At 39.5% G+C, this 57,671-nt stretch carries 29 protein-coding genes and 1 other RNA gene; 13 read left to right on the forward strand and 17 right to left on the reverse strand.

From position 1 onward, the window contains the following. Window positions 1-460 precede the first annotated feature (460 nt). Together G466_RS0111480 and G466_RS0111485 are read right to left on the reverse strand one after the other, a co-directional pair. The gene (locus G466_RS0111480; protein WP_229797194.1) at window positions 461-2,251 is read right to left on the reverse strand and encodes a TonB-dependent receptor domain-containing protein; all 1,791 of its coding nucleotides are present in this window, start codon (window positions 2,249-2,251) and stop codon (window positions 461-463) included. Next, the gene (locus G466_RS0111485; RefSeq protein ID WP_026813799.1) at window positions 2,241-5,264 is read right to left on the reverse strand and encodes a tetratricopeptide repeat protein; all 3,024 of its coding nucleotides are present in this window, start codon (window positions 5,262-5,264) and stop codon (window positions 2,241-2,243) included. The genes G466_RS0111480 and G466_RS0111485 overlap by 11 nt, the downstream gene beginning before the upstream one ends. A gap of 146 nt (window positions 5,265-5,410) precedes the next feature. On the opposite strand from G466_RS0111485, the gene G466_RS0111490 reads away from it, so the two are divergent. The 4 genes from G466_RS0111490 to G466_RS0111505 all read left to right on the forward strand — a co-directional run bounded on the left by G466_RS0111490 (window position 5,411) and on the right by G466_RS0111505 (window position 9,427). Then, a complete protein-coding gene (locus tag G466_RS0111490) occupies window positions 5,411-6,094 on the forward strand; it encodes a cell division ATP-binding protein FtsE (protein WP_026813800.1) in 684 nt (227 codons plus the stop codon). Between the two features lie 570 nt (window positions 6,095-6,664). Continuing rightward, window positions 6,665-7,381, forward strand: a complete 717-nt coding sequence (locus G466_RS0111495; RefSeq protein WP_026813801.1) for a hypothetical protein — start codon at window positions 6,665-6,667, stop codon at window positions 7,379-7,381. A 250-nt stretch (window positions 7,382-7,631) separates the two neighbouring features. Then, window positions 7,632-8,669 (forward strand): sensor histidine kinase, encoded by a 1,038-nt coding sequence (locus tag G466_RS0111500; protein ID WP_026813802.1) that lies wholly within the window; start codon window positions 7,632-7,634, stop codon window positions 8,667-8,669. After that, window positions 8,666-9,427 (forward strand): LytR/AlgR family response regulator transcription factor, encoded by a 762-nt coding sequence (locus tag G466_RS0111505; RefSeq protein WP_026813803.1) that lies wholly within the window; start codon window positions 8,666-8,668, stop codon window positions 9,425-9,427. Before G466_RS0111500 ends, G466_RS0111505 begins: the two co-directional genes overlap by 4 nt. Before the next feature lie 200 nt (window positions 9,428-9,627). Here the strand turns inward: G466_RS0111505 and G466_RS21860 are convergent, their stop codons facing one another. Further along, entirely contained in the window at window positions 9,628-12,666 is a 3,039-nt protein-coding gene (locus G466_RS21860) for a ThuA domain-containing protein (RefSeq protein ID WP_084418811.1), read from the reverse strand. Window positions 12,667-13,028: 362 nt separating this feature from the next. Here G466_RS21860 and G466_RS0111520 point away from each other — a divergent pair, with 362 nt between their 5' ends. Together G466_RS0111520 and ppgK are read left to right on the forward strand one after the other, a co-directional pair. Then, window positions 13,029-13,844 (forward strand): NUDIX hydrolase, encoded by an 816-nt coding sequence (locus G466_RS0111520; RefSeq protein WP_026813804.1) that lies wholly within the window; start codon window positions 13,029-13,031, stop codon window positions 13,842-13,844. Window positions 13,845-13,911: 67 nt separating this feature from the next. Then, the gene (gene ppgK, locus G466_RS0111525) at window positions 13,912-14,649 is read left to right on the forward strand and encodes a polyphosphate--glucose phosphotransferase (RefSeq protein WP_026813805.1); all 738 of its coding nucleotides are present in this window, start codon (window positions 13,912-13,914) and stop codon (window positions 14,647-14,649) included. Window positions 14,650-14,754: 105 nt separating this feature from the next. Here ppgK and typA read toward each other — a convergent pair whose 3' ends face one another. Then, window positions 14,755-16,554 carry a translational GTPase TypA gene (typA, locus tag G466_RS0111530; RefSeq protein WP_026813806.1) on the reverse strand — a complete coding sequence of 600 codons (1,800 nt, stop codon included), beginning with the start codon at window positions 16,552-16,554 and terminating at the stop codon, window positions 14,755-14,757. A 230-nt stretch (window positions 16,555-16,784) separates the two neighbouring features. Further along, a complete protein-coding gene (locus G466_RS0111535; protein WP_026813807.1) occupies window positions 16,785-17,279 on the reverse strand; it encodes a DinB family protein in 495 nt (164 codons plus the stop codon). A gap of 286 nt (window positions 17,280-17,565) precedes the next feature. On the opposite strand from G466_RS0111535, the gene kdsA reads away from it, so the two are divergent. The 4 genes from kdsA to G466_RS23160 all read left to right on the forward strand — a co-directional run bounded on the left by kdsA (window position 17,566) and on the right by G466_RS23160 (window position 21,988). Then, window positions 17,566-18,387, forward strand: coding sequence for a 3-deoxy-8-phosphooctulonate synthase (gene kdsA, locus G466_RS0111540; RefSeq protein ID WP_026813808.1), 822 nt, complete (start codon window positions 17,566-17,568; stop codon window positions 18,385-18,387). A gap of 392 nt (window positions 18,388-18,779) precedes the next feature. Then, a complete protein-coding gene (locus G466_RS0111545; RefSeq protein ID WP_026813809.1) occupies window positions 18,780-19,139 on the forward strand; it encodes a hypothetical protein in 360 nt (119 codons plus the stop codon). Between the two features lie 11 nt (window positions 19,140-19,150). Further along, window positions 19,151-20,725 (forward strand): FAD-binding oxidoreductase, encoded by a 1,575-nt coding sequence (locus G466_RS0111550; protein WP_026813810.1) that lies wholly within the window; start codon window positions 19,151-19,153, stop codon window positions 20,723-20,725. Window positions 20,726-20,905: 180 nt separating this feature from the next. Continuing rightward, window positions 20,906-21,988 carry a peptidoglycan-binding protein gene (locus tag G466_RS23160; RefSeq protein ID WP_051315623.1) on the forward strand — a complete coding sequence of 361 codons (1,083 nt, stop codon included), beginning with the start codon at window positions 20,906-20,908 and terminating at the stop codon, window positions 21,986-21,988. Window positions 21,989-22,141: 153 nt separating this feature from the next. Here G466_RS23160 and G466_RS0111560 read toward each other — a convergent pair whose 3' ends face one another. Continuing rightward, window positions 22,142-23,359, reverse strand: coding sequence for an NAD(P)-dependent oxidoreductase (locus tag G466_RS0111560; protein ID WP_026813811.1), 1,218 nt, complete (start codon window positions 23,357-23,359; stop codon window positions 22,142-22,144). Window positions 23,360-23,694: 335 nt separating this feature from the next. On the opposite strand from G466_RS0111560, the gene ssrA reads away from it, so the two are divergent. Then, window positions 23,695-24,093, forward strand: a transfer-messenger RNA (tmRNA) gene (gene ssrA / locus G466_RS23520). A gap of 269 nt (window positions 24,094-24,362) precedes the next feature. On the opposite strand, the gene G466_RS21870 is transcribed toward ssrA, so the two are convergent. Further along, a complete protein-coding gene (locus G466_RS21870) occupies window positions 24,363-26,681 on the reverse strand; it encodes a hypothetical protein (RefSeq protein WP_205622030.1) in 2,319 nt (772 codons plus the stop codon). Window positions 26,682-26,971: 290 nt separating this feature from the next. Here G466_RS21870 and G466_RS0111570 point away from each other — a divergent pair, with 290 nt between their 5' ends. Next, entirely contained in the window at window positions 26,972-28,543 is a 1,572-nt protein-coding gene (locus G466_RS0111570; protein ID WP_026813812.1) for a M81 family metallopeptidase, read from the forward strand. A gap of 406 nt (window positions 28,544-28,949) precedes the next feature. On the opposite strand, the gene G466_RS23165 is transcribed toward G466_RS0111570, so the two are convergent. Beyond that, complete coding sequence (locus tag G466_RS23165; RefSeq protein ID WP_084418813.1) at window positions 28,950-29,723, reverse strand: DUF1206 domain-containing protein; 774 nt, start codon at window positions 29,721-29,723, stop codon at window positions 28,950-28,952. Window positions 29,724-30,369: 646 nt separating this feature from the next. Here G466_RS23165 and G466_RS0111580 point away from each other — a divergent pair. Further along, window positions 30,370-32,139 carry a hypothetical protein gene (locus G466_RS0111580; protein WP_026813814.1) on the forward strand — a complete coding sequence of 590 codons (1,770 nt, stop codon included), beginning with the start codon at window positions 30,370-30,372 and terminating at the stop codon, window positions 32,137-32,139. 45 nt (window positions 32,140-32,184) lie between these two features. Here G466_RS0111580 and G466_RS0111585 read toward each other — a convergent pair whose 3' ends face one another. From G466_RS0111585 to G466_RS0111630, 9 genes are all read right to left on the reverse strand, one after another. Beyond that, on the reverse strand, window positions 32,185-34,101 hold the full coding sequence (locus G466_RS0111585) for an nSTAND1 domain-containing NTPase (RefSeq protein ID WP_026813815.1): 1,917 nt from the start codon (window positions 34,099-34,101) through the stop codon (window positions 32,185-32,187). After that, entirely contained in the window at window positions 34,098-36,056 is a 1,959-nt protein-coding gene (locus G466_RS23170) for a hypothetical protein (protein ID WP_051315624.1), read from the reverse strand. The genes G466_RS0111585 and G466_RS23170 overlap by 4 nt, the downstream gene beginning before the upstream one ends. Before the next feature lie 602 nt (window positions 36,057-36,658). Next, complete coding sequence (locus tag G466_RS23175) at window positions 36,659-39,991, reverse strand: S41 family peptidase (RefSeq protein WP_051315625.1); 3,333 nt, start codon at window positions 39,989-39,991, stop codon at window positions 36,659-36,661. 58 nt (window positions 39,992-40,049) lie between these two features. Further along, window positions 40,050-40,952, reverse strand: coding sequence for a uracil-DNA glycosylase family protein (locus G466_RS23180; RefSeq protein ID WP_051315626.1), 903 nt, complete (start codon window positions 40,950-40,952; stop codon window positions 40,050-40,052). A gap of 235 nt (window positions 40,953-41,187) precedes the next feature. Beyond that, window positions 41,188-42,933, reverse strand: a complete 1,746-nt coding sequence (locus tag G466_RS0111610) for a hypothetical protein (RefSeq protein WP_026813817.1) — start codon at window positions 42,931-42,933, stop codon at window positions 41,188-41,190. 31 nt (window positions 42,934-42,964) lie between these two features. After that, window positions 42,965-47,809: a hypothetical protein gene (locus G466_RS0111615; protein WP_026813818.1), complete on the reverse strand. Its 4,845-nt coding sequence runs from the start codon at window positions 47,807-47,809 to the stop codon at window positions 42,965-42,967. Window positions 47,810-47,824: 15 nt separating this feature from the next. Continuing rightward, complete coding sequence (locus G466_RS23185; protein ID WP_026813819.1) at window positions 47,825-51,046, reverse strand: hypothetical protein; 3,222 nt, start codon at window positions 51,044-51,046, stop codon at window positions 47,825-47,827. A gap of 38 nt (window positions 51,047-51,084) precedes the next feature. Continuing rightward, window positions 51,085-54,591, reverse strand: a complete 3,507-nt coding sequence (locus G466_RS0111625) for a DUF6603 domain-containing protein (RefSeq protein ID WP_026813820.1) — start codon at window positions 54,589-54,591, stop codon at window positions 51,085-51,087. Between the two features lie 2 nt (window positions 54,592-54,593). Next, window positions 54,594-57,233 (reverse strand): metallophosphoesterase family protein, encoded by a 2,640-nt coding sequence (locus tag G466_RS0111630; RefSeq protein ID WP_157373861.1) that lies wholly within the window; start codon window positions 57,231-57,233, stop codon window positions 54,594-54,596. Window positions 57,234-57,671: the final 438 nt, after the last annotated feature.

A 57,671-nucleotide genomic window follows, 5' to 3' on the forward strand; every position in this document is an offset into this window, starting at 1 on the left:
TGTCGGCCATGGCGCTGGAAAAAGCGGCATAGGGACTAGCGATCCGAAACTTCGATGGGAAAGGTATGCCAGAACCTCACTAAAACGACCAAAAAGCCCTCTTAAACCGGACGAAAATCCACTTCGAAAATAAACCATAAAAAAAATCCCGGAAACATCGATGTTCCAGGATTCGTTCTGTCCAGTTTTTAGTGAAAATCGGCCTACTCCCGAATATCCCTATATAGGTTTCCTGGTTTAGAACCGAAGAAGCTTAAAATACAAATCCACGCTGTTTCTTTAACCCAGCGCCCAGCGATATGGATGCCATCGTAAAAATAGAAAAGAGACCTAATAATCTATTTGAGGCTTGACTACATCCTGACCAATAAAACAAAAGGGCGTATATGGAATTCACCACATACGCCTTCTTATTATTTACTTATAAGGAAACAACCCCTTATCTATATAAAGATTTGGGTTATAGGTCAAACTTGTAGGTAGCACCCGCCATAACCTGCAAGCCCTGTACCTTAAAGTTGTTCCACCTCATATAATTTTCATTCGCAATATTATTGACCTTAGCAAATACAGATAATTGCTGGTTCAATCGATACCCTACATGGGCATTTGCATCAAAATAACTTTTTAAGGTTATTGGTGTCATCGTAAAATCTGCGGGCGAAGCACCTGGTGTAGCTACAGAATAGACATCATCCCTTTCTCCTACAAAAAATAAGTTAGCTCCCATATACCACTGCTCTCCAATCTGATAATCCATAAACAAAGAGCTAGTGAAACTAGGAAGGTTCCAAGCGGGATTTCCAGTTTCCGTATCATAATCAAAAGCTTCGGCATTAATACCAATACTAAAGTTACGATTAATATCCACGTTTAATTCCCCAAATATCCCTAAGGTTCTCACATCATCATAAAAGACCTGAAAGCTATTTCCATAATAATAACCTTTCTTATCGTTCCTAGAAGTATTCTCTGGATTTAGCATAAACAATGGCTTTCTGTTTTCGGCAGTATAAGACCCCTTTATATTATAGCTAAGGTTGGACAACAATTGCCCTTTCATACCAATATACCCGTCATACTGTTGATCTGTAGGCTGAATTTCCAAGGTTGGGGAAACATAGGGATTCTCTTCTACATACCCGTAAAAAGAATTCTGATTAAGTCCCCCTTCAATTCCTCCATAAACAATGGCCAAATCATCTAGCAACCTATAGGATCCTGTAATTTTAGGATACACATAAAAATTATTGCCATTATTTTCCATATCCATTCCGTAAACAAAGTTCGCTCCTAAATTAAGGGTAATATCGTCCTTTATTATTTCGATATTTGGATTTACACCGAGCTGCAAAAAGGCGTATTTTGTTTCGGGGTCTTTAGTGTCATTGCTTACTGGGGCATTTTTAAAAACACCTCCCAGATAGTCAATTTCTGTTTTTACGGTCAGTAGTTCATCTCCTATTGGCGCTTCAAAAACCGGCTTTAAAACCGCCCTATTTTCACCTGAATTTGTAGCGTCCCAGAAACGTCTAAATAGTAGATTTGCTCCTTTAAAGAAGGAATCCTCTAATCTAATATGAGCTCCTGCATGAACATTAAAATAGTTTTGTTTTTCATCGATACCGTTTACCAACTCCTCGGTATAATATCCATTTGGAATACCATACCAATTGTACATTTGATGTTGGAAACCCATATTGGCACCCCAACTTAGATATCTATCGTATTTGGAATAATTAGCATCCAATTTAGAATTGTAATACAGATTATCCAGAGCGGAAGTAGGTATATCTCCTCTTGAAGAATGATGATTTAATGAAATATCTAACCTTTCATCTCTGTTTAATGCCCTACTGGTATAAAAATCTAACAACGCATTGTTATAATTCCCAAGTCCAATGGAAGCCGAAGAATTAAAAAGCTTTGGTGCTGGTGTTTTCTTTATCCCAGAAGCCTTTCCCTTAGCTGGGGTAAATGTGGAAGCTACTGGTACAGAAAAGATGCTATATGAAATTGGCTTCTTCTGTAGAACAATAGAATCGTTCAACGTAGGGACCGATTTAATCTTGAAAGCATCGGAAATAGATGGGGCATATGCCTTTACTACAGTAACTGTCTCTGTCCCAATATCTTTTTTATCTTCATCCTGTGCTTGAATGGTCTGGAACAAACCAACCATTACAAAAAGGCTTAATTTTATATAATTGTGCATATAATGTTCTTTTTGCTGGGATTTTCTAGTTCCCATTGGAGTTAATTGAGGAATTACTTTGAGCTTCTTTTGCTTTAATAATGGCCGACTCCCTTTTAGCTTCTTCTACTATTGAAGGATAGTCTCCAAAGTTTGCGATTACACTATCTAAAATATAGGTAGCCTGAAAAGCATCTCCCAAGGCATAGAAATTCTTGGCCATTACAATCAATCCTTTAGCACTCCATTCTTTATAACCTGGATAATCTTTCGCCAATTTTTGAACCGAGGCGTTGGAAGCTTCATACTTTTGGTCCTTATTCTTAAAATAGGCATCATAGTAATATGCCTCTGCTGCCAATTCGCCAGTAGCAATTTTTAGCACTTCGGAATAGGCTGTTTTGGCCCTACCTTCATTATTAGTCTTAATAGCCGATCTAGCGATCATTATATGGGCATCACTCTTAATTCGGTCATCAATTTTAGAAGTAGCCAATACTTTCCCGGCATAGTCCATGGTCTTATTATAATTGGATTGCTCGTAATACCCTTTCATAAGGTTAGAACGTGCATAGGTAACATTTTGTTGAATCTGCGCAGTAGCTTCAAGTTTCTCCAAATAGGGAATTGCAGTAACATAATCGTTATTACTCACATATATCTCACATACTCTGGTAAGCGCCTGTTCTGCATATTCATTTTTACCTTTCTCTGCTACATTCTTAAAATAGGGCAGAGCCTTGTCTTTTTGGCCTTTCCCAAAATAAAGTTGCGCGAGGTTAAAATTGGCCTTCAGGGAATTTAACCCATTAGGGAATTGCTTTATGTAACCCTCATATCCTTTTATAGCGGCATCTATTTTACCTTCTAGTTGCTGCTTGTCTGCCGACTCGAAAGTAGCGTTATCCAATTCTGCATCTGTTACCTCTACAAAGTCTAGACCGTCTACCCACTGGGCATATTCGTTTACCCGTCCAAGGTCCACGTAGATTAATTTGGCTGTGGTTACTGCTTGTAATGCTTCCTGGGAATTAGGATAATCCCGTACCACAGTCTTGAATTTCGCTAAGGCCTGCTCGCCCCTATTAGCATTGTAATGTACCAATCCCTGTCTCATTAGGGCTTGTGGCACCAAGGAACTTCCACTATATTCCCTTATCATTTGGTCATATAATTGTAATCCTTTATCCGTATTATTAGATCGCACATAAGAATTTGCTAGTTCAAATAGCACATCATCCTTTAGTGTAGATTTAGGGTACTTGGAAACGAAATTGGTGAGCTCTTCTATTTTAGTAGCATTCCTATCCACAAATCCGTAACTCAATGCTTTTTGATAGGCAGCATAATCCTGTTCTGGAATATTTCTGGCAATAGCCTTATTATAGGTCTCGATCGCCGGCCAGTATTTACTGCTAACAAAATAACTATCTCCCAATCTCAAGTAGGCATCGTTTAATTTCTCTGCATCCTTTCCATTGGCCTCCACATAGTTATTGAAGGCGCTAATAGCCCCTGCATAATTCCTAAGCTTAAAATAAGCATAGGCAAGATTATATTCCACATCCTTATATTCTGGAGTCGATTTTGAAGCGGGGTTTTGTTTAAAGGCCAAATACCCTGCTACTGCATCATCAAATCGGTTGATAGCAAAATCAGATTCCGCTTTCCAGTAATTTGCTCTAGCCTTAAACACCTGATCTTCCGCACTATCCAAAGATTTCTTAAAGGCTTGTGAAGCGCCTTCATAATTGGTTTCCAAAAATAATTCCACCCCTCTATAAAAGGCTACTTTCTGATAAGTAGCTTTACTAGCAAAATTTTTATTGGTTTCCATAAGCAACATAGCCCCCTCAAAATTCTTTGAGGTAATGTAGGAATCTACCAATAGATCTTGAATCTCCTCCTTATATTTATCGTTGGGATATTTTTGCAAATAGGTGGTCAGTACTTTTGGTACTGGCTCATAAGCATTTCCTACTTCGTAACTTAGTCGAGCGTAATTTAGGTAGGCGTCTTTCTGGATCTCTAGATTAAAATCCATTTGGGAAGCATTTCTAAAAGCGTTCAGGGCTTCCTGTTTCTTATCTAACTTAAGATAACATTCCGCCAAATGGTAATACGCATTTTGGGAAACATCATTATTACCATCAATAATCCTATTGAATTGCTGTACCGCATTGGCATAATCCCCTTGCTTGTAATAGGAATAGCCTAGCAAATAATAATCTGTATTATTCCATTTCCCTCTTTTCCCCTTGTATTCGGTTAAATAAGGAATAGCGTTATCATATTGATTTAGGTTGAAGTAACTTTCCCCAATAATTTTATTGAGTTCTGATATTTCGGTCCTGTCCGATTTTGGTAATTGCGCCTTGGCCAAAGATATAGCCTCTTCAAACCTACCTAGCTTAAAGTTCATATCCGCCTGATAATAGGTTAACTTTTTATCAATTAGATCTTGATCGGTAATTTGATCGAATTTTTGATTAGCCCCTACATAATCATCTTGTTGGTAAGCGATATATCCCAAATAATACTTTGCTTGGGAACCATAGGTGCGTGAAGTAGTCACTTTTTCCAGGTATCTTTCTGCCTCTTTAGGTTTATTTGAGGAAAATAACGCATACCCATTGTTAAAATTAAAACGCTCCTTATCCTGACGCGATAGTGCATTCTGGTCTACCTTGGCATACCATTTTAAGGCATAAGGATATTTTCCTGTTTCAAAATAATAATCTGCTACATCAATATAGGCAGAATTTCGTTTGGTAGAGGTAGGGTAGTTTTCTACAAAATCCTCCATCAACCTATCCGCGCCCAATTGATTTAAGCGAATAGCGGCGTTGGCCGCATAATAAGCGCTATTGGCCTGCGTTTCCACATTCTTGGCATTGCGCTGTACCGATTCAAAAATTGTCTGTGCTGCTTGATACTGCTTATTATTATACAATGCCAAAGCCTCTTGATATTCCTTTTGGTCATGCGTATAAATCTTAGACTCCTGCGAGATACCATAAAATAAGGACCCAGCGAAGCATAGTAGTACAGCGGTTTTTTTTCTTAGCATAATGTTCTCTAATAGTTAAGAGTTACCGTTCTTCAATAGATAACGATAAATATCGTTCACAAGTATATGATAAAGAAAAACATTTTTCAAGTTGTTTAGACCTTATTCCAAAGTAACTTATTACTTTTATGTCAACATTTATAACTATGGGCGAGAGTATATTGAAGTTGAAGGACGTAGCGGTATTTCAGGCAGAAAATTTAGTGTTAAACGACATAAGTCTTGAAATAAAAAAAGGCGAATTTGTATATCTTATAGGCAAGACCGGTAGCGGTAAAAGTAGTTTCATGAAAATGCTCTACGGAGACCTTCCTTTAAAGCAAGGTGATGGAACTATTGTAGATTTTGACCTAAAGACCCTAAGAGAACGGGACATCCCCTATCTAAGGCGAAAATTAGGGGTAGTTTTCCAAGATTTTAAGTTATTGCCAGATCGTAATATTAACAATAACCTATTATTTGTGCTGAAGGCTACTGGCTGGAAAGACAAAAGCAAAATGGACGCCAAGATTGAAGAAGTCTTAGGAAAGGTGGATATGAAGACCAAAGGTTTTAAATTTCCGCACGAATTATCTGGGGGAGAACAGCAACGAATTGCTATTGCACGCGCCCTATTAAACGATCCAGAGCTTATATTGGCCGACGAACCCACAGGAAACCTAGATCCACAGACCAGTGTGGAAGTGATGAAGGTACTTCAGGATATAAACAAAACGGGAAGAACTATTTTAATGGCTACCCATGATTATGCCTTGATATTAAAATATCCATCCAAGACCCTGAAATGCGATGGCAATAAAGTGTTTGAAGTGATCCAACGGGCGGTTTAATTCCTTAGCCTACTTATCACTAACAAAACTCAAAACCTAGAATTATAGACTGCATGCCAAGGAAGCTTTATGGCAAATCCGGTAATGCAGCTATAGAAAAGCGTAAAAGGTAAATACCTTATATAAGTGAACTTATTCACTAAAAGCGCGTATTTTTTAATTATGAAAAATTAGAAAAAATTCCCCAATTGCAATTTTACACCGAAAAGCTAACCCCATTTACAACTCACCTGAGTTAGCATATTATAAGAGTTGCCTTTTATTATATAGGATTTAACTACTTGCCATCAATAAAATTTACCACCTAATTTAAGCCCAATTTTAGAGCAAACCACCCCGACCAAGAAAATGGGAAACCCGGTTAAAAGCATCCCCACAACTGCCTGAGCAACAAAGCCCTATACACCTCAACCTCCCCCTACTACGTTTCACTTGCCATTTTATACACTTCACCCAATTACCTCCAAAAGCAGCAATATATGAGGCTATATTTGTACTTCGAATAATAAAGTAAACCTAGTCAGAGTGCAAACCAAATCTTTAAAGTACACAAACAAAATTATAAATCACATGAAAAAACTAAGTATATTAATTGGAATGGTGATGGTTTCTACCACACTACTTTCCTTTAGCGACAAAAATGAATGTATAATATCTATGGATGACAATGGAGAATTCTTCACTTTATCTGAAGTTTCCTGTCTTTTTGAAGATGTATTGTCGGATGATCAACAGGCTGGGAATTTAAGTCTAGAAGAAATTAAGGTAGTTGAACCGAACGAAGAAGAAGAAATTATCCTTGATTTCAATACCGCAGCATACCTGCCAATTGGCTTTAACGCATATACACCTATAAAGCTAAACCTAGACAATATTGTTGTAGAAGAAATGGAAGAAGAAATTACCCTAGATTTCAACACTGCAGAATACCTGCCAATAGGTTTTAACGCCTATGCAGGAATGAAGCTAAACTTAGATGATATTGTTTTAGAAGAGGTTGAAGAAGAAATTGTTCTAGATTTCAATACTGCAGAATACCTGCCAATAGGTTTTAATGCCTATGCAGGAAAACAGCTAAACTTAAATGATATAGTTTTAGTAGAAATAGAAGAAGAAATTGTTCTAGATTTCAATACTGCCGAATACTTGCCCATAGGTTTTAACGCTTATGCAGGTAAAGCGCTAGACCTCAACGATATTAAAGTGGAAGAAGTGGAAGAAGAAATTGAACTTGGCAAAGACCTGCGCAATTACCTACCCAAAGGGTTTAACGTATTTGCCAAGTAAGGAATTAGTTTTAGAGGTTAGTTGGTTAATTAGTTAGATAGGTCTTTAGCAAATGCAAAGGACCTATTGTTTTTAAACCCACTTGAGAAGTAGCGTTGTGACATACACCAACTAAATTATATACTATAATATTCCAATAAGAGACGCTCCTTGCAATCAATCAACAGCATATATCCACTAAAAATAGACAGAAACAATCAATTCCAGTTTTTTGAATTAATTAGGTATCTTTAAAAATTAGAATGTAAAAATGCAGCGCGTAAAAAAGGTTAAACTACAAGAAATTTTAAAAATAGCGGTACTAATAGCTGTATTGGTAACACTTCCTTTAACTTTAAGCCTGTTTAAATCGGTTTGGTTTACGGATGAGCTTTTCCTCAAGGATCTTATTAACGACTTTATATTAAAACTGCTATTTTTCTTCCTGTTTTCTTGGATCACATTGCAATTTAATACCATTTGGATCTATAAAATTCCAAAAGAAAGCAAGTTTATTGATCTTGGACTCCGTTTTATTGGAAACTTAATCCTTCTGGTCGCTACAACCACACTCTTCAGTAAATTAAATCCATATTTCGTGGATAAGGTCATCTCTGAAAGGGAAGCTGGATTTGTGAACTCTATTTTTATTGTAGTGCACATAATTATTTTATTTATATCTAGAATTCTACGCCTACAAATTATACAACGCGAGAGTGTTTTGGAAAACGAATATCTAAAACAGCAGAACCTGGAAAACGAACTTACCGCTTTAAAGAATCAGATAAATCCGCATTTTCTATTTAACTCTTTAAATTCGCTCAATTATCTTATTCGCGATAATAAGGAGGCCACACAATTTGTAAAGAAGCTTTCCTTTATGTACCGATATATATTACAGAGCGGGGATCGTAACTTAGTATTATTAAAGGAAGAACTTAAATTCTTGGAAAGTTATACCTATTTAATAAAAACACGGTATCGCAACCGTTTTTTAATTGAGATAAACATAGATGATACTTACCTGGAACGAAGAATTCCACCTTTAGCGCTACAGTTATTGGTAGAGAACGCCGTAAAACACAACGAGATTTCAGAGACCAATCCATTAAAGGTCATCATCTATTCGGATAACGATTCGCTTTATGTAGAAAATAAAATTAGAGCAAGGTCCTCGTTGGCAGAAGGGACGGGTAGCGGACTTCTTAATTTGTACAAGCGATATTATATGATTAGGAAACAAAAAATAGTAATTGACAGAAATAATGAATTTTTCCGTGTTAAACTCCCATTGAATAAAATGTCATGAAAGTTGTAATAGTAGAAGACGAAGTTGCGGCAAGTGAGAACCTTGCCTTTATGCTTAAAAATATAGATGACTCCATTGAGATTTTGACCGTTCTGGATTCGGTTAAAGCATCTATCGCATATTTTTCCAAAAACCATGAGGCTGAACTTATTTTTATGGATATCCACTTGGCAGATGGGCTCTCTTTTGAAATATTTGACTCTGTTAAAATTGAGTCGCCTGTTATATTCACTACAGCTTATGATCAGTACGCGCTACAGGCGTTTAAAGTAAATAGTATAGATTACTTATTAAAGCCAATAGATGAAGACGAGCTGGCTGAGAGCTTAGATCAGTATAAGGGGCAGTTTAAAGACAAGGGCCTCTATACTGATCAAGTTAAAGGATTATTAAACCTTATCAGTACAAAAAAAAACACCTATAAATCCATGTATTTGGTCCACCATAGAGACCAATTAGTTCCTGTAAAGACTGAAAACATAGCCTACCTATACATTGAGACCGGCACTGTTAAAGCCGTGACCGATGATAAGCAGACCTATATCATGGAACAAAATTTAGAGGATATGGAAAATGATCTTGATCCATCTATTTTCTTTAGGATAAATCGACAGTTCATAGTAAAAAAAGACGCAATAGAGGGCATAAAACAGTATTTTAATGGGAAGCTTATCGTTGGGGTTACCCCTCCCTCTCCAGAAAGGATTGTAGTGAGTAGAGCAAAAGCGCCAGAGTTTAAAAACTGGATGAGTCAATAAAATACTGGCAATATTTAAACTAATAGCAACCGGCCCAATAGATGTTTAAACATTTATTGGGCCGGCATTATTTAAATAGAGATTTATAATATATACTTAATAAACTACATTACATGCTAGACTTCCAATCCAGTGAAACATACAGCTATAACAATCAACTTACAGTAAAAAAAAACTCAGCTATCTTTTGATTACTAGTTTTAATTTTGCGTGGTATCGAAGGTGTCTGAATCACTCTTCAACATAACCGATTTAGTACCTGTAAGCGGTTTAACGTTATTCTCTCCCTGGTCTGTATAGGAAGCCGAGATAACCATAACCTTCCCACTATCCCCTTTTGAAGGAACTATAGTACCAGCAGCAGGCAGGGATTTTTGTACGAGACCGGTATCCGCCAAAGACTGGATATAGGCAGTGATTTGCCTAGCCTCATCCTGAGTCATTTTAGGGTGTGCCGGCATGGTTACCTCTCCCCAAACACCGCTACCACCTGAAATTATTTTCCCTTGTAAATAGGTTGCTGCATTTTTATCATTCTTGTATTTCCTTGCAATCTGATCATAGCTAGGGCCTATAGACTTCTCTAATTCCTTATGACACGTTCTACAATCCATGGCCTGGGTAAGTGACTTACCGGTAACCGCCGCTGAAACCTCTTGATGCCCAAGCGAAAGGGACGCTTCATCCAGACTCTCCAAATAATCCACGGAAACAAAAATGTTCTCTTCTAAAATCTGTGAACCATCTGGATCACTCACGATAACATTATAATTTACCGGCTCACCCACTGTGAAGAAAGAAGTATTTCCTCCGCTTAGGTCTATTGATACCTCCGGTCTAGAATTCCCCGCCACTATGGATACAGAGTTGCTTTTTGCAGATGCTCCTTTATCATCTTTTACTTCTACGGAAATAAAATAATCTCCCCCCTCCTCATAAGCATAAGCAATTTCAGGCTTAGTAGTTTCCTTGGTTTCTCCATTACCAAGATCCCACATATAGGTCAATTTATCATTCTCGCGATCCGTAGCAGTCACTTTTGCCACGACATTTAATGGCAATTTTCCTGAAGTTTTATCTACCGTCATGCCTTCTACCAAGGGAGGGCGGTTACCGCCGTTATAGTCGATATAGCTTAAGGCCGAGTCATCATTTTTTGAAAACCAACCGCTTCCGTATTCTAAGAGATAGATTCTTCCATCTGGCGCCACTTCCATATCTATAAGGTTATTAAGCTTAATCTGATCGGCAAAAGGTTCCATTTTATTAAATTCTCCATTCGGGAACAGACTTACAGCCTTCATCCAACCTCGTATCCAGTCGTACACAAGAACCTTACCGTCATAATAATCGGGCAATGCCTTTTCTCCATTATAGATATCCTTGTAGTAGACAGGTCCGGCCATGGCATTCCTTCCTCCGGTACCCACTTGCGGGAATTCCTGTGATTCTACATAAGGATAATATACAAAGGCCGACATTGCTTTAGGCAATTCCCTAATTCCTGTGTTGTTTTTAGAATTATTGATAGGCTTTTCGGGATCAAATGCTTCCCCGCTTTCACCCGTGGCATAATCGTAGCTTCGGTACGGCTTATTATCTGCAATAAAAAATGGCCAACCAAAATTTCCAGCTTCTTTTGCTTGATTTAATTCGTCATACCCTCTTGGCCCTCTAGTCTGTAAACTGTCTACACGAGCATCGGGACCTACATCACCCCAGTAGACATAACCATTTTTAGGATCCACAGAAATTCTATATGGATTTCTATGACCCATTGTATAAATTTCTGGACGAGTTTTTGGAGTCCCCTCAGGAAACAAGTTGCCTTCCGGTATACTATAAGATCCGTCCTCATTTACTTTTATACGTAATATCTTACCACGTAAGTCATTGGTATTACCCGAGGATCGTTGGGCATCGTATTGCTCACGACCGGGGATATCGTTCAATGGGGCATAGCCTCTATTGACATATTTAACGCCCTTTTCATTAAAAGGAGTACTATTATCACCCGTGGATAGATATAATAGATTGTCGGGGCCAAAAGCGATGGAACCTCCAGTATGACAGCAAATTTCTCTTTGACTTTCTAATTCTAGTATAATCTGTTCAGAATCCATCTGCAGCATATCGTCCTCAAACTTAAATCGCGACAATCTATTTACCCAATCATCCCCGGAAGGGCTATAAAAAAGATAGACCCAACGATTGTTGGCAAAATCGGGGTCTTTTTGTATCCCCATCAATCCTTCTTCGGCATTTACACCTGGCGTCTCCAATGTTTTGTGGTATACATCCAAAAAGCCTACCTGATTAACTTCACCCGTTTCATGCTTGTACAACACAATCTCTCCTCTTCTTTGTGCTATAAGCACGTCCATATTGGGAAGTATGGTCATTTCTGTAGGTTCAAAGAAATCACCTACCTTCAAAGGCACCTTGGTAAATCGGTCTGAATCTGGTGGAATCTGAGAAGTGACTTTCTCATAACGAAGGTTTTCATTGTTCCCAATCGCATATTTAATTCCGCCTAAAAGATGTTTTAAAAACAAGTCTTCTGAAAAACTTTCCTCTGTATGCCCCAAAGCAGTATAAAACGCCCTTCCCCCATCATATTCATGATACCAACTCATAGGGTGAAAATCACCATTCTCACCACCTTCATAGGAATTCTCGTCTACCGTCATTACTACATTGACATCCGAATTAATTTTCTTGAAATTGTACAGTTCATCAGAGCGTTTCCAAATAGTATCCTGAAACATATCGGTAGCCATGAATGTGGGATCTTTAATAATAAAATCGGCTTGTGGAGTTCCTGGGGGATGACTCTGGAAATAGGCTCCTACCAATTTTCCATACCAGTTCCAGTCGTACTCCGCATCAGTAGCTGCATGTACGCCCACAAAACCACCACCGGCCTGAATATATCTCTCAAATGCAGCCTCCTGCTTTGCATCCAAAATATTTCCCGTAGTACTTAGGAAGATTATAGCAGCGTATTTTTTAAGTTCTTCATCAGTAAATAAGTCCGCATTCTTGGTAGTATCTACCACAAATTGATTTTCCTTCCCCAGTTTTTGAATTGCGGCAATTCCCGCAGGAATAGAAGCATGCTTATACCCCATGGTTTTTGAGAATACCAAAATTCGGGGTGCTCCTTCTCGTTTATTACTGTCACACCCCATAACTAAAATCATGGAAATAGATAGAAGTAATAGAAAATAGTTTTTCATTTATAAGTTTTTAAAGGTGATTGTTTGGATGGTTGAATCCATTATTAAGTTTTGTAGTAGATATAGTATCTTAACTGAAAATTGATTAGGAACATCGCCTTTAATTAACAGTAAATACCATATAAATTTATGAAATCTTCCAAATATAATATTAATTTCAATTTATTGAACTCCATGCCGGCTTATTTTAAAAATCCTAGTCTGGATACCACTAAGATTGCTTAGCCTATTTTTAGGAAAAAGCTCCTCATTATTAATCGGGTAGATTTTGAAACAACTATTAAATAAATAGAAAAACTCCTAAAATACCTTAATAACCAATAAAACTCACAACATAACCAACCTATAATTTTTCACATAAGATGATCATAAAAAAACAAGTTTATACCGCTGATAAGCGCGTTAATCCCTTGATAGGAATTATATTATTTTTCATATCAATCATACTATTTGTAATAACAGTACCCCTAGGTTTTGTGTATGGACTATTCCATTCCATATACAAAAAAGGAATAGTAGGCATTGGAGAGTATTCATTAAAAATGGCGGTATCAATAGATCAGCTAGGCAACGTTGTCATGCAGCATTTATTAAATGTAATCTGGATAAAAAAAGGTGGATACAAATTTGGCAATAGAGACGAAACCATTTCCAGTGTTTTAGGAAGGAATAATAAATTAAAGACACTGACCGCGGCGGGAAAATTTATAGATAATTTCCTTAACCTTATAGATAAAGATCACTCCTTAAACTCTATAGATTATTATGTAGAACCTACCCCAGAAATTTTAGATATGCTAAGCTGGATATGCATTGTAGACTTTAAGATACTTGTCCTTTTCCATAAAAACACAGGCACTTTTAGTCTTCCCGGAGGTTATAAGATAAAAGAAGAATCAGATGCCAAAGTGCTTCAAAGTTATATGAAAGAACTTTTAGGGATTAATTTAATAATCTCCAGTATTACGTACTTAGGCATATTTGAAGCACAGAGCGCTTTCCCCAGCCCTGTTATCTTAGATAGAAAAACCTGCTATACTACCGGATTTACAGGGATTATTTCTCCAAACCTTACACACCTAGAGGTTGGTTGGTTTAGTTATAGCGAAAAGGAGAAGTTAAGCGAAGTGGATAAACTGATATTCGACTATCTGAAAGAAAGGGAATATTTACACTAAGGACCAGACCAATTGTACTATAATTGGTTTTTTTTGTTACTTTGTCATAAATACTTTAAATAAATACATGGAAATCCTAGGAATAGATGTCGGTGGCTCAGGCATAAAAGGAGCTTTGGTGAATATGGAAACGGGTGAAATGATTTCGGAACGATTTAGAATCCCAACACCCAAATCACGAAAACCTAAGGCAATGGCAAAGGTGGTCGCAAAGATCGTTGCCCATTTCAACTATAAAGGTCCAGTAGGATGCGGTTTTCCAACAGTAATAAAGAATGGCGTTTGTAACACCCCTGGAAATCTGCACAAATCATGGAAAGGCGTAAAAGTGGATGAGCTTTTTAGTGAGGTAACGGGATTACCAGTAACTGTAGTAAACGATGCGGACGCTGCCGGTTATGCTGCTGTTAATTATGGCGTAGGACAAAACAAAGAAGGACTGGTGGTTATGATCACCATAGGAACCGGACTTGGTAGTGGGGCATTTTTAAATGGAAAACTGATTCCCAATTTTGAATTGGGCCAGATTCCCTATAAAAAATATGATAAAATAGAACTATGGGCAGCAGCTTCTGCCAAAGAAAGGGAGAATCTTAGTTACAAAAAATGGGGCAAGCGTTTTAATACTTTCTTGGAATATGTAGACCTTATTATCTCCCCAGACTTAATCATTTTAGGAGGAGGAACATCTAAGGATTGGGATGAATTTAAAGAATACATTACCATTCCAACTCCTGTAATCCCTTCTTTACTGCAAAACCACGCAGGAATTATAGGAGCGGCGGCAGCAGCTTATAAAAAGTAAAGCCAAACATATTGGAAGGTTATTAATGTGATAGCCCCTACAAAAGGAAACAAAAAAATCCCCAAAACACAGTTTTGGGGATTTTTACTTATCAAACCGGATCGATTATGCGATTTTATTTCGCTTACGATCGTTCTCAGTTAAATAAATCTTCCTTAAACGGATATGTTTTGGAGTAACCTCAACATACTCGTCTTTCTGTATATATTCCAAAGCCTCTTCCAATGAAAACTTAATTGCCGGAACAATTTTCGCTTTATCATCGGCACCTGAAGAACGTACGTTAGACATCTTCTTAGTTTTAGTAATATTAACGGTCATATCGTCCCCTCTAGAGTTTTCACCAATTACTTGGCCTTCGTAGATATCCTCACCTGGATCAACAAAAAACTTACCTCTATCCTGCAGTTTATCAATAGAATAAGGAATAGCTTTTCCAGTTTCCATAGAAACCAAGGATCCGTTTTGTCTTTGTGGAATTTCACCTTTCATGGGTTGGTATTCCAAAAAGCGGTGCGACATAATTGCCTCTCCAGCCGTTGCAGTCAGCAACTGGTTTCTAAGACCTATAATACCACGCGATGGAATTAAAAACTCACATACCATACGTGTACCTTTGGATTCCATACTGGTCATTTCACCTTTACGGATCGAAACCATTTCTACTGCTTTTCCTGAAACTTCTTCTGGAAGGTCTATAGTCAAGTGCTCAATAGGCTCACATTTAACCCCATCTATTTCTTTTATAATTACCTGAGGCTGACCGATTTGCAGCTCATATCCTTCTCGCCTCATGGTTTCTATCAATACAGAAAGGTGCAATACCCCACGTCCAAATACCAAAAACTTATCTGCACTATCGGTCGCGTTTACCCTTAAGGCCAAATTCTTTTCCAATTCTCGCTTTAAGCGTTCATTGATATGCCTAGACGTTACGAATTTACCATCCTTTCCAAAAAACGGACTATCGTTAATGGTAAACAACATACTCATTGTAGGCTCATCAATAGCAATCGTTTTCATTTGCTCTGGGTTATCGATATCGGCAACAGTATCACCAATTTCAAAACCTTCAATACCTACCAAAGCACATATATCTCCAGTAACTACTTCTTTAACCTTTAATCTGCCCATACCTTCAAAGGTATAGAGTTCTTTTATTTTGGACTTCACAATGGTACCATCCCTTTTAACCAACGATATTTGCTGTCCTTCTTTTAGAGTGCCTCTCTGAAGTCTTCCAATAGCAATTCTACCGGTAAAAGAAGAGAAATCCAAAGATGTGATCAACATTTGCGTATTTCCTTCCTTTGCTTCAAATGATGGGACATGCTCTATTACCATATCCAATAAAGGCTCTAAACTATCGGTCTGGTTTTTCCAGTCTGTACTCATCCAGTTATTCTTTGCAGAACCGTAAACAGTTGGAAAATCTAACTGCCACTCTTCTGCACCCAACTCGAACATAAGATCAAAAACTTTCTCATGTACTTCTTCCGGAGTACAGTTCTCCTTATCTACTTTATTGATAACCACACATGGCTTAAGACCTAAGTCTATTGCCTTTTGCAATACAAATCTTGTCTGTGGCATAGGCCCTTCAAAGGCATCCACTAAAAGAAGTACCCCATCGGCCATATTTAAAACACGTTCCACTTCACCACCAAAATCGGCGTGACCAGGAGTATCTATAATATTGATTTTGGTATCCTTGTATACAACGGAAACGTTTTTAGAGGTGATCGTAATCCCTCTTTCACGTTCAAGATCGTTGTTGTCTAATATTAAATCACCAGTGTTCGTGTTTTCACGAAACAATTGGCAATGGTGCATAATTTTGTCTACCAAGGTTGTTTTACCGTGGTCTACGTGAGCAATAATAGCTATGTTTTTTGTTGCTGCCATAAATAATTTTTATTTGCATTCAAGTAACTTAAATGCGGGTGCAAAGGTACGCATTTTTTTTATGCCGACTAGAAAAGGTTTATTTTTCTTATCTCTTTGATAATGAATATGTTTAAGAGGCTTTCAATAGTTATTTATGGACTAGGTATGCGTTTAGAAAACCTTTAAAAAAAATATTTCAAATAACTAATTGCCAGTTATTTAAATATTAAATAAGAGTTCATCACCGCTTACTGATGGTCGTCGGCAGAGGGACCATAACTTCCTGGCACAGGTATATCGTTGAGTCGGTAAAAAACACCTAATTGTGCCCTATGATGCGTAATTTGGTTAAAAGCATGTCGCAAAGCACCATATTTTGACCATTCTTGAAAGACTGTATCCCCTTGACGAATATCCCATTTCCCATCCAATTTCTCCAGGGTTAGATTTTTTAAGGTTGTCTTTCCTAAATTATAATCCGTTTCCAATTTCTTTTGCATTTCTGCTCGGGTACTCAATTGGGGCTGAGTATAAGGAGTTTCCGCAAAATCGAGATAATCCGTATTCATTATTATATCAGGCCAAGCAAAAATTTCAATGATATGCACCGTAAGTGTTTTCATATCCATGGATTTCTTATGGGGTTTCCATGAGTTTTTATCTTCAGGATAAAGGTCAATAAACTTTTTAGTTATTATATATTCGGATTCTAGTTCCTTCTGAAGCGCTTCAATACAATCCATAGTGTTTCTATTTGAGCATATATTAATTTCCCTGACCTAGACTTAAATTTACGAATTCCATTTAAATAACTGCTGTGATTTTTATTGTTTTTTGGTTTTATACAATAGGGTCCATTTCCTCAAAAGAATTTGGAGGTAGTTTAGGTACTTAAGCTCATAACATTCTTATTAACCTAGTAAAGCGTCATGAGTTACACAAAAAGAGATTCCCTATCCACTCCTAAATGTGTTTTTGATATTCCTCTGCATCTTTCAATTTCCTATCTTTGCAACAAAATAATAATTCATGGATTTAGCGTTAATACCACAACTCAAACACCATCAAAGCAATAATTTTTTTCTTCTATGCGGGCCTTGTGCCATTGAAGGAGAAGAAATGGCAATGCGTATTGCAGAGAAAGTAATGACCATTACGGACAAACTGAACATCCCCTATGTTTTTAAAGGAAGTTTTAAAAAAGCCAACCGTAGTAGGGTAGATTCCTTTACGGGGATAGGAGATGAGAAGGCGCTAAAAATACTAAGAAAAGTCTCCGAGACGTTTAAAGTACCTACCATTACCGACATCCATGAGATTTCCGATGCGACAATGGCTGCCGAATATGTTGACATTCTACAGATTCCAGCTTTTCTAGTGCGCCAGACCGATTTGGTAGCAGCAGCAGCTAATACCGGCAAGGTAATTAACCTGAAAAAAGGACAATTTATGAGTCCCGAAAGCATGAAACATGCAGTACAAAAGGTTTTGGACAGCAATAACGGACAAGTAATGGTTACCGATAGGGGAACCATGTTTGGATATCAGGATATGATCGTCGACTTCCGTGGTATACCTACCATGAAACAATTTGCTCCAGTAGTATTGGATGTAACTCACTCCCTTCAACAACCCAATCAATCCTCAGGAGTAACAGGGGGAAGACCGGATATGATAGAAACCATTTCCCGTGCCGGAATTGCTACAGGAGTTGATGGTATTTTTATGGAAACCCATTTTGATCCCGCCAACGCAAAAAGTGATGGCGCCAATATGTTGCATTTAGACCATTTAGAAAAATTATTGACTAATTTAACAGCTCTTAGAAAAACGGTCAATAGTCTCTCCTAATCCATCTAGTTATAATATATAAAGAAAGGATATAAAAGTGAACAGCTGGCCCCAATGCCAGCTGTTCACTTTTATAAATCTTTAATTCACTCAGAAATCTAGTAGGCAACAGCGCCCACCACATATATAGCCTCTATATAATCGTGCAGAGAAGCGTATTTTTTAATCGGTTTGCAACTAAACAATATCTTTCCCACACCCCTTAATTGGAATATTATTCGATTCAAATAAGGAAAATACGACCATATATACGGTTTTCCATTCGGATTATACAACCAGAACACAATAAGCCCATAAATGCTGTAACTTAAGTACAGCTAGCTATTTACTTAGTTAAAAAATACCCCCAAATTGCAATAGATGTTTACCTAATTTTTAAATAACGAAAACCTATGAAGTCGACTGATAAAATCATTGTTGTTTTTGTACTTCTAGCATTATCAATTACATCTTCATGTGTTAGCACCCGAGTAGAGGCAAGTCCCTATCAAGACAGTGTGGAAAACTTGGAATGCAGAAAAGTTTCTAACTGGAGCTACTATTGGGGTTTAAAACAAAAAAGAGTAGACGCCAACCCTGAGGTGGCCGATAACCAATGTCCTTGTCGCGAAGGTGCTTTATCTTGGGTAGTGGTTAAAACCTCTCTTGGCGATTTTCTATTAAGCGCATTAACATTAGGGATTGTAAATCACAGAACCGCCACCTTTGGTTGTTCGAGACCCCAACAGGGAGAGGGCGATATGGATAATTAAACAAAAACAGTATGACTCCAATAGGAATAGATCCACTACCCATACAGCAATGGTCTAATAAGCACCAGAATTTCACGCATGACTTAATACCCGATTGCTCTTTTAAGCTTTGGAATCCTCCTGCGGTTAACTACAGGAATCGCTACCTAGCTACTACGAAGAATTTTCAATGGTTAATTGAAAATGCCATTAACAAGAACCATAAATTAAGAGCAATGGGAAGCGGTTGGTCTTTCACAAAAGTTGGACTTACGGAAGGTGGATTGATTGATACCGCAGGCTTAAATTTCTCCTTTCCAATTTCGGCTGATTATGTAAGTCCGCTTTATGCCCAGGAACCCGAAGACCTATACTTTCTTCAATGTGGTGCCATAATCCATGAAGTAAACACTCGATTATCGTCCAAAAATCCGCAACGTTCATTAAAAGCCTCAGGAGCCAGTAACGGCCAAACCATCGCGGGGGCCCTTTCCACTTGCACGCACGGTGCCGCTTTTAATGTTGGAGCGGTCCCTGATTTTGTTGTGGGACTTCATCTGATTACCGGGGCCGATAAGCATATATGGTTAGAAAGAGCAACTTATCCCGTGGCCTCCCCAAATTTTATAAACTGGTTGGATGCAGAATTGATACAGGATGACGCTTTATTTAATGCCGCTTTGGTAAGTTTTGGCAGTTTTGGATTTATACACGGGGTAATGATTGAAACCGAACCTCAATTCTTACTTACCGAGCATCGCTATGGCACCATAGCCTATGATGACACCCTAAAAACTACTATGAGCACCTTAAATTTTTCTGGTCTTAACCTACCTGGAGTAGGAGAAAATGGGGAGATGTACCATTTTGAGGTGGTTTTCAATATTCATGATTTTGAACCCAACAATCCGGCCAAGGGGGCATTTATTAAATACATGTTTAAAAAACCATTTCAACTCCCTCACACCCCTCTACAAAGGCGAAACGATTTTACTTATGGTGATGATCTTTTAGGTATTATTTCTACATTAATGGATAACCTACCAGGCTCAGGTATGGCGGTTCCTGCATTGGTAAATGTAATGTTCAAGATGGCTTTTAAGCCAGAGCCTCCCCGTATTGGAACGGTGAGGGAGATTTTTAACTATACTAAGTTTAGAGGCAAAGTTTGCAGTGCAGCTATAGCGATAGATATAGCAGATTCACCACGGGCAGTAGAATTACTAGTGGAGGTAAACAAACAAAATCCATTTCCTGGCGGACTTTCCCTACGCTATGTAAAAGGCACCAAAGCCACCTTAGGATTCACCAAATTTCCAAAAACCTGCGTATTGGAAATGGACGGAATTGACGGACAAGCCGCAAGGAAATTTTATGAAGCGGCATGGAATAGATTGGAACAAGAAAATATTCCTTATACCCTTCATTGGGGAAAAATCAATTTTAATTTAAACGAGACTCGGATAAAGCAGATGTTTGGCAGCACACAGGTAGAGGCATGGGTAAATGCTAGAAACACTTTGTTGAACATCCCCACTCTAAACGTTTTTAACAGTCAATTTTTGAAACAATGCGGTTTAGATAAAATCCATGGGGCCATAGTGTAAGTTCAATTGCTGCCTTTTTGGTATATACGCATCTGGATTGGTAAGAAAATTGAATAGCGATATAGTTGATCAACTATATAAATTTATTCGCACAAGGTGAATTAAATTCGACATCCTCGGCACTAATAAAGTTCCTTCCTCCTGAAATTACGCCATAAATAATCATTTTAATCAGCGCAAATGGAATGTTCTAACTACCTGGAAACGGCCTTAAATAAAGGCGAAATCCACAAGCATCTATACCAAGGCTCCAAAGACAAAATAGTGGTCACAGACCTGCAACGGACTCTATTTGAACTGGGTTTCCGACAGGAACTGAAATGGAACAATTATGAGGCCGATGGGGATTATGGACCTGCCACTGCTGCAACAGTAAGAGCGTTTGCGAAAAAGAACAGATATACCACTGATGGTATCTCGGTTTCTAATGATCTGGCCAAACTAATCCTTCAACGTCACGATTTTCTGCCAGACATGTACCTACTATGGTCTATTTACAAATCGGATCTAAGAACAAGATATTATGTTTCTAAGGGCACATCTACCAGCATCACAGCGATACAGTTACTCCTAAATGAAATGGGCTATGGCAATCTGCTGAATTTCCCAAAATACGGCGCCGACGGTCTCTATGGCAAGAGCACCAGAAATGCGACCATTGCCTACGCCAATGATAATTCATTGCCCTCTGATGGCGATTTATTATCCCGTCCTTTTGTAGATCTAATGATAAGGGACATAAATGCCTTTTATGGTGAAAATTGGAGCGATCTGGCCAAAAACAATCTTCCACAAAGCAAATCCCCTTTAATTTTCTTTGAAGGCTCCCGTTTCCGTGGGAAAGCTTGCCGCACAGATATCCTGTTTGCGCCGATGCTTGAAAAAGTAAATGACTACGCCGAAAGATCCCAGGTTTATGTATATGTTACTAGTTCCTTTCGCACCTCCACCAATGTTGCTGGTGCCATTGTAAAACCTGCTAGCCGATCTAATCATATGGCTGGTCACGCTATAGATATGAATGTTATTTATGGAAATGGGCAATTGGCCAATTCTAAGGTATTGAACCACTACCCTGCCGTGGACGAACCGGTAAGGCAGTTTATATCCTACATTATCAATGACCCCCAATTACGCTGGGGTGGGCAATTTAGAATTAAAGACTCGGTTCATATAGACGACAATCTTAATTCGGACAGAAATGCATGGGACCAAAGATACTTGGCTATGCAAAGGGCAGTGCAATTTGGAGTATACGCCTAGGATATTTATTCTTAAGTGCTATACTCTATACATCTATTTAACAGAAAGACCCATAACAAGCACTAACGCTATGACACCGGCCACTGTTTATAGATTATTTTCCACTGTTTACCTTTTACTGGCCACTGCCGACTGATCACTGGTCACTGATTACTACTGACTGGCAATTGATTTCGGCTCAATATAATCTTGAAGATAAGCGAATCTTTTAGTTAGCTTGCCATCTTTGGTCATCCTGGCCCTTTCCAGAATGCCATCCTCGTCCCCATTATAGAATGCAGGAATAACATATTTCAGGAATGATTTCCCAAACCCCACACTTGCATCCCTAGGTAATTCGCAGGGCAAGTTATCTACGGCCATTACTGCAATGGCGTTTGGATCCTTAAAGTGCACCTCAGACCCGGTTATGGGATCGTATCCATAAACGGGGTCCGCAATAGTACTTGCCCTTATAGTGGGGGCAATAGGACCATTTATATCGCAGCTGATATCGGCAATGACTTTAATTTTGAAATCCTTTTGCCTTACATCTTCCTTAGTTAGAAGATAGGGAGCCCCTTCGTCATAAAAATGTCCCGCTATATACAGATCCGTTACCCTTGCAAAACGAAAGAAATTGGATGTATACTCCTTTGGATTTTCAAAAAAGTCGGCCCTACTTCCCACAATACCATCGGTTCGCTTATTATATTTTGAGGCATCTATTTGGCAATAGACCGGTTGAGTAAACTCCTTGTTCAGAAAATCGGTAGCATTTACTTTTTTAAGACCCATAGCCTTAAGCATTTCTTCGGCACCATTGCCAACCCTCCCCCTACCGGTAAGGAGAATTTTTATATTGGGAAGCTTAATTTTTCTTAATTCTGAAATAAGTTCCTTTTGATCTGCCAAGGTTTCCGCTTTTGGCAATTGGAACAAATCGAACTTAAGTCCGTAAGCTCTTATTCCGTTATAGGCCCCAACAATTCCCGCATACTTGCCAAAAGCCACCAATCGTTGGCCCTTTGTTCCGGTAATCACCTCGTGGTCATACAACTCTATGCCCTTGGCTAATATAGCCTGAAGCAAGGTTCTATTATAGGGTTGCCTTTTAATAGTATGGGAGAAAAATATGTATCTTTTATTGGGTATCAGATTGTCAATAGGCACTTCTTTTACCCCAATCAGCACATCGCATTCTTCCATTTTATTGGCCACCTCTATTCCGGCATCCTTATAATCGGCATCCGAGAACACCCTAATGGGCGAAGGTTCTACAATAATTTGTGCCTTATTGAATTTGGCCAATAATTTTCCACAGGTTTCAGGAGAAAATACCACTCTTCTATCAGGTGGATTTTTTCGCTCTCTAATGATTCCAAACGTCATTCAAATATTGTTTTATAACTCTAAAAAGGAGTTTAGTTGTAAATATAACATTTAGCATCTTGGGATGCAAAACTTTTTTAGGAATAGTTTTTGCACTATCTTTGCAGCCGCGTTAGGGATAGAGGCAAGTACCTGCCTGCCAACAAGCAGGCTTGTACTGCCGAAAGCCCGACCCAGAGCGCACTTCAGAAGGTTTTTATAAAACCGTGTGAGATGCGAGCGAAGGGAAACGCCCACAACAGGAATATACAGTTCATTGAAAAAAATCATTGAGGATTGGAATGACCCTTCGGGCAAGTTCAATTATGGTACACAATTTGCACCAAACTCATGAAGGGGCCGACTGGTTTTGACAGCGAGACCAATTGGAATGTAAGCATGCCGAGCGCTGGGCTACAGCTCGTTAATCTCATTTTCCACACTTTTTAATTGGCGAAAATAATTACGCTCTTGCCGCTTAATCTGAATTATAGTAGGATTTAGCCTCGTCCCTACAAGGTAGGGAAGCGAGATGTTTCTGGGAAGCCCTTGTTGACGGCGTCCCTATCAGAAGCACCAGCAATGTCAACACAAGGGTAGTGAAGCTTCGGCACTACCACCAAAATTCAAGAAGCTAAGTGTGTATTGGGCTGTTCCTGGTCAGGTGCACATCGAAAACTAATTAGGAACTAAGCATGTAGAAGGCATTGTAATTGCTTGTTTGGACGGGAGTTCGATTCTCCCCGGCTCCACGACACTTAAAAATACGTAGCAGTTTAGAGCATTAAAAACTGCCAAGCTCGCTTGAGTATTTTTTTAAAGATTTAAGATGCCCATTGTTAACGCAATGGGTATTTTTATTTGCAACATTACAAGACCCAGAGAACAACGAAAGTTAAACTCTCTCCTACTCTACTTATCAAACCAACTTTGGGTGATTTTTTTTAAAGATACCTTCGGGATTCAAAAGCCACCTTTTCGACTATTGCCAAAGCTTAAAGTGTAATTTCGAACAAATAATAGTTTAATAACCACCTTCAAAATCCCTAGATAATTTTATGGCCTCTCTTTTTGCATTTCCCTCTAATGGGTACAAATTCCAATTATTATGGTCTAACTGTTCCAAGTGCCAATTCCTTTTTGGATCTACCAATATTTTTTTTATATCACGCGGAAATGCATTTGCAGCCCTGGCATTCTCCCATGTTCTGATAACCTTAAAAATAGCCTCCTTTTCTGGGCAGCTTTCCACATCCTTCTGATTTAAATAAAGGCTATAAGTGGTGCCAAGACCAACCGAAATTGCCTGTATATGTTCATATTGCTCCGCCGTGGATTGAGCGTTTATTGGAAAATTGCCTCCCATACCTGTTGGGAAATAATTGGCATAGGTGACGTCCCTAAGATCCTTGCCCTGGCTAGTAGTACTGCCCCATTCCCTAGTATCCAGATCATAAAGATTTTTTCCACCCCCAACATTCCATATGCTTTGGTAATGCCAGGATCCTTCTGATAATGTGGCACCTGTAAAACGAATGGGCGCAATACCATGTGTGGCCGCCTGTTTAAACATTTTACCGAAAAAACGTTTTGTAGAATAATAACCATGTCCGTTATTGAACAAAAACTCCTGACCGTCAAAATCGTAATAGCCTATGCCGTTGATGTAACATACATCTGCATAATATTCAGCTATTTTATCCTGTAGTTGCATATTAGGAATTAAACCATCATAACCATAATTTAAAGTTACTTGTAGTTTATATATAGTATCCTCTTTTACGTGTTCAATAGGTTTGGTTCCCCAATACCCGCGCTTTACATTTAAAAGTCGGTAAGGTTCATCTTTAGAAACCCCTAAGTAATGAATGAGCTCATTCCCTATTTTCACCATATTCAAATTCTCTGCATGTCCTTCCCAACTGGCAATCTCATCCATATATGTAGGGTCATCTACGATAATGATGGTATCTGTTGAACTAATAGTATTCTTTAATAAGCGCTTTTGTTGGTAACACAGACTGTCACTGGGATTAGGACTGGCATCCTTAGTGCCGGGAGCTAAAGCAGTAGTTATTGGCGTTCTCCCTATAATAATATTTCGCTCCGCTGCAATCTTGGCGAATTCTTTATGGGACAGGTTGCCAGAAGTTAGTTTTAAAGGCTTTTTCTCAAAATATTTCCCATCTATAAACCCCTCATTCCCACGGTCTGGTCGCAAAAAATCTTGATCATAGAGGCTAATAGCCTTAAAACCCAATCTGGAAGTATAAGAAATAATGCTATCGTACAAACCTCCGCTGGTAATTGCATCGGGAACATAAGCGGCCGGGTCCTTTACCCACTTCCCATCTATTGTCGGATATGGAAGTCCTTCTGCCAAAACAATATCCTGAATCACATCCATAAGGGCAGTACTGTCGGGACTACCCCATAAAGCAACCGAAGATCCTATGTAATCAATTGGTAGCGGTTGTACCTCCAAATGGTTTGGAGTATTAGCAGGCATATTAGGTATCAAAGAAAAATAAATTTCTCTCTTTTTTGAACGGTCCCTTGAATTGTAGGTAATGGATATCTTTCCTTCGTTGTCTACCTCAGCAGCATTACCGTACATGATTCTATAATACGGTTCCTTGTGGGCATAAAAAGCAACATCACTAATTCCATCACCTCCTAATGTAAACACCTGCCCTTCATGTAAATGATCCGGTAATGGATATAGTAACGTATCTGGGGAGTGGATTATATATTGAAAAGGTGCTGCGTCTCCAATCGTTCTCGAATTTCCCCCAAGGGTATTATCATTTAGGGCAAGCATTCCAATAGCATAATTTACAGTTTCACTGGTATCACGTGCCACCCCAATAATCTCACCAAGTAAATTGTTAATATTAGTATGAATAGATCCCCACTGAACCCCTTCTATATCTTCTCTGTTTGATAAGGATAGGAGGGTGAATTTTAAATACTTCTCCTTCGCATCAATCCTTATTTCAGCTACGGATTGGTTCCCATAGTTAAGCCTAATAATATTATCTGAGTTGTTATAATCTGCACTTTGTGGTGCGTATAGGGTATCAAGCTTGCTATTGTATAAAGACAACAATGGAGAGGGTTTATCGGGGGGACTAAAATCATGAAGCTCTTGCTTAGTTAAGTTTTTAAGGCTAGTAATATACCCTTTATCATTTAAGGTTATACCCAAATAATTAGTAGCGAATTTTACTTGATCGGGATTTTGGCAACTTAATACAAGGGATATAACAAAGAAGAAAAATAAACTTTTATTGATCCTAATAGTTTTTAAAGGATATTGCGTATTACACTTAACTATTTTCATACATCTAATTTAGTCTCTTCCCCTCTTTAATTCGTACTTGAGTTAAGTATTACTATCAATATCGCCCCTATCCTATGTATTTGCATACTGTATTAAATACTTCGTTGGTAATTAATGTAAATAGCCGTTTCTACAGATTCATACCAATACGTGAATCTATAAAAGATAAAAATTTGTTTTCCTACCGTAAAAAATCTATACGTTAAATTCTTATATTCGATTCCTATATTGTAAAATTACAATGAAAATATATTATTTTTTTATCACTAACCATAAAACAGCCTAAAACTTTGAGACAACTTTACACTTGCTACATTTTACTATTAATACTTCTAACTTCATGTAAAGAAGGAGATAAGCAAAATAATACCAAAGCACTTCCTCGAATTGCAATTGCCGGTCTAGGTATTGAAAGTAGTACCTTTTCACCTGCCTTAACCCATGAAGAAGCTTTTCATGCCACAGAAGGAGAGGACGTATATAAAAGATACCCCTTTCTGCAAATGGATTCTTTAAATAGAAATAGGGCACAATGGGTGCCTACCCTGGTGGGGAAATCATTGCCAGGAGGTACTGTAACGAAAGAAGCTTACGAATCCTTGGTATCCCAAACCTTGAAATTATTAAAAGAAAACGGACCTTATGACGGACTTTTCTTTGATATACACGGTGCAATGAGCGTCGTAGGATTAGACGATCCAGAAGGCGATTTAATTAAACGAATTAGGGAAGTAATTGGGACAGATGTACTTATATCTACCTCTATGGACCTACATGGAAACGTATCGGAAAGATTAGCCCAACATACCGATTTAATAACCTGCTATAGAATGGCACCCCACGAGGATGCTATGCAATCCAAGAAAAGAGCAGTGGACAATCTTCTAGAGCGACTTGAAAATGGGAAAGGGAAGCCCAAATATAAGGCTTGGGTACCAGTCCCCATATTATTGCCGGGCGAAAAAACCAGTACCCGTATTGAACCAGGTAAAAGTCTATACGCTAAGGTACCAGAGGTAGAGAAAGAAGAAGGGGTTATAGATGCTGCAATTTGGATTGGTTATGCTTGGGCAGATGAACCGCGAAACCATGCTGTAGTTATGGTTACTGGTGATGATAAGGAACAAGTTGAAAAGGGGGCTGAATTTTTGGCACAAAGTTTTTGGGATGTTCGAAATCAATTCGAATTTGTTGCTCCAACTACCACCCTGGAAGAGAGTTTAAAATTAGCCTTGGCCAGTGAAAAACAACCTTACATGATCAGTGATATGGGAGATAACCCTACCGCTGGCGGTTCGGGTGACGTTACGTGGACTTTAAAACAATTATTGGCCAGGCCCGAGTTTAAATCAGAGAATGGTCCATCTTTAATTTATGCCTCAATCCCAGGACCTGAGTTTGTTGCTAAAGCTCTTGAAATAGGTGTAGGCGGAAAAATTAAAGCCTTGGCCGGTGCTGCTGTAGATGATAGATTTGCTGGACCCCTAGAACTTGAAGGTACTATAGAAGCGATTAAGGAAGGTGACAGGAATGCAGAAGTAGAAGTAGTTGTTAAAGTGGGCAGTATTCACGTAATTGTAACCAAAAAGAGAAAACCGTATCACTATTTAAGCGACTTTACCAATTTGGGCTTAAATCCTAAGCAAACGGATATCGTTGTGGTCAAAATAGGCTACTTGGTACCAGAGCTTTATGATATGCGTGGAGATTGGGTTATGGCGTTAACCCCAGGTGGTGTTGATCAAGATCTTCATAGATTGGGCTATAAGCGCATTAAAAGGCCTATGTTTCCCTTAGATAGCACCATGGTACAACCAGATTTGAAAGCCCATTTTATTCCCGCATCAAATTCAACCGAATAATTAACTGACACATGGTAGACATTAAGGCGAATTAAAACTTTAAGGTTTTCTCTGACTAATTCTATTGTAGATTCAGTCATATCAATACCTGAAACAATAGTCAGTTTAAAAGCAAGAATTCCTATACAGTTATATTAATAGGATCTGCTATTAATCGAAATTTTGAAATCCATAGAATATCATTATCATCTACTATAGTTACCTATGTCCGCGCAACTTCTAAAATGGAGTCTAGTGCGGACCTAGGTTTAATTTTTTTAATGATGTTGGTCCATGATAAAGTTATAATACGATGTTGAACATTCTGAAACATTGGAAAAATGGAGGGAAATGGCTGGAATGTAAGGAATCCTATTTAAAATAAATGAAGCATAGGAGCTTTAAGCAAATAATTTTATTTCCATTATCAGTCTTCGAAAGTTCTATATTTGGAAAGAAATATAAAGAATAAACCGTAGGATATAAATCCCACTGAAGAGAAAATCATCAAAACTGTGCCGAGGAGAGATTGATCCAAGAATGAAAAAGCATCTTGAATGCCCTTTATTTCATGACTTCCAGAATATAACCCTGCCCGTAAAAAAAAATAGGCGATGATTCCCACGATAAAAGCCCTCGAAAAAAAGCCAAATTTCCCTACAAGACGAATTAAAGATGATCCTTTACGGCCTTCAAGGTTAAACTGATCTAAAAGACCGCCTTTTATTACACCCACTATTAGAATAATTGCTTGCATCACTAATACAACCCCAATACAAATAAAAAGAATCGAAATTAGGGATGGACCTAGTAAATCAACATAACGGGAACCCGAACTTCCTTCCGGAGAATAAGTGAACAAGTGATAAAAAGGGAGAAGTGCTAAAAAAGTATAGACCAGACCAGTAATAAAAATACCAATACGAGACATTTTGCCTTTTATATCATTGCTAATATTTTCAGGGTTCTTAATACTTCGCACAAACATCCAGTAGGAATAACATAGCAAACCTGTACCTAGAGCGAACAGCAGCACTTGGCCAAAAGGTTGTTTTTTCAGAAACTTTAGGGCGGTATTAGTACCCGAGCTTTGCCCCCCCATGTTCAAAGCAGCCAAAAGAGTAAGCAGTCCAATAATCAGATAGATAAAGCCCTTTGATATGAAACCAATAATAGCTGTGGTTTTCAACGATTCTTTCAAAATTTCTGATATTTAATTCGCAAGGTTAACTTTAAGATACAATTATACACCTAAATTCATTTAATTCCGTTCTTAACTGATACTCATTCTACCTGCTTAGCACGATTTATCATACATGTAGGATGCTTTTTCCAGTAGAGTGCCATATGGTATTATGGGCGGGAGTCCGCTATATAATGACTATTAGAATAAACTTATAGTTCTTATTTGAAAGAATATAATATTAGAATACTACAAAACTATTCTCAAATTTAATAATAGTCCAATAGTTGTAATTGGAACCTTTGATTGTACTCCCCAAAAATAATGTAGCTTATGATACCTTTATAATTAGGCCCATCAAGATTAGGGTTATGCTGCCACCAAAGTGTACAAAATGCAATAGTAAACCTACTGGACACGATCTAAAAATATTATTATTAAAAAATCATCCCATATAAGATACACTAGCTGGATTATAAGAAAAAGTGGTAAATTCCTAAATATGCTAAAGGAAAATATTGTAACTTAATAGCAAGTATAACAGCAGAAATAACTTATACTACAATGTAGCAACTAGAAAACGTACGCTCCAATACCGGTTCTATAGTCATTAAGCATATTATTCGCTCCCCCTCATTGATATTCATTTTAAAAAGGGGTTCACATGATAAATAATGTAAAAGCTAATCAAAATACTACTGGATTATCTCAGTATAAAAATATCAAAAATATCTGCTATCTAATTCCCGAGATAGCCAAGACATCCCACTTTATTGCCATTTTATCTTTTTGCATTCCTATGGGTGGAGGTTCGATTGCAGCAAATAATAAAAATTTCAAAATAAACTACGCTAGAAGCCTATTCGTTTTTTTAATCTTAATATACTTTTCCTTTGCTTTGCCTGCCCAAGATTCACCTCTTATTCAAAAGAATGAATCATTCGCTCTTGCCCAGGTCTATATGAACTTGTCCTTGACCGAAAAGTATTTTGATAGCCTTAGTACATCGAGGATTTCTAAGATAATTCCCTATGAAGAAAATGTATTGGAATCGTTTGAAAATAAAAAATTCATTCGCCAAAATGCCAATCTTTATAATTTTTCCTACTCTTTATTGAACTTCAACAAGGCAAAATTGCTTTTCAGAGATAGAAGGGAAGTAAATCGTGATAAACTGGTAGAATGGAAGAATGAATTGGGGCTGGCCAATAGATACTATAAAAGGGCATTGGAAAAGCCAATGTTTACGCGTCTTGACACATCATTTTATGACCTGATAAACTTTAACCAAGACTCCGAAAAATCATTGTACTGGGGAATAGAAAATTTTAGGGCCAAATTTACGCCCTATTTCAATAATGACATCTATCCAGAATATCAAAAGCTATTTTTTAGTGCAAAACGCGCTAACAACTTCAATTTCCTAGCACTATGGAGCAGTGCGGCTATCTATGACCTGTCCTTGGAATTTTCCATTTTAAATGCAATGGGAGAGAAAATAACTAATTATCTAAAACCTTCGGGAGACATTATTTATACTCTAGACCGCAAGCTCGATTTAATTTCCAGATATATTCAACTTAAATATATCGCCTCAGATCAGTTTAATAAGACATTGACCGAATTTCAAATTAGAGAACTATATGATTCTTATGATAGTTTTAATAAAGATCTGAAAGGTGAAAAGGATAGATTTATAATACAAGAACTGAATACTGCCGTAAGTAAAACTTTGTATAATGAACTGCAAAAAAAGTATCCCCATGAGAAAGTGCAAATTGCATATAGCATCAATAATCCTTCACCTTCTGGTGTAGAGGCTATGGAATATATTAAAATTGATCAATATTTCTTTCCGGACCCTGCCCCCTTGGCTTCGGCAAATATAACCGTTGAAAATTACCAACCTAGTTCGACAGTTTTAGGTGACGTTGATACCCATATAAGTGGAATTTTGAGAACAGCGGGATATAGGAATCAATTACACTATTATTATGATCTGGACGGATTTGCATTGGCAACAAGTTTAGAAAAATTCAATACCAATGGTTCTACTATAGCAGAGGATGAACGTTGGATAACACATCTAGGAAGTGAGGGCAAATTTTCCTATTACGAAATATTTAAATCCCTATTTTTTGAAATAGAGTCCGAGTTCAGGATGTTTGTCTTTATTGTGGCTTCTAAAAATGTAACCTTTAGTACGGAGCCACCAAGCCCTGGAGACGTGGAGTTCTTGATACAACATAGTTATGAAACTCTTCCAAAAGATTTAAAAGAGAAATCGCTACCTAATAAAAACCTAACAGTTATAGTATATTATTTTCATCAAAACGATATTGGCCAAGTACCAGAACTTGAGCTAAGCGGCACTTTAAGTGCTTTGGACCACCTGAATCTTGCAGAAATAAACAATTTAATCCGAAATGATTGATTGGAATTATCTTATTCCTATAAACCTTTAAATTTATAGATGTCATTACTCTTCCTTAACGAAGTCATTATATGACAAGGAACGCCGAATTGTATCGCCTTTTTTTAAGATAATATCAATTTCATACCCAGCCGGACAATACCCCCATCCAAGATATCCAATCGAAAATGAAGACGATGGTTCATTGGAAATCCGTACACGATCCCCAAAGCCCGGGCATAATCTGTATTGCACTTCTTTAATTTCATTTTTACGGAAAGAAGGCACATCTATCCACATTAAATAATTTCTGTTTTTACTTTTTTGATTTTTGGCACTAACATAACCTCTTGGTTTAACAAGGGCTTCAATTGGCATATTTTGTTGCAGTTGAAGGCGCTCGATAATGACACTATCCGCCTGATTTTCAAATTTCTCCCCTCTTCCCTGCATTACAATGTTTAACAATTTCTTGGTTTGTCTTTCAGCTTTTCGTGCTTCTACCTTTTTATTTTCCGCAATTATAGTCTGTTTCCTTGTCTTGATTGCTAACTGAATTACCAAAGCAGTAAATCCTATTAAAATCACAAGGGCTGCAGCCATAATGCGCATTTTTTTCCTTTTATTGCGATTCGAAATTTCTCGTGTAATTTCGTTTTCCTTTTGCTCGTTAATAGCAGCAGTACTTTCATCAATTCGCTTCTGTAGGTCTTTAGGTAATTTTAGGCTTTTTTGAAATGGCCTGATATAATCGATGTCATCTTGGGTAAATAGCCCTTGGCGTTCTGCATATACCACATAAATATCTGCAGCCTTTTCTCTCATCTTCATTTCTTCGGTACGATTTTCACCCACTACGAATGCCAATGAATCGTGACTGATCTCGTATTGCGTTTCATCACCAGACTTTAGCGTACGAAGGATTCGTCTTCTCACCAGTTCTTCCAATAAATCAGGGATTGGTTTCTTGCATTTTACATCGTCATGATCCAGTTTCGCTTCTATTGCCGCGGCACTCATTGGTAGCTTCGTGAATTTCTCAGAAATCATGCTAGCCAGAAGTTCTAAGGGTACGTTTTCACCGTAAATGCCTTCCAATGCTTGTAGTTGTTTCTTCAAGAAGCTCTCCAGTATCTTCTCCAAATCATCTCCTTTTTGGATTAACTCGGCACTTAAAACGGGTAGCTCTTGGTCTTTCTTTCTACTTTGTGCCCGATCCCAAATCTCACTTAGAAACACCTGAACGTGTGCCAATTCTATTTCCTTTTTCTTATCTGGCAATCTGGACAAGATTTTTTCAGCAAGTTTCTGGCCATCATCTAACTTATAGTATTTCTTATACTCTGGAGCTTCCAATATTTTAAATATGACTTCCTCCACATTTTTCCTACCCATTTTCTCCACGCGGAATCGGTTCTGTAAAATACTTGGACATAAGGCTTCAAATTCCGACAGGTGACCAATGAATTCTTCACGCATAATGAGCATAATACGACAAGGTACCGTATTGTGAATAAGTTTATTAATGCCTACAAAAAAAGTACGCTGTTCATCAGGGTTACCAGAGATCAGTAATTCCTCAAATTGATCGAACAATAAATACACAGGTTGGAAGCGCTCTTTAAATAATTTCTCAACCGCCTCGGTAAACCCTATGGAAGCATCCTCTGGTAATTTGGTAACTGCATCTATGGGTATCTTATTTTTAAGGGCACCATTAATAGCTGAAAATATGGAAGTATTGATATTCTCTGCTTTGCGAATGGTCAACGCAAACCAATCGGCATTGGAAAATCGGTTTCGAAGTCCACATTCCACCAAACTGGTCTTTCCAGAACCCGAAGGGCCATAGACCATAATATGTTTCACCCCGCTCAAGGCATTATAAAGCGCGGTGGTTTCCTTACTTCGGCCAAAGAAAACCTGGGCATCGGATTGCTGATAGGAGTCCAAGAACTTAAAAGGAGATGGAACCCTGCTCATGATGTTTTAATTTTAAAGGGGTTAAAAGTTTCTTCTAGCTGTTCAAAAAGATCATCTAGTCCAGAAAGATCCGTATTGGTAGATTTTACATAAAGGGTTGGATATTTACCATGGTCATCCTCCTTAGACCCCATAGGCAATTCCTTATTATAAGGAGAATAGGTGTATTGTCTACCCTCTTTTTGATAGCCAGTGTAATGAAATATCTCTGGTGTTTGCTTTATGTTTACATCGTCGTAAACACTTTTATCTATAAGAAATGGGGATAGCGAGATATAGGAGTCTTTGTCCACAATATTTCGTAAGCAGGCCGCCAGTACATTGCCTCTAAACAATAAAATGCTTTTACTATAGGTAAATGAACCCTTTACTTGAATGGTTTTAGTCTTATCTGTAACGCTACTTTTGTTATAGACACTATGCAATTCTGCATAACGATGTAGATAGGTTTCATCGGACCCTATACGGTAATTTAGGTTGATATCATTTATGGATACGAGGCGGTAATTGGCTAAGAACGATAAATTTTTTAGCCAGTAGATAAGAGCTGTCAAATACTCTTCCATTAATAAATGAAACGCCTCATTTTTTTGAGTGGTACCAGAGAGTAAATTGCGACGTTCAGACTCTAAAAAAAATGCGGTACCAAAAAGATCGGAATCTGTTTCTCTAAGTTTCTCTACAAATGTATAGATTTCAGGAACAAAACTATTTTCACCTATAAAATCAGAGGTCGTAAGAAGCAGACTGGTATAATCAAAATCAAGATATTCTTCATCACCCAACTGTAGAAAACTAGAGATAATACCCAGTTTTGGGGGTTCCTCCAATTCTAACAATTGTGCCATCTGGATATAGCATAAATATCGCAAGGATGCTTCGTAGGCTTCAACCATAAAAGAAAATGCATATATCGTTTTTTCCCGACCAGAAGGGGTGCACATTTTTTGTAGAAAGACTTGTATGAGCCAATCATAATTGTGGAAGATTTCTATAGGGTCATCCCCAACAGGAATACCTTCTTTTAGTAAGTCTTTACCAAGACTTTTAATCCATTCATCTCCAGACCCCACTAAATTTTGAGATAATGAAGTTGGTAAGGATTGATCGCGTCCCGCTTGACCCATTAAATACCCAAAATTGGCATTTGTGATAGACCCTATATTATATACTTTATCTGCAGTCTGAACAGATTTAGTTGCTTGCTGCTCCATTAGTGCCTGCAAGGCATCAAGTTTTCTTTCTACTTCATGTAATTGGCCGTCTACGTTTACCGTTATAGAACTTTCAGAAACCCCTTGGATAATTATGTTATTACTACCTTTAACAGTTGTGTTTTGGGTGATATTATCACCAACATGCACATCACCACCAGCAGTGATGTTAGAATCTATAACCGCATTTTTAACATTAAAATAATTGGTAACTGCCTCCTGTGTCCTGACCTTTATTTCATTTTGAAACTCAAGATGTCCCTTGTCCTCAAGACGGTCTAATTGTTGTCGGAATTGTAATTTAAGGTTATCTATATTGGAATATGAGGTATAAAAATGCCCCAGTTTGGACAAGCGATCTTTAAATGAAACAAGGTCTTTTGCCAATTGATCGGAAGGATCTGGTTGGGGTGCGCCAGATTTGAAATAGGTATATATCAATGGGCTTCCCGTCTCCTTGAAATGGGATAGAGCGGTGTCAAATTCCTCTTGGGTATATTTTCCGGCCTTGGTATAAAATAAACAGATTACAATATGAGCCGTCTTGATTGCTTCGTTGTATTCGTCCTGAAGTCTCGTCTCTGATACCACATCCAGAAAGTATTCCCATTGAATTAACTCAAGATAGACCCCATTTTTATGCAACCGATCATTTTCTACACTTAGATATTCTCGGAACTCTTTTCTATCTGCTACTAACTCTGAGGAAGATGCTATAAAAATTTTGATGGTAGACGCCATACATTAATGGTTTTTATTTAACTGATTTTTTTAGGCTGTCAAAATACCTACAGCCTTTATGCTACCAAAAAACTCCTGCATTTAAACTTCTAGCCCTCTTAATTACGCAAGTCTGCCATTTTAAATTGGTTTCATGTTTTACTCATTATTTGGAGTTAATGCGATATAATTTTTTTCTGGTTGTAATACCTCGTCACTAAATACGCCTCTGTTAAAGAAGGAGAACAAATGGAAAGAAGTCCTTTCCCATTTTGGAAAACACCTTCTAATCTGGAGATTGCGTGTTCGTTTAATAATCTTGGTTTCAATAATTAACTTTGAAAAATTCAAACTTTTCATATCCCCATTTACAGTAAAATGGAACACCCTTTATTGGCTTACATTTAGGACGCCGTGGCTGTCCATGTATCAGGTTACAAAATAACCACAACTTAAGGGCAATCGTATGAAATTAGATAGGGGGGAATATATTTTTTGACGGTATCTTAACTACCAACCTCAACTTTAAACATTAATCCTACCTCAATTTACTGATTTTTATTGTTAATCCGAACCGTTAAGATTGATTTATTCTGAAGTGCTTGCCCAAGAAAATCCTAATATTAACTACCCAAGCTCAAAAGTGTATCCATAGCCTTATTGATTAAGTCCACGTTTCCAAATAACAGATCATTTTTTGTAGTCTTATGTAGTACGTCTGGAACAATACCTAAATCTTCAATAGGTTCGTCATTTTTTCTTAAAATCCGACGCACTGCTACACTTAAATTAGCTCCTTTAGGCATTGGTTTTAGAGCTATCGCTTCAGAATCTTGGTCCGCTAGGAGATTCCTCAATATTTCATGGCTCCAAACGTTTGCACCACCGGCGCCAGTATTGGCATGAACCCCGATAATTTGCCCAAGACCATGGTCTTGAAAACCTGCAGCGAACATATCTGCGGCACTATAGCATAACGCATCCGTAATTAAAACCTTTGGTTTGGCGAAAATACATTCTAGCGGATCACCCTTGTCTAGTTTAGTAATAGGATAACCCCTAGAATAACGATCTCCAGTAACTTTGGAAAGGTTGATGGAACGGATCCAATCGGATAAATCTATAACACCGTTATTATTACCGTATTTCTCGCAGAGCTGAAGCGTAAGATCCGAATTGATAAACTGCGCTCTTTGCAATTCTATAGGTCCCCCAGCCAAATATGCCAGTAAAAGTTCACTCGCAGTAATTAATCCACCACCATTACCTCTAATATCCAATATAAGTCCAGCTATATTTTTCAATTCTAAAACCCTAAGAACCATACTAAAATCCGTTACAAATTTTTCAGCATTGGAAGCGGCGAAACTATAAATTCGGATATACCCAAAGTTTTGATTTCCCTCCGTATCCTGCACCACTTTTCCCTTCATCAAATCTGGATAGTTCTCTGGACGTGTCCAGGAACTCTTTTTTTTGGGTTTGCTTTTTCTGGATGCACCTCCATAGAGTGTAGCCTTTAATCCGTTCACCGATAAGGTGTCGTAATCAAACCCATAAGACATCATGGTAGCGTTCCTTTCCTGTTTATCCAAATCGAAATGAGGCGGGTGATAAGACACCAGCCATTCAAATTCCAACTCTATATTTGATTTGGTAGTTTGATTGTAACATACCAATCGCACCCTATGTTCATCTGGCGGATTGGATGTTCCTAAAGACCGTATGGTCAAGGTATCCAGACCCCTTGCGTTTCTGGCCACCTCATTGCTCCCCGACTGATTTTCCGAATTAAGCGCGATCGCTTTTTTAATGGGAATGTTATTCCAGTATAATACCTCCAATCCTATTTTATATTCTGGTCTGTCATTTAAAATCTCCTTAAAATAGGTAGTTATGATATATTTCGGTTCACTATCGTATGGCGTGGGATAATACTCCTCTATTAGAAATGGCAAAAAAGCAAACCTATTTTTGTAAGGTTGGGGAAGGATATATTTGGTATGCAAATCCCGAAGTGAACTAAATATATCTAACAGTTCATGGTGGAATTTATGATCGTCTTCTAAATGCTCTGGATGGTATCTAGCATCGTTTCTAATGTTTCGTTTCATCAAATCAATTCTATGAACTGGATTTACGGCGTACATGGATCTTTTCATAACCTGGTGCACATATACTTCCTCAAGGATAATCTTCACCTGGTCTAGAATGCACAACTTATCACTTACAGATAGATTACTGGACGATTTTAAGAAGCGCTCCAAAGTAATGGGTTCCTCCAAATTTGTTACTTTTAGTCCCTCAATATCATAGTCGCTATGGGACAATGAAAGGGAAGAGCGGTCATAGAAATCTGGAAGTCCTTTTCTAACATATTCTGGCAAGGGATGGAAACTCATTCTTCTAAAATGCTCGTCATCCTCAATAACGGTCAGCTTATCCAAGGGCAGGGGTTCCGCTAGCTCACTGAAGGGTATGCCTCTTCCCCACTCCAACTGCCCTTCCTCCAGACCTGTACCAGCGCCATCATGCTCATCTGTCACTAAAATCCATTCCGTATTCAAGGGATTATCGGAAGCGGACAGCAAGGCATTACCATGGGCTTCCTCCAACTTAGTTGCCAGTACGTTTAAATTTTGTAGCCCACTGGCTATTTTATCATGGGCCATTTTTAAAGAAATATCTTGGAGCATATTATCGGGATCGGATTCTTTCAGGTAGAGGTATCTAGTGGAATTGCCAATCTTAAATTTTTCAATATGTGCTGAATTAAAATTAAATTTTTTCATAATTCTACTTTGGGCACACCTGGGCACCCCATTGATGAAAATCCCCAGTAAACTGATTTCCGTAGCTTGGATGAGCTTATAAAAAGGGTCACCGGTATACCCATGGACAATAAGCATATCGGCTTTCATCCCCACCTCAAGGGAGCCTAATGCAGCCTCCCAACCTAATATTTTGGCGGGATTGCATGTAACCATTCGTACCAGTTCCTCATTGGAAAAAACGGGCTCATCATATTCATGTTCACTTACTAGATAGGCAACCTTTAACTCTTCTAAGAGATTTTTGCTACCACTTGGCGACCAATCGGATCCCAAGGCGATTAATATGTTGTTTTCCTTGGCCGACTTTATATGGGCCGTACCCCCATATAGAACCAAATTACTCAGTGGAGACCAAGTCATGGAACCTCCATGGTCTCCCAAAATCTTAAAATCTTCCGGTTCCAAGCCAGCACAATGAATACCGTTTAACTTTGGGGTAATAGCCCATTGGTGGTCATTGATCTTTAGATTGGTAAAAAAGGACCGTGCCCTTTCATCCACTCCCTCCGCTAGGTGCAATAACCTTGTCTTAATTTCAGACAAGGAATCTTTAAACGCTTGGGCACCACCAGATGTTACATCTGCAATTTTGGTGAGCGCCTCAGGCAAATCATCCTCATTGGTCTCCTCCACATTCCTAATAATTCCATGAAATACTTTTTTCGTAAGGCTAGAATTGGCCAAAGTAATGCCTTGGGATGTAGTTACTCCACCTACCAAACATTTACATTCCACATATCTTACTATCGCTCCGGGAAATTCCGGGGATTTCCCCAAAGTTTGCATGGGTCCGGTAACATTAATCCTATATCCCTTTATTCCCTTCCATTGGGAATGGTTTCTATACTGTTTATCGGCCACCCAATACGGTAATATATTATAGGGAAGATGATTGTGAAGCTCAATCATACCTGGGAATATAGTTCCTCCAGATTTAATTATATCAGCCTTCATAAAACCATCAGGATAGCCTTCGTTTACTTTCTTAATGGCTACAATAATGCCATTTTCCACAAATATTCTTCCTCTTTTTATAACGGTACCCACTTTATCCATAGTCACAACCCTGCCCTCAAGGGCATACTTCAGACCAAAACTAGGATGTATTGGGTTGTTGGGCATCTGCTATATGGATTGCCAGATTATATTTTTAACCCTATCAGCGGGGTCTCGCTTGCTGTTAGTACCATGTGTTCCGTGCCAAAAAAGGAATATCATATGGCAGATCAAATCTAGGAATATTGGTCATATGAAGCGTTTTGTCCCATTTTCCAGTATACGGTTCCATATTTATTATATTGGGATCATCAGCCTCCAAGAACTCCGCAATCTCTGAAAGTTGGTTATTCCAGCTAGGATGTGTAGTTGCCTCGGGTGCCGTAGGGTGTACCAGATTGAACACTTTACTATTTTGAGTGTTTTCCCAATTATCCATGGCATGCTTGGCGCCGGCTCCAAAAGTTAGGATCACTTGAATGGGATTTTTTTTAATAAGGGTGTCAATCAAATTTTCTCGAAAGTTTTTTAAGGTAGGTTCTAGGGAGATTCTCCGCATTTCCGAGTCAAATTGTCCCAATATGCTATAGGCAAATGTGTTTATAATAATATAAGAACGGGTAATACCCACCTTGTTCAAGAATTTTTGCAGGCGTTGTCCCGCAGATCCAACAAAGGCTCTTCTCGCTATAGCCTCATCGGTGGAGGGGTCTTGGCCAACAACCAACACCCTTGCGGTATTATCCAATCTCCCTCTGTACAATACACCTCCAAACGCACTTCTAAATCGTGCCGAAGGGTGTTGTACAAAATAGTCGTCCGACAATTCAGAGAATTTTTGAAGCCAAAATGGTGGCGGTCCTGCATCGTACTCTTTTTCCATTTCTGCCCGATAGATAGCTTGGGCAGCTAGAAAGTAAGGATTGGATCCAAAATCATTGATAGTTTTGATACCGAATGCCTGCTGTAAAAGGTCTGCATCCTTTTTGGACACCCCCTTTAAGGTATCTATTGGCATTTTGCCCAACTCCTCTAAAGAGTTATTGAGGTAGGCCTTATCGATAAGCTTGTCCCATGCAAATGGCATTGATATAGATTTTAGTAAACTTTAAAGGGGAGAGGAATACGTGTATCAGGAATAAAACAACTATTAGTAACAATGTACCGAAATTGCGGCAAAAGATTGTGCAGAACTTTATGGTTGGTGACCTTTTATGTGTAACTGGTGCCAGCGTAGGCAGTTAAGCACTGCTATACCCGAAAAATCGGGAGTTTTAGATAAAACGAAAACAGATAAATACTAATTTGAGTATATTAATACATTATGGATCATTTTTACGGATGTCCAACAACTGGTCGAACTTCAAATTGGCAGATCCCTCGCCTCGTCCTGCTGCTTTTCTCCTTCCCAACCAAAGAAATGTTTTCCCGTTGATCCATCTGGTTCGCTGAAAATTTCTGGTAACGATTGTTCCCGCGCTCAGCACTTCTTGTTCTTCAATAAAATAAACCGGCTGTACTTCAGAGATCAATTTACTTTTTGCAGCACTGGACTGGGGCATTCTGGCCCTTTGCAAGCGAATTTCCTGTGGAATTACATTTGCGGGCACCTTTTTATGGACCGGTATAAAGGGAATCCAGTTGTCTGGAACGGTATTCCCAAGAACATATCTAATCTTTGATTCCTCATCCGCTGGCTCAAAATCGCTCAAGGAGGGAATATTTCGCTTTAATACCCTACCCATACCAGCGGCCGAGGGGACAGTGTTTTCAATGGCCCATACCATATTGGACATTTCATCCCTCATTAGATTTACCTTCTCTATATCCTCACTTTCCATAAGTTTCCCAACAGCGGGCACCAAATAAAAAATACTTTCGTTAAAGGTGGCATTATCGCGTTCGGTATGATGAAATTGGGCAAATTCCTGCCAATCCATCTCGGGATCTTCAACCGTTGGAGCAATATGGAAATGCTGTCCAAAAACATCGGTTATACAAATTCCCTTAACCTCACAAATAGTATTTATATTCAACTCATAAGGTAATACAAACCAATCATTGGAATAGGTGAGCCCATATTCTGCAAGCAGAAGGTTCATTATTGATGTGGGTGAGGCACTTAACGCCCCAAAATCTGTAGTGCCATCCTCCATTTGCCAAAGTCTAGGGTGGGGCATTCCACTAAACTGCAATGGGGCCGGTATAAAAGTTTGGACTACCTCAACAGGATCGCTAAAGGGGTGGTCAGAAGCGGTGGCACTAGATTGTTTTTGGTCAAAATCCTTCCAATCCAAATGACCCGATGCATACTGATCGGCCATCAACGTTCTTTTTAAATCGGCATTTATCTTGCTATCTAGGGCAAAATTATATTCCAGGTGTTCCGGTACCCAAGCCGATTCATCTTTCCCTGGTTGCTGGTACAACCTGTGGAACCAAGCCCCAAATTCATCTGCGGACTTGGCCAACAGATCATAATGACCCACATCTATATTGGCGTTGGTTTCATACCATGATTTAAACTCATTTTTAATTATCGCGCCATAGACCAAATAGCCATCTGGTAATAGGTGACCTATAGCTTTCTCCAAGTAAATACCTTCATAATCATCGGCATCCACCTCCACTTCTATGGGATACTCCAATTGTAGCTCCTTGGTATATTTCGCTATATTTTTACTTTTCAAGATCTTGCTCAGATGCCTTCCCATTTGTGCCCTAAGAAAAAGCGTAGCATCTATATCTTCCCGCTCAATAACCATCTCCAAGGGCTTGTCTATGGAATAAGTAATTTTATTTCCGTTATGGAGGGTGATTTCTTCCGGGACAGAGTGGACTCCCATTATATTGGCCTGATAGGCAGTAGCCGCATCCTCTCCCTGAAATTCCCCAAACTGCCATTGTCTACATAAAAACCAGAGGGGATCACGCACCTCCATTTTTAGGTTATGATTTGGGTTTTTGGAACGCGGGCTCCCCTCTATCCGGTTATAATTCCTGATGTTGGGGTTGGAATAGCGATCTCCTTTCAGTTTTAAGTTTGCTAATGCCAAGAGTTTTGCCATGACGTGTCCTATTTAAAATTAGTAATGGTTTTTATTCAAAATCCTTGTATAGACCAAAGTCTTTGGTCTTCATCGTTCTCAAAAATTCATCATTCGTTACAAGATAATCCAGGGAAATATTGGATCTCTGCAAATCATAACTTGCGACGGTCATAGGGGATAAGGTATCCAATGCTACATCTTCCAGTAATTGTGCAGGTTCAACCGCTCTGGATTTTGAGCGCTTTAAGGTGTCCTCCAATATCCCCATAAGAACGTCCCAGTCCCAATTCTTAGAACCGGTGGGTTCAATTGCCAACAACATTGAATTTGGAGATGTGGCGTTTGGTTGATCGTAGTTAAAGGCCACCCCCGTAATTTCTCCTGTATTTGGAATAGATTCCGTCCAATCATCTACTACCAAAGCAGATTGTGCCTGAGATACGATACCAGCAGTTTGCCCGTGTATAGATAGGCAGATTGTATTATCCATTATATTAAAAGGATCTCCAGTTTCGGTGTCCAATTCAGGGAATTCTACTGCCAACCAAGTATCTTTTTCCTTAAACGGTAACTGTGCAGGCACAAAGGATATTTCTGCGCCTCCTTGAGCTTCTGAAATCATTTTTAATTGTTCCAAACGGCGCATATTTGGTCTTACGGGTGCCACTGAAGCTATCCATGTCTCCATCGTCAATTCAGTGGTAGCATCTTCCTTGTCATTGATAAATTTTAATAATTGCTTGTGCTCATCTGCCTTTAGAGTATCTGCAATAGCGGTTTGATCTACATAGGTAAAAGTGGGAACTATTACAAAATCATCCCCTAATACCGCTTTGCCTGCTTCTACAAGGTGCCTAATCTCCTTACTGGCAACTTGTCCGGAGGCAGCCAGCAGTTTTTCCTCGGCTAATAAAATTTTCTTATTGATGGTCTGTAGGTAAGAGCCAACAACCGCTACTAGATCAACGGTCTTTTTACTGTCCCTTAAATCCAAGTTATCAGGATAAGAGACCTTAACCCCAAATTTGCTTCCACTTTCTAAAAACGATAACAGATTTTTAATGGCGGAATCGGTATAGGATATGCTTTCTAGGTACTCCCTATTACCACCACCTTCATAATGGAATTCATATAACTGCTGAAAATTGGCCGGATTTTCCTTATTCTTTGGCTGTTGGTCATTGGGTATGGTAGCTGTTACCTTTCCTAACTCCTCTTTAAGTTTGGTCAGGGCTGTATTTACCCTAACCTTTAACTCGGGTCCGTTATAGCCATACAATAGTTCAGGATCACTTATTTTGGATTTAGAACTGGGTAAAAAATCTTTGCCATTGGCCGGTCTAGATGAAGTTACCAATAGGCGAAGACTTCGAATAAGCGGTAACATGCTTGCAAAACTATGTTTGGAGGCAGTAAGATTTTCAGGTTCAAACTTAATATGGATCCTATTTTCTTTGGGAACATTTACTTTTTCAGCATAAACTTTGGCTATGACATACTCCAATTCCTTAGCTCCGGACAGGATATCCTCGCCAGCACTATACATTAAATCGATGGGCTGTAAATTCAGTTCCTCAAGTCCAATCGATGTCGCAACTGATTCATTTCCATCCAAATCTACGTGAAATACGGAACAGACTATTGTTGAGGGATCTCCCAGCACTTTTCCCGTCCAAAGATTTAGTCCGGCCTCCATCGCGGAACGTGGAGAAGGTTCTGTAGACCATCCCGGAGCCAAAGGTCCTACTGAGGAAGGTTCAAAATGTAAGGTTACTCGGTTCGTGATGCTCAAATGGGTAGACCTTGGAGTTACGTTAACCTCCAATTCCGGGGGCACATCGGCATTTTTCAACGAATTTAAAATGGCTGCAGTTCTATCTGTTTTCCCTTGAGTGGCTTGGAATGCCGCTTCCGATACCATAAGATCGTTAAGGGCGTCCAAAGTATCCTCTAAACGGTCTTTCTCTTTTAAAACCAAAATGGAATCATCAGGATTTGCTACAAGGGCCTTTATTTGATCAGAAGTTGCTTCTATGATTTTTAATCCGTTAACCACTGAATACGGACTAATGGTCTCCTGGGCCTCATTTCCCTGTTGGGGGATAGACCTAGCTTTAATAGGAAACTTATCCCTGATGGCCAATATATATTGATTTAGATTGTTTGCTGCGTTGTTTGTAGTGATATCGTGCAAAGCTCTTTCAAATTGGTATCCCAACAGTGCTTCTATAGACTGGTTATTCTGCACCCCTTCCAATACATATAATGCCCTGCGCACACGTTCTGAGGAGAGGTTTACGGCAAATGGTCCTGGATCTAATTTTGTTGCATGGTTCTGATAACCAGATAAGAGTAATCCTGCCGCTGTCGCATGGTTTAGGGAAGGAGTATGGATAAAGCCCGCATTCTTCCTTAATTTATGTACTGGTTTGCCATCGGCGGGTTTCAATGCCTCAGGAACAACAACTTCCGACTTTACATTTTCCCGGAGATTTTCTACCCAACCGTAGGCGCCTAAATAAATCCCTTCCGGATTTTTCTTTCGCATCTCCAACAGTCTTTTGTAGAAAAGTCCCATTTCCCAAGCATCCAGTCTATAGGAACACAGGTCTATATGATCGGATAAAAGATTGTGCAGTTTGGAAGTGGGCAACTTGGCCAGTACGGACATTGCATCCCGCATTTCCTTCAAATTTCTTGAGGATTCGGTATTGTCCCTCAAATTTAAAAAATGGTCCCCGATGGGTTCTTTTACTTTTAGGTTTATTTTATCTACCTTTTCTGGTACTCCCAAAAGTATTTCCCATTCGGTAAGGTCTTGAGTTTCGGCAGAAAAATTATAAAGGCTCTTTTCAAATGCTGCACGTCTGTAGGGCACGTTTCCGTCAGTATAGTATTTCTCAGCCCCTTTTTTCAGTTCTTGAAGCAAGGCATTCCGCAACAATAAAAATAAAATCGATCTAGGGAATATCACCCCGTGGATACGACTTTCAAGCTCATTGACTTTTGTAACGGAAGCCAACCATTCTATATAATTATTTTTGGTGATTTTATTCTTTTCCAAAAATCGTGTTGGGGAAGGCAGTTCCCTATCCACAAGATGGTTAGTAGATATGTTGTTTAAAAATCCATAGAAGGATAGATTACTGATATAGGGATAGGCATTTTCTCCCCTATCAAAACCCAGTTCCTCCAACATTTTTGTGATTTCCGATTGCTTATGGACAATAGATCCCATTAGATCTCCTGGGATGGACATGGTCATCCAAATGTCCGGTAAATTGCCCAAACGCTGTTTAAATGAAACCGATCCCGCGCTGAGTCCCAAAATATTTAACATCAATGCCCCTGGGTCTCCTGGTTTACCAACATGGGACACCTTGTTGCTGGCAATATTATCCCATTTTTGCTGAAGCACGGATAGGGTTTTGGTGAGCCCTGAATGAAATGGATCACTTTCCTTCCATATATTTAGATCACTGGTCAACAATGTTCCGTAGGGTTGATTTCCAACCCTTATGCAAGGTAGTGGTCCCGGAGCCGTTACAAAATCATTAAAAAATTGCCTTAGCTTGGGGTGTGCGGCCTTGTTCACCACTGGATCCGCCAATACTTCAATAAAATTACCTATTGTAGATGAGTAGATGGCCTTGTTCATGGCCGAAGCTTCATAAGATTCTACCATCCCTGCATGATTCACTTCTTTAAGAACAGTACTTTTGATTCCTAGATATTCTGCAAAATTATTACCCTCCGCATTGGGCAAATTGTCCAAATCCACGATATCGGACCCATCATAATAATTTTTCGGTAGGTAGTCTTCATTCTTTTCATAGGCAGAAGCTGTTTCCTCAGTATTGTTAGTTGCACTCATCTGTGGCATAAAACTGAAGCCATTGTGCGAATAATGATGGCTATCTATCAACTGCTCCAACAAATCCTTCCCCTCTTGGGGAGTGGCAGAGGGCATTAATCCCATAACCATTACCCTGTCTATAATCGACCGGTTAAAGTGGGTATTGTCCAAGGGTATTTTCACACCAAGTCCTTGTTGCACCGCTTTGTCAAAATTGGTTATCCAAGCAAAACTCTCATCCAAGGTGATGGTGTTCTCCTCATTGTTGAAAGCCTCTTCCGCCAAGAAAGGATCGGGTCCTAAAAAAACCGTATCAGGTACTTGGTTTCCTAAGGTCATCTGCACTACTCTTCCGTCTCTAATGATACTCACAGCAAACTTGTCCGGTAGTATCTGTGTTCTAGGGGCTCGGGTCCAATCATGTATCTTCGTTTCCGAAAGGTCTGGAAACATTAATTGCGTTTCGCCTACGGTTAGATCTACTGTCCAATTTATGGGCATCGTCCTTTTCACGATCCAGAGTGCCCTTTGTATACCCGCCATTCCATTTAATACCTGCCATGCCTTTTGCTTAATGGCTTCCTTATCCTCCCCGCCTTTACGGTTGGCTATAAGCAGGTCTACCCAGTATTGCTTCCCGTAATTTACTTCATTTTCAGTAAGGTAGGGCTCATGGGAGTGCACATGAATATCATCGGGATAAATGCGCACCCATAGTTCTTTTCTATTGTTCACGTTCATAAAACGGGTCTCCAATCGTAAGGGAAGAAAAAGTATAGGGATATTGGCATCCATCGCTGCGGTCGCCTCCTTTAATTGGTGATTCCGGTATAAATTCGCCAAGCTAGCGCTCAACACTTTTTCTGCGTCAAAATAAGCCCTACTACTTGCTTCCAATTCAACCTTTACTTCGGACAACAAATCAGGATTTTTCGCCTTGTGAACAGACAATTTTGTTCTATAAAACGAAGCCTCAGCCTTTTTTAGGGCTTCTCTTGCCTGTGCTACTACTTGTTGGTCTTCCTTAAATGTTGCCATGACTTCTTGCTTAATTTATTGTGGGGTTATTTTTGCGTACGCTTTTAAAGTGATCATTTCCTTTAGGCCTATGATTCTGGCAGGGACCTCTTTGTTTAACATTTCTTTGGAATGTATTGCAACCATAACGGGACGTTGGAATAATATACTGGCCATATCAGCAGAGCTTTTGCCCCAAACCCCTGTTTTCGGATCGTTGGGAGGGGTGAATTTGCCTCCTAATTTATTGGCATTCTTTGGTGATTTATCAGATTTCACAAACTGTAGGTCCTCATCAAAATTTTCCCAAGATAGATCGTTCCAAGTAAAGTTATCTGGTTTGGGAGGATCGGAGGGCTGATTGGGGTTATAGGAAATATCCATTCCAAAATGAGGCTCCCCTGGAACTTCGGCAATGATAAAATACCAGCCCAATTCACCATCAAATCCGGGCGTCTCAACTTCTCCAGACGCCTCTTCAATGGTAAGATCAAAACCTAAAAGCTTAATATCTGGTCGTATCTCGGCTTGGTATAGTGGGAACCGTACGTGTTTTTTGTATACACTCTCATCGGTCATATCCTCAATAATTTTTGTCTTGTCCCCATCTTTTACCGCCTTTTGGGCATAGATCACGGTATTGGGAAATTTCTTTAACAAATCTCCCTTAATCACAAAGACCAGCTGTTCTGGATCTCCCTCTGCATCCCGTTTGTTATGGGTCCCAAGGTTACTTGTATTGGGCCATAGGTGAATAGGTTCTATATCCTTTAAAGATTCTGCATCTTTGGGGGTAGTATCAGGAGTAACAAATCCCGATACATCCCAGAACTGTCTAAAATAACTGCCACGCATATCGGTAGGGTACTCGCGCCATAGCAGTTCTTTCCCCATTTCAAAATTGAGCCCCATTAAATACGCTTCTATAAACTTCTGATTGGTTCTTAATAGGGATAGCGTATTTGGAGGTATCAGCCTTAGGTTTGGAAGCAAAAACTCCTCATCTATATCCAACAAGTATTTGTACGATGGTTCTGGAATATCGGGATAGGCCATTGCCGGTAAAAACTCCTCTTGGGGCTCCTTAAATACCCCTGCAGGCCATTTTATCATGGCATCCATCAACTTTTTATAGGCATTGGATGGCTTTATGGTTTCGGTTATCTTAGTTTTTATTTCAGCAACCTTTAAGGTAGTTTCCGCGATTTCCTTATCCCTATATTCATATCGGAACGAGGCATCGGAATAGGCCGTTTTTATATGTTTTATCTGAGTCGCTCTTTCCAATCGGTTTTTGGCAACAACGGTATCGGTCAATAGTATCCTTGATGGTATGGAAGCACCAGATGAAATTGTGGGCCTTCGATGGGGCGTGAAAATTGTAGGGCCTGTTGTAGCGGTAGGAGTACCTGCCCTTGGGGAAACGGGTCTACTAATATTTATATTGGGCGAAACTGGCCTTCCTATATTCAAATTTAAATCGAATTTCTTATTCCATTTATCTGCCTTTGGCAATCCTCCGTCAAATTTTTCACGATTATAAATAAAATCTTCATCCAGATTGGATTGAACACTCCAAACCTTAATATCCATTACCGCAGCTGGTGCAGTGAATTCTTTTAGGTCCTGTAACTGATGGTGAGACTTAAAATCCCCCTTCACATCTACACTAATCCCGTTTATCTTGTTCATTGCCTTAATAGTAGTATCAAAGTGCTTAACGGCATTGTCAATTTCCAGCCCCCGGACCAAGGAAGTCTTATTTCTGGTCAATCGCTTAAAGGCGGGTTGAAATATAGCTTCTGGAAGAATGCTATCCTGAATGGAAAATTTCACGGTGGTGGCACCGTCCAAAATACGAGTCGCTAGGGGCCTGGTAAAACCAATGAGGTTTTCGGCTGATTGCACCACAATATTTTTCTCGTACATTTTCCCCATCAGCTGCACCATAAACTGCGCCAGCTTCATTCTCTTATTTGCTTCCAAGACCTCTGTTAACTGCTTCCAAGCAATATCCATAAACTTCTCTTGATTCTGCTGTACTACCCGCATACCGAAACCTGCTGGAACCCTTGTACGTGGGTCTCTATTGAGATCATTATACCAATTTTCAGAATGCGCCTTAAACTCGGGCACCGCCCTTTTTCCCGGACTGTTATTGTCTTTGCGCATGGCGTGGTACATACCGTAATAGGGCACGGTTACAAAAGGATCTTCAGTAGTGTTTTCTTCCTGTAGGGTATTGAGATTAATTAGTTTTTGAATTTGATCAAAAAACGGTTGCGGCGTATTAACTGGCGGAAAAACAGTGGATTTTGCTTGTGGTGCCTTCATTGCACCCTCCAAAAGCATGATAGGTGGTACTGGGGCCGCTACCTCCTCCTTCTTATCGGCCTGTATAAATGCAGGTTTGGAGCAATCCATTGGACGTACCCCTACCCGTTCATCCATAACTCTGGGCTTAAGTAATTTTACCAAATATTCAAAATCAAAATTCTTCCCGGTACGGAAGTACCATCGGTGATAAATAGGGAATTCCAGATCCGAGGCAAAAGCATGTTGCTGGGTCTTTATGCCTGTTGTTGGCCTGCCCAGACCAATAAGCCGCCCGGTTTCATAAGAAGGCACCAGAAACGCGTGATACAGTGCTGTGGAATCTAGTTTCCTAGGACATAGCAACCTACTATAAATTCCATCGGGATCCATTTTTACATCCTTTTCAAGTCCTTCTAAAAATTCTGTAAAATCACTTTCAGTATGGGGCAAATTGGAATGCATATGTGCCCAGAGGTGTAGTTCATCTGCCGGTGGCAGATAATCTGCACTCCCAATTTTTATACTTGGTAGGGGTTCCCTTCTTTGGGTATCCAAAAATTCATTTTCTTTGAGAACAAGGAGCGCCATCCAAGGTCTAAGGTGTTCATTTTTGGTTCCTGTGGCCGATGCTGGAGTATATCGCCATGGAAAATCCTCATCATAAAATTCGATATAGGGTAGCAGATTAGGCTCAAAATCTGGTATTCCGTTCAAGGGCTCTGTCCTAACGATCATCTTCTGTTGGATGCCGGTAATATCTCCAGGACCAATAAGGTTAAACTCTTGGGTATGGTTGGTGGCTGAATTTATTTTTACAGAGATAGGAATTTTCGCCCGTTCCACAGCAGTACCTGCGGACTTCCCCAGCGTATCTTTTTCGATGATACTTCTGGCGATACCCCTGCGGGACCACGAAAGAAATTGATATTTGCCGAATTCCATATTTTTTAATTTAAGTTAAAGATGCCTATGTACATTTCTTAGTTCGCCAGTTCAAAACTTTCCACAATTTGAAGCTTGGACACCAATTCAGGGTCTTCGCTGATCAAGGCTTCATAAGCTTTATTGATCTCTGCGAGGGTAGACGCCCTAAATTGTCCCTCAAACTCTTTCATATCGGAGGTTTTGGCAATGGCATAGCCATTATCGTTCAAAATAACTTCCTTAGGTTTGTTTATAGCATTTAAGGCAGATCGGTTCCAAGCTATTTCGGATTTGGACACGGCTGCCAATCGGGACATATGGTTAAAACCAGTTTTAGGAAGTCTAAGATTAACCTTTACCTCGTCATCTTCCGTATAATTCAGTTCATAATCCATAACGGTAGGATCCAAAACCGGGTCTGCGGTCAACAATTTGTTACTGTCCTTAAGTTTAAAACCACTATCCAATTCTTCGTACGATTTTCTGTTCAGCTTTTCCTTTTCCGTAAGCTGTGTGAAATGGCCTGGTGCAAAAAACTCTTTTTGTAGGTCTATTTGATTTACATCCTCACCAACTTTCACCTCCGAAATCTGAAAGCGTTTTTCGTCCTTGGGTTTTTTGGTGCCGTATTTTTCAATGTTATAATTTAATGGGATGCTCCGTTGAGAAAACTTCAGTTCCCCGAAAGGATGTAGAATAAGGGACGCATCTACCCCATCTTCCAAACTTTTAAGCGTTACGTACTGATGTTGGTTCTCGCTATATAAGGCTTGCCAATTGGGAAGGGCTTCCAATTCCCGCGTTACAATGGAGAGCAGATCCTCCGTTGCGGAAACAACCGATGGTGTTGGATCGCCCCAGGTAGCGCTGAAACCGATGGTAACATCAAAAAACAGAACGGAAAACGAAACTTCCCCTTCCACATGCCAAGGTGTTGGCCCGGACAGTCTTCCCTTGAAGTGGATACCAAAGAGCACGCTTGTTCCTTTTCTTATGGCCAGTGTGGCCTCTAGACTAATTATAAAACTGAACGGATCAAAAATAAACAGGGCATCAAAAGCCAACATTCCGTAAAGGTTGAAACTAAACGGTCCTTTAGCCAACAGCTCCAATTTTGCGCCAAATTGGACCGAATTGGAAGTAACGGCAAAATAACATTCAATAGTCAATTTTGGATTGCCGCCCTCCAATAAGGAAAGTCCAATCCTTGCCATTTTCCTAAAAGCTCCGGGCAGGGTAGGTACGGTGGGATAATCCCTAAAATCTGGGTGGAAACCTCCCACGCTGATGGCAAATATGTTTTGTCCGCTCCAAGCTACCGCAAAGGCCAGACTACCGGTTAATGGGAACCCTACCAACATGGATTCAAAAAGATGGGCCTCGAAATAAATAAATTTATTCTGGAAATCTATTACTCCCAAAAAGTTCACCTGCAACTTTAGTAGTGCTGCATCCTCTGTAGGTAATGCCAATTTGATGACCCCTAAGATCACCACTCTTGGATTTGGGAACTCTATAATAAACCCCAACTCTATATGAAGCAAAGTGGGTGAACCCCATCCAAATTTCCCCATAAGTCCCACTAAGAATTGATCCTCCTTAATGGGAAAGATTTGCCTTATATCGTTAATGATCCGTGTTATATTCCCAACCACATCTTCAGGGAAGAGCACACTTTTTATGGCATTGGTACGGATCCCCGCTCGAAGTACTTCTACTTCCATGGTACGGTCTATTCCCAATAGTCCTCCTACAGCAATCAATGTAAAACCAAAACCGAGCTGTACCGGTGAAAACTCTGCGGTAATGATGATCAGCATGGAGAACCCCTTGGAACCATCGGGCATTATAGTATTGATAATCCCTACGGCCTTTAAAGTAAATAAATTTTTGAACTCCAATTCCAGAGAACCGAAATATTCCCCTTTTTCATCATCGAAATATAAGAACCCACCTCCTTTTATTACTTCAGCATTGATCCTAATCCCTGCGCCATTGGGCGGTTTAATTGAGGGGACCATATCATACCCTAAAACGCCGCCATTATCGTCCCGTTTAAGCATATTTAGATTAAACCCTAGCCGACTGATACTGATGGTAACAACGGGACCAAATTTCACCCAAAAATCTAAGGAGGTCTCCAACTTCATCTTATCAAAATTCCCTTCCACTCCGGTCCTCAAATTCAGGGTCTCGAACCCTACAATGTCCCCTATACTTTTGTGAATAGGAATACGAAGGTTAATAGCATTGAGTATTTTAGCCACAACTCCTGCAACAAAGGAAGGTTCTTCTGCGGCAGCTCCCCCACTACTGGCGGTTGTTTCAGCAGGCTTTGTTGATGAGCCTGCACTTCCGTCCCCAAAGAAAAAGTCGCGCTTAAGGGAATACCCAAACCCAATGGGGATCTTCTCATCTATCTTTTCCGGTAAAAGGTCCCATGGAAATCCGGTTTTATCACCGCGACCGAATTCGAATGGCATTTCAAAATTCACCTTGATTTCAAAATCGTCGGGAGTCACGGTCATAGCGATGGAATAGGTCCCAAATCCCAGTTTAATGACAGGGGCATCCATCAACGAAAACTTATCGGCCTTCTTCCTGTCGTGTTTATAGGTTACCTTGATCTTATTGTTTTTACCTGCCGAAGCTTCTGGACTGGTCCCTATTCTGAATACTCCTTCTCCAGAAGCATCAAATTTAAATGAGATATCTTCTGTTACGGGCAGCGTAAAATCTACCTCCCCGGACAGGTCGGTGATAAATGCGATTCCCCCTTGTTGTTGGGGAATAAATCCAAAGGTATTGAACAAGGTAATTTCATTATCGGGATCGGCAGTCGGATTTATGGTAACAGAATAGTTTACAAACCGGTTGCTGATCTTATCGGCATTAGGGGTAACAGAAGTACTTGCCCCTTCGTACCCATAACCTGCCTTGATCTGAAGGGTATCCGACCCATGTTTTTCAAGGATGTATTTTTTAACCAGGAACAAAACAATGACAAAACCCACAAAAACGGTATCGGATACCGCCTTGGTGCTCTCTTCACTTTCCAGACCTTTGCCCATTCGTTTAAAGAAGTCTACGACAACATCTTCAAAGAAATTATTCATCCCTCCTTCTGCCGCGGACTGCTGGGTCACTACCTGAAACAAATTGACCATTCCGTAGACCTCTGGCGACTGACGCCTTATAAAGTCCATCAATAGCACATTTAAAAAGGATTGATAAATTTCATCAGCAGCAAATTCAGGATTATCTCCGGCGGCGACTCCTGCTCTTATAATTCCCTCAATTGCCAGCGATAAGGCGGTAAGGTCTGCGATAGCACTAACCAGTTGGAAGGTATCTACTTCCTCTGACTCCGATTGTATGTATTGATCTAAATTGGTAGTGGCCGGAAGGTTAATGGGGCCCCCTGTACTAGTTAAACCAAGAGTTCCAAATAATTCGGCACGGGCCTCAGAATCCTGTAATATTCCCAGCCCAGGCTTCAAAATATCACTGATCCCTGTTAATAAAACCTTGAAAAAATCGCTATTTTGCTCTTCTTGTGCCATGATTACGTAATTTGTGGCCTATTGGTCTCGCTTCCGGACGCCACTAATGGCATCGTGTGTTTTATATGGGTACCCACAATATTCTTGTTGATATCCCTATCGCCCTTCCTGAACAAAAATTCATGTTTTACCTTCCAACTGGCACCATCAGCCTCAAATTTTATCAGGCCTACATTAGACGGCCAAACCATACGCCGATGTACTCCTGAAATAAAATTCTCTTGGCTACGCTGCACAATTTTCTTATATCCTTCTTTTAAGGAAGTGGGGTTGTTGAGAACCACATCTTCCGTAACCAGATCATCTTCACGTACCGTTAAGTCTGTCTGCACGGACATCCTATATCTGTAATCGGGAGCCTGATTTACGGTTGCGCCGGTTTGCCATCCTGCCGTAGGTAATACGGCAGGGTTCTGTCTTAATCTATTTCTATTTCTAATACTGACATCACCTGTAACGGACAATACCTTGTTTATCCAAACCAATTTCTCTAGTTTATCCCCTATTCCGGTCAGCACCTTTTCGGCAAGTGCCGATCTGTACAAGTGTTCAAAGCCAAAAGACTCATTTTTCAGGGAACTTGCGGTAAGCTGTATCATCCTTGCCTTGGGAGTAGTGCCACTTCCTTCCCAATAATCTAGGACGGAAGAAAACCCATAATGGACATCTCCGGAAAGGAGGATTACCTTTTCGAGCTTTGCCAATCTTTGGATCAAATTTTCCAAAGCCTCAAAATTAAATCCCCATGCTTCAAAGTCATAGTCGATCTGCCCTTGCAATACCCCAGGATTGGGCCCGGTAGTAGTTGTTATTCCCACAACCGAAGCGGCCGCCGGTTGTATTAATTCTTCAAAACTTTGAAGCCCAAAAACTGGGGCTGCCGAGATAACAAAGGAAAAAGGCGCATTCCCAAAAGGAACTGTTTCCGGTGTCTGTTCTAATAGTGCCTCTTTGGATACTAGTCCGGGCGGACTGTTTAAAGAGGGAAAGTTTCTTCGCGTTCGCGTGTCCAAAACATAGGTTTTGGTGGGGCCTGTATCCACATTATAATGCCATCTTACCAGATCTTGCGCGGGAATCGTGGCAGCGCCCATCCCCAATAAGTTTTCAATTGGTGATATAGTATTTTCCCTTAAGGCATCCAGTCCGGAGGTATTGGCGATACTAAAGCAATAATCGGATATTTTTCTGATCAGTTTGGTTCTTGGTTTAAGCGTGTTGGCGTTTTCCCCCGCCTGTTCAATTGCCACATACTCGTCCGGTACGTTGCCCCAATCTTGGAACACTGCATATGCCATTAGGCCATTTCGAATTACATCCCTTCCCAAAGGTTTTGAAAAAACTTGATTTTGCCATCTTTTGGAAAGGTTCCAATCGTCAGTCACTTCATGGTCATCAAAAACCATATAAGTGGGGGTATTGGCCATAACCCTGCTCACTTGGGGTAGACTATCAGCAAATTCTGCCATTTCCTTTAGTTCTCCGATCAATCTATTTTTGATTCCGGTTTTCCAACTGTTGAATTTTTCGGCAGGCGGACTTTCATTAAATATTTCGTTGAGTTTGTCGTTAAATACAAACTGTGTGGCATTCCCTCGTAGGTTGTCCACATCTCTAATGATAGGTATAAGGCCAGAGGTTTCTGGAAGGGAGTCGTCTTGAAGAAATTTATCGGCTACTTGGGCGATTACTGTTTTCACCTTACCACCCGTTTTCTTAATCTCATCACCTATTTTCTTTATTTCTTTGTAAAAATCAAGGTTCCAAGAGCGAACACTCCAATAATTGAGATACGTACCCGCAAACTCTTCAAAAGAGATCAGATGACACCTAGAACTTCCACCAGAGGTTAGACCGGCGTACTCTGCCAGAAGATGCTGTCTTAAAAATGGAGGAAAGCTAACACTGTCTACCTCCACATTTTCTGTAGACGCAGAATTGTTTATCCGTATCTGCACGGTTTCCTGTCCTACCAAGGAACCTCCGTCCTTTAACCCGGCATTAAACAGCAGCATGCCCGGCACATCATCTGCATAGATTTGGTCTCCGGTAAGGAATAGCTGTTGGGGCCTTTTGAAAGGGTCTACATCCACACCAATCACGCTTTTTTTAATGATATCGTCTAGATGGGCAAGGGCATCCATCCCATGACCGTGCATTTTTCTACAAGAAGCATGTGCTATAAATAGGTTTGCCGGATCATCGGCTGGCAATACAAAGGTGGGCAGTTCATCCGGTTTATAACCCAAAGCCTTTTGTGACCGCCCTTCGTGCTCACTATCCTTCAACAATCCATCTGTCCTTAGGTCCCCTTTGTCCGAAGGGTCATCGGAACTTCTAAAGAGCACATTATAGCTATAGGTTTGGCCTACTTGTAAGGGCAATAGGAGTTCTGCGGTGACCACCGTAATCCATAAATTTCTACCAAATTGCACGGTTACCGCTTCTGCGGCCGTTGTAGTATCTAGTTTAACTGCCACTGTAGTCGAAATTTCGGTTGCATCTGCGTTAACTTTCACATTATCCCCCTGATACACATTTAAGGTTAGCCTATAGTTCCTGGAACAAGCCATCCAAACAGACACTTTCCTCCTTTCTACCCTCCGTAGAATTGGTCCACAAATAATTTTTGGCATTGACATAGAGGTTCCGTATTAAATGAATTAATATGGGAGCAGACCCCATCGGTCTGCGACCAAATATTAAAGTTAATTCTACTGTTCCAATGAAACAGTGGGTAAGCATTGGGGGAATATTAATTAACCGGTAAAAGTTAATATGAACAAATGGGAGGATTTGGCCCTAGTTGCGAAAAACTACAAAACCTTCAATAAACACCATAAATATCAGAATATAAACGGTTAAAATCAATCCCCATTTTTAGGGGTTTTTAGATTGAAACACTACTTTGCTAAGCCTTGAAGGTTTTCCTAAAAATATCCATTACCTGGATTTTTTTGGAATACCCCTATTTTCCGTAGTTTTAGATTTCATCCAAGAATATCATGAACAGTTTCATTTGAACGGTTGTCTATGCCTCAGGGGTGAATATTTTAGAACCACTTGGGATATAAAAATAC

This window comes from Arenibacter certesii DSM 19833 (genome assembly GCF_000429545.1).
Taxonomy (GTDB): domain Bacteria; phylum Bacteroidota; class Bacteroidia; order Flavobacteriales; family Flavobacteriaceae; genus Arenibacter; species Arenibacter certesii.

Bases quoted from the DNA above. Each gene is read 5' to 3' on its own strand.
- G466_RS23185 (WP_026813819.1), bottom strand. From the start codon at position 51,046: ATGGAATTCGGCAAATATCAATTTCTTTCGTGGTCCCGCAGGGGTATC.
- typA (WP_026813806.1), bottom strand. From the start codon at position 16,554: ATGGCAGCAACAAAAAACATAGCTATTATTGCTCACGTAGACCACGGT.
- G466_RS0111550 (WP_026813810.1), top strand. From the start codon at position 19,151: ATGACTCCAATAGGAATAGATCCACTACCCATACAGCAATGGTCTAAT.
- G466_RS0111480 (WP_229797194.1), bottom strand. From the start codon at position 2,251: ATGGGAACTAGAAAATCCCAGCAAAAAGAACATTATATGCACAATTAT.
- G466_RS23175 (WP_051315625.1), bottom strand. From the start codon at position 39,991: ATGCCCAACAACCCAATACATCCTAGTTTTGGTCTGAAGTATGCCCTT.
- G466_RS0111500 (WP_026813802.1), top strand. From the start codon at position 7,632: ATGCAGCGCGTAAAAAAGGTTAAACTACAAGAAATTTTAAAAATAGCG.
- G466_RS0111490 (WP_026813800.1), top strand. From the start codon at position 5,411: ATGGGCGAGAGTATATTGAAGTTGAAGGACGTAGCGGTATTTCAGGCA.
- G466_RS21870 (WP_205622030.1), bottom strand. From the start codon at position 26,681: ATGAAAATAGTTAAGTGTAATACGCAATATCCTTTAAAAACTATTAGG.
- G466_RS0111520 (WP_026813804.1), top strand. From the start codon at position 13,029: ATGATCATAAAAAAACAAGTTTATACCGCTGATAAGCGCGTTAATCCC.
- G466_RS23170 (WP_051315624.1), bottom strand. From the start codon at position 36,056: ATGGCGTCTACCATCAAAATTTTTATAGCATCTTCCTCAGAGTTAGTA.
- G466_RS0111545 (WP_026813809.1), top strand. From the start codon at position 18,780: ATGAAGTCGACTGATAAAATCATTGTTGTTTTTGTACTTCTAGCATTA.
- G466_RS0111580 (WP_026813814.1), top strand. From the start codon at position 30,370: ATGATAAATAATGTAAAAGCTAATCAAAATACTACTGGATTATCTCAG.
- G466_RS0111485 (WP_026813799.1), bottom strand. From the start codon at position 5,264: ATGCTAAGAAAAAAAACCGCTGTACTACTATGCTTCGCTGGGTCCTTA.
- G466_RS0111615 (WP_026813818.1), bottom strand. From the start codon at position 47,809: ATGGCAACATTTAAGGAAGACCAACAAGTAGTAGCACAGGCAAGAGAA.
- G466_RS0111625 (WP_026813820.1), bottom strand. From the start codon at position 54,591: ATGGCACAAGAAGAGCAAAATAGCGATTTTTTCAAGGTTTTATTAACA.
- G466_RS0111560 (WP_026813811.1), bottom strand. From the start codon at position 23,359: ATGACGTTTGGAATCATTAGAGAGCGAAAAAATCCACCTGATAGAAGA.
- G466_RS0111630 (WP_157373861.1), bottom strand. From the start codon at position 57,233: ATGTCAATGCCAAAAATTATTTGTGGACCAATTCTACGGAGGGTAGAA.
- G466_RS0111505 (WP_026813803.1), top strand. From the start codon at position 8,666: ATGAAAGTTGTAATAGTAGAAGACGAAGTTGCGGCAAGTGAGAACCTT.
- G466_RS0111535 (WP_026813807.1), bottom strand. From the start codon at position 17,279: ATGGATTGTATTGAAGCGCTTCAGAAGGAACTAGAATCCGAATATATA.
- G466_RS0111585 (WP_026813815.1), bottom strand. From the start codon at position 34,101: ATGAGCAGGGTTCCATCTCCTTTTAAGTTCTTGGACTCCTATCAGCAA.
- G466_RS23160 (WP_051315623.1), top strand. From the start codon at position 20,906: ATGGAATGTTCTAACTACCTGGAAACGGCCTTAAATAAAGGCGAAATC.
- ppgK (WP_026813805.1), top strand. From the start codon at position 13,912: ATGGAAATCCTAGGAATAGATGTCGGTGGCTCAGGCATAAAAGGAGCT.
- G466_RS23180 (WP_051315626.1), bottom strand. From the start codon at position 40,952: ATGCCATTTGCATGGGACAAGCTTATCGATAAGGCCTACCTCAATAAC.
- G466_RS0111495 (WP_026813801.1), top strand. From the start codon at position 6,665: ATGAAAAAACTAAGTATATTAATTGGAATGGTGATGGTTTCTACCACA.
- G466_RS21860 (WP_084418811.1), bottom strand. From the start codon at position 12,666: ATGAAAAACTATTTTCTATTACTTCTATCTATTTCCATGATTTTAGTT.
- kdsA (WP_026813808.1), top strand. From the start codon at position 17,566: ATGGATTTAGCGTTAATACCACAACTCAAACACCATCAAAGCAATAAT.
- G466_RS0111610 (WP_026813817.1), bottom strand. From the start codon at position 42,933: ATGGCAAAACTCTTGGCATTAGCAAACTTAAAACTGAAAGGAGATCGC.